Source organism: Corallococcus sp. RDP092CA (genome assembly GCF_041903675.1).
Classification (GTDB): Bacteria; Myxococcota; Myxococcia; order Myxococcales; family Myxococcaceae; genus Corallococcus.
This window is the reverse complement of record NZ_JAYESI010000009.1, coordinates 57,672-112,829: the sequence shown is the minus strand read 5'-3', so window position 1 is coordinate 112,829 and position 55,158 is coordinate 57,672. Positions and strand designations below refer to the sequence as shown.

The 55,158-nt window shown below is 72.5% G+C and carries 52 protein-coding genes and 1 pseudogene (2 of these 53 running past the window's edge); 24 read left to right on the top strand and 29 right to left on the bottom strand.

The annotated features are described in order from the left end of the window. The 10 genes from U8525_RS12690 to U8525_RS12645 all read left to right on the top strand — a co-directional run. Positions 1 to 794 carry the 3' portion of a hypothetical protein gene (locus tag U8525_RS12690; RefSeq protein ID WP_374265196.1) on the top strand. Its footprint begins 586 nt before the window's first position, so only the last 794 of its 1,380 coding nucleotides appear in the window; the start codon falls outside the window, past its left edge; the stop codon is at positions 792 to 794. A 126-nt stretch (positions 795 to 920) separates the two neighbouring features. Next, positions 921 to 1,292, top strand: coding sequence for a hypothetical protein (locus U8525_RS12685; RefSeq protein WP_374265194.1), 372 nt, complete (start codon positions 921 to 923; stop codon positions 1,290 to 1,292). Between the two features lie 31 nt (positions 1,293 to 1,323). Then, on the top strand, positions 1,324 to 2,313 hold the full coding sequence (locus U8525_RS12680) for a metallophosphoesterase (protein ID WP_374265192.1): 990 nt from the start codon (positions 1,324 to 1,326) through the stop codon (positions 2,311 to 2,313). A gap of 137 nt (positions 2,314 to 2,450) precedes the next feature. After that, entirely contained in the window at positions 2,451 to 2,597 is a 147-nt protein-coding gene (locus U8525_RS12675; RefSeq protein WP_374265190.1) for a hypothetical protein, read from the top strand. Positions 2,598 to 2,734: 137 nt separating this feature from the next. Continuing rightward, positions 2,735 to 4,720 carry a TonB-dependent receptor plug domain-containing protein gene (locus U8525_RS12670; RefSeq protein WP_374265188.1) on the top strand — a complete coding sequence of 662 codons (1,986 nt, stop codon included), beginning with the start codon at positions 2,735 to 2,737 and terminating at the stop codon, positions 4,718 to 4,720. Between the two features lie 35 nt (positions 4,721 to 4,755). Then, positions 4,756 to 5,415 carry an HmuY family protein gene (locus tag U8525_RS12665; protein ID WP_374265186.1) on the top strand — a complete coding sequence of 220 codons (660 nt, stop codon included), beginning with the start codon at positions 4,756 to 4,758 and terminating at the stop codon, positions 5,413 to 5,415. Next, complete coding sequence (locus U8525_RS12660; protein WP_374265420.1) at positions 5,415 to 6,497, top strand: hemin-degrading factor; 1,083 nt, start codon at positions 5,415 to 5,417, stop codon at positions 6,495 to 6,497. The genes U8525_RS12665 and U8525_RS12660 overlap by 1 nt, the downstream gene beginning before the upstream one ends. After that, positions 6,494 to 7,372, top strand: coding sequence for a hemin ABC transporter substrate-binding protein (locus U8525_RS12655; protein WP_374265184.1), 879 nt, complete (start codon positions 6,494 to 6,496; stop codon positions 7,370 to 7,372). Before U8525_RS12660 ends, U8525_RS12655 begins: the two co-directional genes overlap by 4 nt. Further along, complete coding sequence (locus tag U8525_RS12650; RefSeq protein ID WP_374265182.1) at positions 7,369 to 8,454, top strand: FecCD family ABC transporter permease; 1,086 nt, start codon at positions 7,369 to 7,371, stop codon at positions 8,452 to 8,454. The genes U8525_RS12655 and U8525_RS12650 overlap by 4 nt, the downstream gene beginning before the upstream one ends. Continuing rightward, positions 8,451 to 9,254 carry a heme ABC transporter ATP-binding protein gene (locus tag U8525_RS12645; RefSeq protein ID WP_374265180.1) on the top strand — a complete coding sequence of 268 codons (804 nt, stop codon included), beginning with the start codon at positions 8,451 to 8,453 and terminating at the stop codon, positions 9,252 to 9,254. Before U8525_RS12650 ends, U8525_RS12645 begins: the two co-directional genes overlap by 4 nt. A gap of 93 nt (positions 9,255 to 9,347) precedes the next feature. Here the strand turns inward: U8525_RS12645 and U8525_RS12640 are convergent, their stop codons facing one another. Beyond that, positions 9,348 to 10,019, bottom strand: coding sequence for a TetR family transcriptional regulator (locus tag U8525_RS12640; protein WP_374265179.1), 672 nt, complete (start codon positions 10,017 to 10,019; stop codon positions 9,348 to 9,350). A gap of 162 nt (positions 10,020 to 10,181) precedes the next feature. On the opposite strand from U8525_RS12640, the gene U8525_RS12635 reads away from it, so the two are divergent. Next, positions 10,182 to 10,973 carry an SDR family NAD(P)-dependent oxidoreductase gene (locus U8525_RS12635; RefSeq protein ID WP_374265177.1) on the top strand — a complete coding sequence of 264 codons (792 nt, stop codon included), beginning with the start codon at positions 10,182 to 10,184 and terminating at the stop codon, positions 10,971 to 10,973. 15 nt (positions 10,974 to 10,988) lie between these two features. On the opposite strand, the gene U8525_RS12630 is transcribed toward U8525_RS12635, so the two are convergent. After that, positions 10,989 to 11,693: a VOC family protein gene (locus tag U8525_RS12630; RefSeq protein WP_374265175.1), complete on the bottom strand. Its 705-nt coding sequence runs from the start codon at positions 11,691 to 11,693 to the stop codon at positions 10,989 to 10,991. A gap of 1,002 nt (positions 11,694 to 12,695) precedes the next feature. On the opposite strand from U8525_RS12630, the gene U8525_RS12625 reads away from it, so the two are divergent. Further along, positions 12,696 to 14,081 (top strand): FadR/GntR family transcriptional regulator, encoded by a 1,386-nt coding sequence (locus U8525_RS12625; protein ID WP_374265173.1) that lies wholly within the window; start codon positions 12,696 to 12,698, stop codon positions 14,079 to 14,081. On the opposite strand, the gene U8525_RS12620 is transcribed toward U8525_RS12625, so the two are convergent. Then, on the bottom strand, positions 14,078 to 14,905 hold the full coding sequence (locus U8525_RS12620) for an alpha/beta hydrolase (RefSeq protein ID WP_374265171.1): 828 nt from the start codon (positions 14,903 to 14,905) through the stop codon (positions 14,078 to 14,080). The genes U8525_RS12625 and U8525_RS12620 overlap by 4 nt on opposite strands. A gap of 37 nt (positions 14,906 to 14,942) precedes the next feature. Then, positions 14,943 to 15,656: a hypothetical protein gene (locus tag U8525_RS12615; RefSeq protein ID WP_374265170.1), complete on the bottom strand. Its 714-nt coding sequence runs from the start codon at positions 15,654 to 15,656 to the stop codon at positions 14,943 to 14,945. 95 nt (positions 15,657 to 15,751) lie between these two features. Here U8525_RS12615 and U8525_RS12610 point away from each other — a divergent pair, with 95 nt between their 5' ends. Next, positions 15,752 to 16,486, top strand: a complete 735-nt coding sequence (locus U8525_RS12610) for a tetratricopeptide repeat protein (protein WP_374265168.1) — start codon at positions 15,752 to 15,754, stop codon at positions 16,484 to 16,486. 528 nt (positions 16,487 to 17,014) lie between these two features. On the opposite strand, the gene U8525_RS12605 is transcribed toward U8525_RS12610, so the two are convergent. The 11 genes from U8525_RS12605 to U8525_RS12555 form a co-directional block, all read right to left on the bottom strand. Then, complete coding sequence (locus tag U8525_RS12605; protein ID WP_374265166.1) at positions 17,015 to 18,202, bottom strand: MFS transporter; 1,188 nt, start codon at positions 18,200 to 18,202, stop codon at positions 17,015 to 17,017. 43 nt (positions 18,203 to 18,245) lie between these two features. Beyond that, the gene (locus U8525_RS12600) at positions 18,246 to 18,707 is read right to left on the bottom strand and encodes a carbonic anhydrase (RefSeq protein WP_374265164.1); all 462 of its coding nucleotides are present in this window, start codon (positions 18,705 to 18,707) and stop codon (positions 18,246 to 18,248) included. A 10-nt stretch (positions 18,708 to 18,717) separates the two neighbouring features. Beyond that, the gene (locus U8525_RS12595; protein WP_374265162.1) at positions 18,718 to 19,317 is read right to left on the bottom strand and encodes an alpha/beta hydrolase; all 600 of its coding nucleotides are present in this window, start codon (positions 19,315 to 19,317) and stop codon (positions 18,718 to 18,720) included. 22 nt (positions 19,318 to 19,339) lie between these two features. After that, positions 19,340 to 20,164, bottom strand: coding sequence for an aminotransferase class IV (locus tag U8525_RS12590; RefSeq protein WP_374265160.1), 825 nt, complete (start codon positions 20,162 to 20,164; stop codon positions 19,340 to 19,342). 2 nt (positions 20,165 to 20,166) lie between these two features. Continuing rightward, on the bottom strand, positions 20,167 to 20,586 hold the full coding sequence (locus tag U8525_RS12585; RefSeq protein ID WP_374265158.1) for a hypothetical protein: 420 nt from the start codon (positions 20,584 to 20,586) through the stop codon (positions 20,167 to 20,169). A gap of 333 nt (positions 20,587 to 20,919) precedes the next feature. Next, complete coding sequence (locus tag U8525_RS12580; protein WP_374265156.1) at positions 20,920 to 24,156, bottom strand: TonB-dependent receptor; 3,237 nt, start codon at positions 24,154 to 24,156, stop codon at positions 20,920 to 20,922. Between the two features lie 26 nt (positions 24,157 to 24,182). Next, complete coding sequence (locus tag U8525_RS12575; RefSeq protein WP_374265155.1) at positions 24,183 to 25,205, bottom strand: hypothetical protein; 1,023 nt, start codon at positions 25,203 to 25,205, stop codon at positions 24,183 to 24,185. Next, positions 25,186 to 26,394, bottom strand: a complete 1,209-nt coding sequence (locus U8525_RS12570) for a DUF559 domain-containing protein (protein ID WP_374265153.1) — start codon at positions 26,392 to 26,394, stop codon at positions 25,186 to 25,188. Before U8525_RS12570 ends, U8525_RS12575 begins: the two co-directional genes overlap by 20 nt. Positions 26,395 to 26,538: 144 nt before the next feature. After that, positions 26,539 to 27,768, bottom strand: coding sequence for an MFS transporter (locus tag U8525_RS12565; protein WP_374265151.1), 1,230 nt, complete (start codon positions 27,766 to 27,768; stop codon positions 26,539 to 26,541). Further along, positions 27,758 to 28,699: an SDR family oxidoreductase gene (locus U8525_RS12560; RefSeq protein ID WP_374265149.1), complete on the bottom strand. Its 942-nt coding sequence runs from the start codon at positions 28,697 to 28,699 to the stop codon at positions 27,758 to 27,760. Before U8525_RS12560 ends, U8525_RS12565 begins: the two co-directional genes overlap by 11 nt. Beyond that, positions 28,696 to 29,514 (bottom strand): lysophospholipid acyltransferase family protein, encoded by an 819-nt coding sequence (locus U8525_RS12555; protein WP_374265147.1) that lies wholly within the window; start codon positions 29,512 to 29,514, stop codon positions 28,696 to 28,698. The genes U8525_RS12560 and U8525_RS12555 overlap by 4 nt, the downstream gene beginning before the upstream one ends. Before the next feature lie 114 nt (positions 29,515 to 29,628). Between U8525_RS12555 and U8525_RS12550 the strand changes: the two genes are divergently transcribed. Further along, on the top strand, positions 29,629 to 30,246 hold the full coding sequence (locus U8525_RS12550) for a hypothetical protein (RefSeq protein ID WP_374265145.1): 618 nt from the start codon (positions 29,629 to 29,631) through the stop codon (positions 30,244 to 30,246). Positions 30,247 to 30,256: 10 nt separating this feature from the next. Here U8525_RS12550 and U8525_RS12545 read toward each other — a convergent pair whose 3' ends face one another. The 4 genes from U8525_RS12545 to U8525_RS12530 form a co-directional block, all read right to left on the bottom strand. Further along, positions 30,257 to 30,646 carry a VOC family protein gene (locus U8525_RS12545; RefSeq protein ID WP_374265143.1) on the bottom strand — a complete coding sequence of 130 codons (390 nt, stop codon included), beginning with the start codon at positions 30,644 to 30,646 and terminating at the stop codon, positions 30,257 to 30,259. Positions 30,647 to 31,055: 409 nt separating this feature from the next. Continuing rightward, complete coding sequence (locus U8525_RS12540; RefSeq protein WP_374265141.1) at positions 31,056 to 31,922, bottom strand: 4-hydroxy-3-methylbut-2-enyl diphosphate reductase; 867 nt, start codon at positions 31,920 to 31,922, stop codon at positions 31,056 to 31,058. Between the two features lie 87 nt (positions 31,923 to 32,009). Then, positions 32,010 to 34,082 (bottom strand): M56 family metallopeptidase, encoded by a 2,073-nt coding sequence (locus U8525_RS12535; protein ID WP_374265139.1) that lies wholly within the window; start codon positions 34,080 to 34,082, stop codon positions 32,010 to 32,012. Beyond that, entirely contained in the window at positions 34,079 to 34,465 is a 387-nt protein-coding gene (locus U8525_RS12530; protein WP_374265137.1) for a BlaI/MecI/CopY family transcriptional regulator, read from the bottom strand. The genes U8525_RS12535 and U8525_RS12530 overlap by 4 nt, the downstream gene beginning before the upstream one ends. Before the next feature lie 159 nt (positions 34,466 to 34,624). Here U8525_RS12530 and U8525_RS12525 point away from each other — a divergent pair, with 159 nt between their 5' ends. The 6 genes and pseudogenes from U8525_RS12525 (at position 34,625) to U8525_RS12500 (ending at position 39,822) form a co-directional block, all read left to right on the top strand. After that, positions 34,625 to 34,864: a hypothetical protein gene (locus U8525_RS12525; RefSeq protein ID WP_374265135.1), complete on the top strand. Its 240-nt coding sequence runs from the start codon at positions 34,625 to 34,627 to the stop codon at positions 34,862 to 34,864. Positions 34,865 to 34,887: 23 nt separating this feature from the next. Continuing rightward, the gene (locus U8525_RS12520; protein ID WP_374265133.1) at positions 34,888 to 36,027 is read left to right on the top strand and encodes a glycosyltransferase; all 1,140 of its coding nucleotides are present in this window, start codon (positions 34,888 to 34,890) and stop codon (positions 36,025 to 36,027) included. Next, entirely contained in the window at positions 36,024 to 37,124 is a 1,101-nt protein-coding gene (locus U8525_RS12515) for a glycosyltransferase (RefSeq protein WP_374265131.1), read from the top strand. Before U8525_RS12520 ends, U8525_RS12515 begins: the two co-directional genes overlap by 4 nt. 14 nt (positions 37,125 to 37,138) lie before the next feature. Beyond that, positions 37,139 to 37,831 carry a glycosyltransferase gene (locus tag U8525_RS12510; RefSeq protein WP_374265129.1) on the top strand — a complete coding sequence of 231 codons (693 nt, stop codon included), beginning with the start codon at positions 37,139 to 37,141 and terminating at the stop codon, positions 37,829 to 37,831. A gap of 25 nt (positions 37,832 to 37,856) precedes the next feature. After that, a pseudogene (locus U8525_RS12505) lies at positions 37,857 to 38,474 on the top strand (nucleotide sugar dehydrogenase); the annotation flags it as partial. Positions 38,475 to 38,559: 85 nt separating this feature from the next. Beyond that, positions 38,560 to 39,822 (top strand): trans-acting enoyl reductase family protein, encoded by a 1,263-nt coding sequence (locus U8525_RS12500; protein ID WP_374265127.1) that lies wholly within the window; start codon positions 38,560 to 38,562, stop codon positions 39,820 to 39,822. 16 nt (positions 39,823 to 39,838) lie between these two features. Here U8525_RS12500 and U8525_RS12495 read toward each other — a convergent pair whose 3' ends face one another. After that, positions 39,839 to 41,020, bottom strand: a complete 1,182-nt coding sequence (locus U8525_RS12495) for a bifunctional methionine sulfoxide reductase B/A protein (protein WP_374265125.1) — start codon at positions 41,018 to 41,020, stop codon at positions 39,839 to 39,841. A gap of 224 nt (positions 41,021 to 41,244) precedes the next feature. Here U8525_RS12495 and U8525_RS12490 point away from each other — a divergent pair, with 224 nt between their 5' ends. Beyond that, complete coding sequence (locus U8525_RS12490; RefSeq protein ID WP_374265123.1) at positions 41,245 to 41,541, top strand: hypothetical protein; 297 nt, start codon at positions 41,245 to 41,247, stop codon at positions 41,539 to 41,541. A gap of 35 nt (positions 41,542 to 41,576) precedes the next feature. On the opposite strand, the gene U8525_RS12485 is transcribed toward U8525_RS12490, so the two are convergent. After that, positions 41,577 to 43,079: an FG-GAP-like repeat-containing protein gene (locus tag U8525_RS12485; protein WP_374265121.1), complete on the bottom strand. Its 1,503-nt coding sequence runs from the start codon at positions 43,077 to 43,079 to the stop codon at positions 41,577 to 41,579. A gap of 201 nt (positions 43,080 to 43,280) precedes the next feature. Here U8525_RS12485 and U8525_RS12480 point away from each other — a divergent pair, with 201 nt between their 5' ends. Together U8525_RS12480 and U8525_RS12475 are read left to right on the top strand one after the other, a co-directional pair. After that, positions 43,281 to 44,123 carry a class I SAM-dependent methyltransferase gene (locus tag U8525_RS12480; protein WP_374265119.1) on the top strand — a complete coding sequence of 281 codons (843 nt, stop codon included), beginning with the start codon at positions 43,281 to 43,283 and terminating at the stop codon, positions 44,121 to 44,123. A 41-nt stretch (positions 44,124 to 44,164) separates the two neighbouring features. Beyond that, entirely contained in the window at positions 44,165 to 44,449 is a 285-nt protein-coding gene (locus U8525_RS12475; RefSeq protein WP_374265118.1) for a hypothetical protein, read from the top strand. Positions 44,450 to 44,609: 160 nt separating this feature from the next. On the opposite strand, the gene U8525_RS12470 is transcribed toward U8525_RS12475, so the two are convergent. The 7 genes from U8525_RS12470 to U8525_RS12440 form a co-directional block, all read right to left on the bottom strand. Beyond that, positions 44,610 to 46,148, bottom strand: a complete 1,539-nt coding sequence (locus tag U8525_RS12470) for a hypothetical protein (RefSeq protein ID WP_374265116.1) — start codon at positions 46,146 to 46,148, stop codon at positions 44,610 to 44,612. Positions 46,149 to 46,160: 12 nt separating this feature from the next. Then, a complete protein-coding gene (locus tag U8525_RS12465) occupies positions 46,161 to 46,820 on the bottom strand; it encodes a hypothetical protein (RefSeq protein ID WP_374265114.1) in 660 nt (219 codons plus the stop codon). Then, positions 46,810 to 48,231, bottom strand: coding sequence for a hypothetical protein (locus tag U8525_RS12460; RefSeq protein ID WP_374265112.1), 1,422 nt, complete (start codon positions 48,229 to 48,231; stop codon positions 46,810 to 46,812). Before U8525_RS12460 ends, U8525_RS12465 begins: the two co-directional genes overlap by 11 nt. A gap of 81 nt (positions 48,232 to 48,312) precedes the next feature. Then, positions 48,313 to 49,446, bottom strand: coding sequence for an AAA family ATPase (locus tag U8525_RS12455; RefSeq protein ID WP_374265110.1), 1,134 nt, complete (start codon positions 49,444 to 49,446; stop codon positions 48,313 to 48,315). Positions 49,447 to 49,522: 76 nt separating this feature from the next. After that, positions 49,523 to 50,377 (bottom strand): family 16 glycosylhydrolase, encoded by an 855-nt coding sequence (locus U8525_RS12450; protein ID WP_374265108.1) that lies wholly within the window; start codon positions 50,375 to 50,377, stop codon positions 49,523 to 49,525. Positions 50,378 to 50,400: 23 nt separating this feature from the next. Further along, positions 50,401 to 51,147: a Type 1 glutamine amidotransferase-like domain-containing protein gene (locus U8525_RS12445; RefSeq protein WP_374265106.1), complete on the bottom strand. Its 747-nt coding sequence runs from the start codon at positions 51,145 to 51,147 to the stop codon at positions 50,401 to 50,403. A gap of 105 nt (positions 51,148 to 51,252) precedes the next feature. Further along, positions 51,253 to 52,554: an MgtC/SapB family protein gene (locus U8525_RS12440; RefSeq protein WP_374265104.1), complete on the bottom strand. Its 1,302-nt coding sequence runs from the start codon at positions 52,552 to 52,554 to the stop codon at positions 51,253 to 51,255. Positions 52,555 to 52,913: 359 nt separating this feature from the next. Here U8525_RS12440 and U8525_RS12435 point away from each other — a divergent pair, with 359 nt between their 5' ends. After that, the gene (locus U8525_RS12435) at positions 52,914 to 54,263 is read left to right on the top strand and encodes an MFS transporter (RefSeq protein WP_374265102.1); all 1,350 of its coding nucleotides are present in this window, start codon (positions 52,914 to 52,916) and stop codon (positions 54,261 to 54,263) included. 5 nt (positions 54,264 to 54,268) lie between these two features. Here U8525_RS12435 and U8525_RS12430 read toward each other — a convergent pair whose 3' ends face one another. Continuing rightward, on the bottom strand, positions 54,269 to 55,158 hold the 3' portion of the coding sequence (locus U8525_RS12430) for an FHA domain-containing protein (protein ID WP_374265100.1). It continues 631 nt past the right edge of the window; 890 of the gene's 1,521 nt are visible here — the last part of the coding sequence; its start codon lies off the right edge, out of view; the stop codon is at positions 54,269 to 54,271.

The following is a 55,158-nucleotide window of genomic DNA, read 5'->3' as shown; positions in this document are numbered from 1 at the left end:
GCCCCGGGCTGCTGGCCATCGCCTGCGGCGTGCTGCTGCTGGCGCGGCCCACGCAGACCGCGCGCACCGCGCTCCTCGCGGGGCTCACCGTCGCGCTCGCCTACGTGTGCCGGCCCACGCACTCCATCACCGTGGTCGTCTTCACCGCGTACTTCGCCCTGCGCTTCCGCCGGCTGCTCCCCGCGTACTTCGCGGGCGCGGCGCTCGTGGCGGCGCCGTTCTGCGGGTACAACCTCCACATCTACGGGTCGCTCCTGTCGCCGTACTTCCGGAACTCGCTGGACATCGCGGGGCCGCGCTTCCTCATGGCGCTGGCCGGGAACCTCGTGAGCCCGTCGCGGGGGCTGCTCATCTACTCGCCGTTCCTGGCGCTGGCTGGCGTGGGGTTCGTCCAGCGGTGGCGCCGCCGGGAGCTCGCGCCCTACGAGAAGGCCTTCGCCACCATCGTGCTCCTGCACTGGGTGGCCATCTCCGCGTTCCCCATCTGGTGGGCGGGGCACTCCGTGGGGCCGCGCTTCTTCACGGACGTGCTGCCCTACCTCGCGTTCTTCCTCGCGTTCCCCGTGCAGCTCGCGGTGGACGCGCCCCGCCGGCATCGCGCCCTGTCGGGAGTGCTCGCCGTGACGGCCGTGTTCAGCATCCTCTTCCACTGGCGCGCCTCCATCACCTACGACGTGCACCTGTGGAACTCCGTCCCGGTGAACGTGGACCGCGCGCCGGAGCGCGCCTGGGACTGGAGGGATCCGCAGCTCCTGCGCGCCCTCCCGGCCCGCTTCCGGGGCCATCCCCCGTAGGGCGGGGGCTCCGCCGCCTGCCTGCCTTCCAGCAAGCGCCCCTCTCCGGGCCGCCGAGGGTCTTGGCGCGCGCCTGGGACGCCTCCAGCTTTGCGCCGGACCTTTCCCTTCCAAGGAGGCGGTGTCATGGCGAAGGCGGTGCGCAGCAAGCTGCCGCGCGCGCTGGGCTGGTTCAGCGTGGGCCTGGGCGTCACGGAGTTGCTGGGGGCGTGGAGCCTGCTCCGGTTCTTCGGCATCTCGCGCGGGGACAGGTGGGTGCGGGCCTATGGCGCCCGGGAGCTCGCCGCGGGCGTGGCCCTGCTGGGCCCCGCGAAGAAGCGCCCGTGGCTGTGGGCGCGCGTGGCCGGTGACGCGCTGGACCTCGCGACGATGGGCAGGGGCCTGCGGGAGCCGGGCGCGCGCAGGGGCCGCCTGCTCGCCGCCACCGGCGCCGTCGCGGGCATCACGCTGCTGGACCTCTACGCCGCCGCGAGCGCGCAGGCCGGGGACGTGCGCTAGGCTTCCGCCCTCTTCCGAAGGGAGGAAGCCCATGCGTCCCGTTCTCCTGTCCCTGCTGCTCCTGCCCGCGCTCGCGGGCGCCGCCGCCCCGAAGTCGCAGGAGCCCTTCGTCTTCCAGGGCGTGGAGCGCGTCGTCGCCGTCGCGGACGTGCACGGGGACGTGGAGGCGCTGAAGGAGGTCCTCCGGCTGGCGGGCCTCATCGACGCGAAGGACCACTGGGTTGGCGGCAAGGCGCACCTGGTGCAGACCGGGGACATCCCCGACCGGGGCGACCACACCCGCGCCGCCTTCGAGCTGCTCATGCGCCTGGAGACCGAGGCGCGCAAGGCCGGCGGCCGCGTGCACCCGCTCCTGGGCAACCACGAGCTGATGAACATGCGCGGAGACCTGCGCTACGTCACGCCCGGCGAGCTCGCCTCCTTCACGGACCCAGCCTCCCCCCCCGATGCTCCCGGCGAGCCCCCGGGGCTCCACGGCCACGCCGCCGCCTACGCCGCGGACGGGCGCTACGGGAAGTGGCTGCGCTCGCATCCCGCCGTCATCCGCATCAACGACACGCTCTTCATGCACGGCGGCCTGTCGCCTGCCGTTCCGGGCACCACGCTGGAAGAGGTGAACCGCTGGGTGTGGCAGGACCTGACGCCGGGGCAGCCGCCGGGCGGCGGCGTGGACCCGCAGGGCCCGGTGTGGTTCCGGGGCTACGCCATCGACGACGAGGCGAGGTGGGACGCGGGCCTCACGCAGGTGCTGGCGCGCTTCGGCGCCCGCCGCATGGTGATGGGCCACACCCCGTCAAAGGACGGCCGGCTCTCCCTCCGCTTCGGCGGCCGCGTCATCGTCATCGACACGGGCCTCAGCACCCACTACGGCCGCCACCTGGCCGCGCTGGAGCTCCGCGGCGACCGCCTCACCGCGCTCTACCCGGAGGGGCGGGTGCCACTGCTCCCCACACCGAAGGCCGCCACGCCCACCCCGCGCCCCGAGGCGAAGGCGGGCGCGCAGGAGAGGGTCCTCCCCTGAACACCCGTCCGGGCTTGTTCACTGGAAGTCTTTTGACTTTGATAGTCAGTATCAATATCGTCCGGTCCCATCGAACGCAGGGAGCCGCGATGCACGAGGGATGCGGGCCACAGGGAAGTGCCGGGGAGCTGCGCTGCATGTGCGGCAGCCTGCTGGCGCGACTGGTGCCGGGCGGCGTGGAGCTGAAGTGCCGCCGGTGCCACCGGACGCAGGTGGTGCCGCTGGAGTCCGGCCCGTCGTCGGAGCCCCGGCGCGGAGGCGCTCCCCGGGGTGAGGGCGGCTGAAACACTTGGAAGGAACGGGCTTCCCGGCAGGGGGGCCCGCGGCAGTGTGTTTCCTGAGGCCCGAGGCCCTTGAGCCCAGCGCCCGACAGGCTTCCCGAGAACGGAAGCCCCCGGCTTTCGTGCCGGGAGGACGTGGGATGTCCGGGCGTTGGTGGCTGTGCGCGCTTCTATGGGGTGCCCTGTCCGGCGTGGCCCGGGCGGAGGACGTGCCGTCCGTGGACGGAGGCGTGGAAGAGGCCGCGCCCCCGACGCCGGAGCCGGTGGTGGAGTCCCGGCTCCCGGTGGACGAGCCGCCCGCGCTCCAGACGGTGGTGACGGGCTCGCGCACGCAGGAGCGGCTGCGCGAGACGCCGGTGGCCACGGAGGTCATCACCCGCTCGGAGATTGTCGCCAGCGGGGCGCGCGACGCCTCGGAGCTGCTGTCCACGCGCCCGGGCCTCGTCGTGCAGCAGGGCTTCGCGGGCGCGGGGCTGTCCGTCCAGGGCCTGGCGCCGGAGTACGTGCTGGTGCTGGTGGACGGCGAGCGCGTCACCGGCAAGGTGGACGGCAACATCGACCTGTCGCGCCTGTCGCTGGAGGACATCGAGCAGGTCGAGATCGTGAAGGGCCCCTCGTCCGTGCTCTACGGCAGCGACGCGGTGGCGGGCGTGGTGAACTTCATCACCCGCCGCGCGCAGCGCACCCTGGGCGCGGACCTGCGCGCCGCCTACGGGACGCTCCACCGCCTGGACCTGGACGCCACCGGCGAGACGCGCGGCGACGCGTGGGGCCTGCGCGTGAGCGCCGGGCTCCAGCGGCACTCGGCCTATGACCTGGACGTCTCGGACATCGGCACCACGGGCAGCAGCCTGAATGGCTATGACGTGTCCGCGCGCGGCGACTGGCGCGGACAGGGCGCCATGTCCCTGGAGGGCACCGCGTCCTTCTCCCACCGCATCCAGCGCGGCGTGGACCTGGGCGCTGCGGGCGCGGTGTTCGACCGCGCGAGCCGCGACAACAGCTTCGCCTCGCGCCTGTCTCCGTCCTGGCGCCTGGGCGACGCGGCGACGCTGCGCACGGACGTGTCCTACGGGCACTTCGAGCGGCGCTACCTGCGCGACCAGCGCAACGCCTCCGCGCTGGACACCGTGGAGGACACGCGCGACCAGCAGGCCCGCGTGGGCGCGCAGGTGGACGCGCGGCCCGGCGGCGGCCACGCGCTGGTGGCGGGCACCGAGTACCTGGGCGAGTGGCTGCGCTCGGACCGGCTGGAGGGCGGCAGCGGGCGGCGCGGGCGCGGCTCCGTGTACGCGCAGGACAGCTGGACGCTGGCGGAGAAGCCCGGGCTGGTGCTGGTGCCGGGCGGGCGGCTGGACGTGGACTCGCAGTTCGGGCTCGCGGCCACGCCGCGCGTGGCGCTGAAGGTGGATCCGCGCTCGTGGCTCACCGTGCGCGGCAGCTACGGCTGGGGCTACCGCGCGCCCAGCTTCCAGGACCTGCTCATCGACTTCGAGAACCCCTCCGTGGGCTACACCGTGCGCGGCAACCCGGACCTGAAGCCGGAGCGCTCGCGCAGCTTCAGCGTCAACGTGGAGGCGCGGGCCACCGGCGACACCACGGTGTGGGCGGGCGCGTTCCAGCACTCGCTGCGCGACATGATCGCCGCGTCGCTCCAGTCCGAGGGCGACTTCCTGCGCTACTCGTACATCAACATCGCCCGGGCGCGCGTGCGCGGCGGCGAGCTGGGCGTGCGCCAGTCGCTGCCCGGCCGCATCCAGGTGGAGCTGGGCTACACGCTCACCGACGGCACAGACCAGGAGCTGGACCGCGAGCTGGAAGGCCAGGCGCGGCACCGGCTCACCGCGCAGGCCACGTGGCGCCACCGCCAGTGGGGCCTGGAGGCCAACGTGCGCGGCGCGCTCACCGGCGAGCGCCCCTTCTATCCCGATACCAACGGAGACGGTGTGGCGGATTCCTACCGTGCCAGCCCCACCGTCTCCCTGGACGCCCGAGTCGCCTGGCTCATGCCAGCGGGCGGGCTCCAGCTTTTCGTTGTGGGCAGCAACCTCACCAACGCGGGCAATCCGACGGACCTGCCCATTCCGCCCCGCACCCTCCAGGCCGGCGTCTCCACCCGGTTCTGACTTCTCACCCTGCATCCGTATCCGAAGGAGTCCGCATGTCCTCCCATCCCTTCCGTCCCGGCTTCCTGGGCCGCGCCTGCGCGGCGCTGCTCCTCGCGGGCCTGGGCACCGCGTGCGGTGACGACCTCCAGCCCACGCCGGGGCCCGGCGAGGAAGAAGACCCCGCCATCACCCCGCAGGACGGCCAGCACCTGACCCACAAGGACAACGGCGACGGCTCGTTCACCTCCGTCGTCGACGCGACCGACGCGGCGGCCTGGGTGGGCGTGGACCTGGACACGGGCAAGGAGGCGAACGCGGCGGATGACGCGCTCTGGGACCTGGCCTTCCAGCGCTTCACGGTGAAGTCGCGCGGCGGCGTCAGCGGCACGGGCGGCGTGCAGGTGGCCATCGTGCCGGACACGGCGTTCACGGCGCTCACCCAGGCGCCCGCGTCCGGCTACCTGTCGGACGCGGAGGACGGCCCGGACACCGGCGACGCCGTGGACACCGTCTTCAACACGGGGGATGGCTGGTACGTCTACGACCTGCCGACCCACACGCTCACGCCGCGCCCGCAGCTCTACGTCGTGCGCTCGGACTCCGGGTCGTACTTCAAGGTGGAGATCCAGTCCTACTACGACGCCGCCGGCACGCCCGCGAAGCTGAAGCTGCTCTGGGCGAAGGTGGCCGCGCCGGCCGGGGGGCAGCCGTGATGGGCCGCGCGGAGGAGGTGGGCAGCCCGCTCACCGCGCTGCGGGAGCGCTGGCGGGCCCTGAAGGAGTCCGAGCCGCGCATGCGCATCCGCGACGCGGCGGACAAGCTGGGCGTGAGCGAGGCGGAGCTGCTCGCCACCGGGCTGAGCGGCGAGCTGGTGCGGCTGGAGCCGCGCTTCGACGTGCTGCTGCCCCGGCTGGAGTCGCTGGGCCGGGTGATGGCGCTCACGCGCAACGCGTCCGCTGTGCACGAGAAGAAGGGCGTGTACCACAAGGTGGAGCTGCACGGCTCCCGGGCGCTGGTGCTGGACGAGGACATCGACCTGCGGCTGTTCCTGTCGCGCTGGTGCTTCCTCTTCGCGCTGCGCGAGGACCTCTCCGGGCAGGTGCGCCGCAGCTTCCAGGTCTTCGACGCCGCCGGCACGGCGGTGCACAAGATCTACCTCCAGGACGACGCGAACGTCGCCGCCTTCGAGGGGCTGGTGCGCGAGCTCCAGCACGAGGACCAGCGCCACGTGCTGGACGTGGTGCCGGCGTCCCCTCCCGCCGGGCCCCGCCCGGACGCGGAGATTGACGCCCTGGGCCTCAAGGCCGGCTGGCGCGCGCTCCAGGACACGCATGAGTTCTTCGCGCTGCTCGGCAAGTTCAAGGTCGCGCGCACGCAGGCGCTGCGGCTCGCGGGGACGGAGTTCGCCAGGCCCGTGGCGCCGGACTCGCTGGGCTGGACGCTGGAGCGCGCCGCGGCCACGGAGCTGCCCATCATGGTGTTCGTGGGCAACCCCGGGGCCATCCAGATCCACACCGGCCCGGTGCGCACGGTGCGGCCCATGGGCCCGTGGATGAACGTGATGGACCCGGGCTTCAACCTGCACGTCCGCGCGGACCACGTCCACACGGCGTGGGTGGTGCGCAAGCCCACGCGCGACGGCGACGTCACCTCGCTGGAGCTGTTCGACCAGGCGGGGGAGAACATCGCGCTCCTGTTCGGCAAGCGGAAGCCGGGCGAGCTGGAGTCCCCCGCGTGGCGGGCGCTGATGGAGGAGCTGGTCCGCACGCTGCCCGCCGTGGAGGTGGCGTCATGAGGCGCGCGGCCTCGAAGTGGGGCCTCCTCGCGGCCCTGCTGGCGGTGGCGGCGCACGCGGCGCCTCCCACGCCGAAGCCCGCGCCCAGGCTCATCACCATCGGGCCGGCCATCACGCAGACGGTGTTCGCGCTGGGCGCGGGCGACCGGGTGGTGGGCGTGGATGACTCCAGCGCGGCGCTGCCGGAGGCGTCGAAGGTGCGCACGGTGGGCTACCAGCGCGCGCTGTCGGCCGAGGGCGTGCTGTCCCTGGGCGCGGGAGTGCTGCTGGGGTCGGCGGAGGCCGGGCCCCCGCCGGTGCTGGAGCAGCTCAAGCAGGCGGGCATGACGGTGGAGACGTACTCCAACGAGCCCACGGTGGAGGGCGCTCGCGCGCGCATCCAGGGCATCGCGGAGCGGCTGGGCACGCCGGAGCAGGGCAAGGCGCTGGTGGCGAAGCTGGACGCGGACCTGAAGAAGGCGGCGGACCGCGCGGCCCGGGTGAAGGGCTCGAAGCCGCCGCGCATCCTGGCCATCTACGCGCGCGGCGCGGGCACGCTGATGGTGGCGGGCTCGGGCACGGTGGCGGACACGCTCATCCGCCTGACGGGCGCGGTGAACGCGGCGGACGCGATGCCGGGCTACAAGCCGCTGGGCGCGGAGGCCGTGGTGGCGGCGGCGCCCGAGTACGTGCTGCTGCCCGCGAGCTCCGTGTCGGCGGTGGGCGGCGCGGAGGGCCTGGCGAAGCTGCCCGGCCTGTCGCAGGTGAAGGGCTGGAAGCTCGTCACGGTGGAGGACGTGGACTTCATGGGCCTGGGGCCCGGCCTGGGCAAGGCGGTGGCCCACGTGCAGGACGCGGTGGCCCCGGTGGCCGCGGAGAAGGGCGGCGTCAAATGAGCGCGTCGGAGGCCATGCCCGTGCCCGCCACGCGTCCGGTGCCCTCGCGGGTGCCGGGCGCGGGGCCCTGGGTGACGTTGGGGCTGCTGCTGGCGCTGATGGTCCTGGCGTCGCTGGCGGTGGGCTCGATGACGGTGCCCCCGTCCGCCATCCTCGGGAGTCTCTGGGAGGCGGCGGGGCTGGGCGAGGCCTCCCACCGGCTGGACGCCATGCAGCGCGCGGTGCTGCTCACCATCCGCCTGCCGCGCGTGCTGATGGCGGTGATGGTGGGCGGGGTGCTGGCCACCACGGGCGCCGCGCTCCAGGCCCTCTTCCGCAACCCGCTGGTGGAGCCCGGCCTCTTGGGCACGTCCAGCGGGGCGGCGCTGGGCGCGGTGCTGGCCATCGTGCTGGACGCGGCGCTGTCCGCGCACGCGGGCCCCCTGCGGATGCTGGTGGTGCCGGGCGCGGCCTTCCTGGGCGCGCTGGGGGCGACGCTGCTCGCGCTGCGGCTGGGCACGGGCGGCGGGCGCACGGACACGCCGCGCGTGCTGCTGGCGGGCGTGGCGGTGAGCGCGGGCGCGTTCGCGGGCATGGGCCTGCTCACGCACGCCGCCACGGACGCGCAGCTGCGCACCATCACCTTCTGGAGCCTGGGCAGCCTGGGCGGCGCGTCGTGGGAGGCGGTGGGCGCCGCGGCGCTGCCGCTGCTCGTGACGGTGGGGCTGCTGCTGAGCGAGGCGCGGGCGCTCAACCTGATGCTCCTGGGCGAGCGCGAGGCGTGGCACCTGGGCGTGGACGTGGAGCGGCTCAAGCGCAAGCTCATCCTCGCCGCCGCGCTGGGCGTGGGGGCGGCGGTGGCCTTCTGCGGGATGATTGGCTTCGTGGGCCTGCTGGTGCCGGCGCTGCTGCGCATCGCGCTCGGGCCGGACCACCGGAGGCTGCTGGTCGCGTCCGCGCTGTCGGGGGCCTCGCTGCTCCTCGCGTCGGACCTGCTCGCGCGCACGCTGGCCTCTCCCTCGGAGCTGCCGGTGGGCGCGCTCACGTCGGTGCTGGGCGTGCCCGCCTTCATCGCGCTGCTCTCGCGCAAGGGGGCGGCATGAGCCTGGAGGCGCGCGGCATCGAGGTCTGGCGCGGGCGTGGCCGCGTGGCCGGTCCGCTGTCGCTGGAGGTCCATCCCGGCGAGGTGCTCGCCGTGGTGGGGCCCAACGGCGCGGGCAAGTCGTCCCTGCTCGCGGCGCTGTCGGGCGAGCTGCGCTGCAAGACAGGGGACGTGTACCTGGAGGGCCGGGCGCTGCACCAGTGGCCCTACGTGGAGCGCGCGCAGCGGCTGGGCGTGCTGCCGCAGGAGTCCTCCCTGGGCTTCGGCTTCACCGCGCTGGAGGTGGCGCTCCTGGGCCGCAGCCCGCATGCGCGGCGAGGCGGCGACGCGTCCGACCTGGACATCGCCCGCGCGGCGCTGGACGCCACGGACACGCAGCACCTGGCCTCGCGCTCGTACACCACGCTCTCTGGAGGCGAGCGGCAACGCGTGCAGCTGGCCCGCGTGCTGGCCCAGCTGTGGACGCCGCCCGCGCACGGCCACCGCTACCTGCTCCTGGACGAGCCGACGGCGAGCCTGGACCTGTCCCACCAGCACCTGGTGCTGGAGCGCGCCCGCGCCTTCGCGCGGGACGGCGGCGCGGTGCTCGCGGTGTTGCACGACCTGAACCTGGCCGCGCGGTACGCGGACCGCGTCACGGTGCTGGACCGGGGCCTGTGCGTGGAGACGGGCACGCCGTCCGGGGTGCTGACGCCCGGCCTCATCGCGGACACCTTCGGGTTGCAGGTGGAGGTGGTGGCGCGGCCGGACCTGCCGGGGCCGCTGGTGATTCCCCTGGGCCGCGCACCCGCGCAGCCCTGACGCACGGTGTCTCCTCCCGCGAGGAGGGTGTCCACGCGCGAGAATGCCCCTCCAAGGCCACGCGTCGGACCCTCCTCGCGGGCGCTGTACTCCTCACCCGCGGAGCGCCCGCTCGCGCGGTGCGCGCCGGGGACGGGCCAGGGCCGGCTCCGGACGCAGGTAGCCGAGCGCCAGCGCCGCGAGCTCATCCACGAACGCATCGTCCTCCACGTAGTCAGGCCGGTCCGTCAGCGCCGTGTGGCACAGCGCCTCCACCGCGTTCACGAGGATGAAGACCGCCATGTCCAGGTTCCGGGGGCGCAGGTCCTCGAAGCGGGGCGCGAGGAACGCCCGCACCAGGCGGTGCAGCCGCTGCGAGTACGCATCCGACAGCCCCCACTGCCGCATCCGCGGCATCAGCTCGTGCAGCAGCTGGTGCAGGCGCGGGTTCTCCCGCTTCACGGCCAGCACCTGCCGGATGAGCGCGCGCAGGGCCACCGGAAGCGGCTGCCCGGCGAGCGGCACCAGCCCCGCCTCGAAGTCCGCCAGCCCCCGCGCGCGGTGCTGCTCCATCAGCGCCGTCACCAGCCCCTCCTTGCCGGGGAAGTATTGGTAGAGCGAGCCCACGCTCACCCCCGCCTCCTGGGCGATGCGGTTGGTGCTCGCGGCCTCGTAGCCGTCCCTGAGCAGAACGCGAGCCGTCGCGGTGAGGAGGGCGTCGACCGTGGCCTGCGCGCGCTCCTGGCGGGGCGTCCTGCGACGGGAAGGTGGGGGACGGCGGGGCATGAGGCCTCCACGGGGAATGTGAGCACCACGCGAGTTGAGAACGTGAGCGGTCGCTCACATTCTAGCCGCATGCAAACGACCTCGTCTTCCTCTCTTGTTCGTTCCCCTGGGACCCCCGCTCTCAGGGGCAGGGCCTTCCCCTACGCGGGGCACCGGGCGCTCGTGACGGGCGCCTCCTCGGGCCTGGGGGCGGTGTTCGCCCGCGAGCTGGCGGCGCGTGGCATGGACCTCATCCTGGTGGCCCGCTCCGAGGGCCGGATGCGCGAGCTGGCGGCGGAGCTGACGAAGGCGCACAGCGTCCAGGTGGACGTCATCGCGCTGGACCTGGGCCGCGAGGGCGCGGGCCGCGAGCTGCACGCGCGCTGCCAGGAGCAGGGGCTGCGGGTGGACCTGCTCATCAACAACGCGGGCTTCGGCACGCACGGTGCCTTCGATACGGCGCCGTTCGCGCGGCAGCACGAGCAGGTGATGCTCAACGTCACGTCGTTGGTGGACACCCGCCACCTGTTCCTGCCGGACATGCTCGCGCGGGGCGTGGGCGGCATCCTCAACGTGGCCTCCATCGCGGGCTTCCAGCCGGTGCCGTACATGGCCATCTACGCGGCCAGCAAGGCGTTCGTGCTGTCCTTCACGGAGGCGCTGTCTGAGGAGACGCGCGAGCGCGGCGTCAGGGTGCTGGCGCTGTGCCCGGGCCCCGTGCGGACGGCGTTCTTCGACGTGGTGGGGACCCGGCAGGCCGCCGTCGGCCCCATGGCGACGGCGGAGGAGGTGGTGCTTCGCGGCCTCAAGGCCCTGGACCAGGGCCGGTCATCGGTGGTGCCGGGGTGGCGCAACTGGATGCAGGCCAACCTGACGCGCTTCACGCCGCGCTGGCTGGGCCTGCGAGTGGCGGCCGGCATGATGCGGCCTCCCGAGGCGAAGGGCGGCACGGGCGCGGCGTCGCTCGCGCCGTAGCGATGGGGCGCTGACTCAGGACGCGGGGCGCGGCTTGGGCACCGGCGGCGTGGGCGAGTCCAGCGCGGCGGCGATCTGCGCGTCGGTGAGCTGGAAGAAGGCCTCGCCGCGAGGGGCCCACTCGCCGGTGAAGACGAAGTTGGGGCGCGTGTTCGGCGGCGGCTGGGGCACCTTGCCGCCCTGGGACTGGAAGGGCGGCGGCCGCATGAAGCCCTCCAGCTCCGAAGGGCTGATGCCACAGAAGGCCACCACGGCTGGATCGATCCACTGCCCCGTGTCGATGGCGCCCTCCGCCGTCGCGAACTCCAGCACGAGCCCCTCCGGCGCCTGGACGTACATCGACTTGCACAGGTTGTGGTTCACGGGCCCCGCCACCCAATAGCCATGCGAGCGCAGCCGGTCGCGCAGGGCGAGCAGCTCCGTTTCGGACGGGACGCTCAGCGCCAGGTGCTGCATCGCGCCCGGCGCCACGGAGCCCGCGCTGAAGCCCGGATGCGAGACGCCCATCACCGGTTCGATGTTCGCCATGTCCGGCGCCTGCACGAAGCTCAGCGAGCAGGTGTCTCCCAGCCGCAGGAAGGCGTGCACGGTGTTCTCCACGCCGTGCATCCAGTACAGCGCCTCCAACTCCATGCCGACGACCTGGGTGAAGAACGTGAGCTGCGCCTTCATGTCGCGCGTCGCGATCGCCAGGTGATGAACGCCATTGGGAAGACCCATTGAACACCTCTAGGGAAAGGATGGAATCAGGCTTTCTAGCGGGTTTCCGGGTGACGAAACCATCCGGCCCGCAGGTCCCCCGCAGTCCGATAGCGGATCCCGCGACCTGGAAGGTCAGCGCGAGGACGCACGCCGCGCGCGGAGCACCGCGGTGAACCGCGATGGGGCACGCAAGCGGACGCGAAGCAGGAGTCACGGCCAGCGGCGCCCGCCGGGCGCGCTGTCCGAAAACCTGTCCGACTGTCGGACAGGTTCGTGCCACACGAAGCCGATGCGAGTCCACGCATTGGGAAAACAGTGGGTCGCGATGTCGGTCGACGCGGACAAGAGATGGAGCCAGGCTGAAGCATCCCCTCATTCTCATTTCTCCCTCTGAACTCGTCTGCTCGACCTCTCACGGGTTCTCCGAGGGGAAACTTCCAATGAGTGGATTGCCCAGGGAGCCAAGGGCAGAAGCTGCCCCTGGGCGCGCTTTCCAAAAACCTGTCCGACTGTCGGACAGGTTTCCGCAACATGATGCCCCGTCCGCGAACGTGTCCGACAGTCGGACGGGTTCTCTCTGCACGAGAGACCCGAGCCCGTGAACGTGTCCGACAATCGGGCGGGTTCTCTCTGCGCGACCCCCGGCCCACGAACGTGTCCGACAATCGGACGGGTTCTCTCTGCACGAGACCCGAGCCCGTGAACGTGTCCGACAATCCGATGGGTTCGCTCTGCACGACCCCTGGCCCACGAACGTGTTGGACAGCAGGACAGGTTCTTTCTGCGCGAGGCCCGAGCCCGCGAACGTGTCGGACAGGTTTTCTCTGCACGACGTCCGAGCCTGTGCACGTGTCCGACAGTCGGACAGGTTTTCGCAGGCCGAGGGCCGAGGCCGGGCCGTCACATGGGCGACGCGGACGGTGGGCCTGAGCATCCATCCATGTCAGACCCCTATGGTTGGATGACGATGCTGGGACGCGAGAGGGGATGGGGATGGGACGGGGCGGACTCGTGGCGTATGTGGAAGCAGAGCTCGAGCGCAAAATCGCGCTGGGGCAGCTTCACCCGTCCGGGCAGTTCGCCTCGGAAGTGGAGCTGGCGCGCCGCATGAACGTGTGCAGGGGCACCATGCGCGAGGCACTGCGGCGGCTGGCGGCGCGGGGCCTGGTGGTGCAGCGCCCCGGGTGTAAGACGCGAGCGGTGGCGCTGGATGAGTCGCTGACGCTGGAGAACCTGGGGCTGGCGCTGCATGACGCGCGCTCGCCAAATGCCCGGTGGCTCTTGGAGGGTTACTTCAGCCTCCGGCGGCAGGTGCTGGTGGAGCTCCTGGTCGACTGCTGTGCGAAGGCCTCCGAGCGGGACATGGACCAACTGGGGAGCCTCTGCTTCCGGCTTTGGGACGCGGCGAAGTGGGAATCGGGAGAACGGTGCGCCCAGGTGGAATTCGAGCTGCTGCGACTGGCGGCCCGGGTGGCGGAGCGGCCCGGGCATGTGCTCCTGGTGCAATCCCTGCAACGGGCCTTCCTGGGAGGCGCGTCCCGATTGCTGCCCTTCATGGATGGGGAAGCGCTGCGACAATGGGTCATTTGCGCGCAGGAGGCGCTGAGGGAGCGTGACACGGGGAGGCTCCTGCACGAGCTGCCAACGCTGATGAAGGCGTGCGATGAACAAGTGCTTGAACAGTTCGCGCCCGCCCCGCAGGAGCCTGATTCTCGCGAACCCTACCGTGATGACGGAGGCCTTCCTGGTGACCGTGCGTCAGCCACCGCGCAGGTTGATGCAGTGGAGGCACGCCCCTGCGTAGAGGCGTGTGGCCCTGACCGGCTCACGCCGACTTCCAAGCATGACGGTGTACTGAAGGAACTCTCCGGTCGGGAGGCGCATGGCCTTGATGGGCTCAGGCTGGACACTGAGCAGCACGGTGCGCTGGCGGCAGGTCGCGATCTGGAGATGCAGGGGCTTGAGGGGCTTGCGCTGATCATCGAGCAGGGCAGCGCGCTGGAGGAGCACTGCCTTGGCGGTTCCGCTGTAGCCGTCGCGGAGAGCGAGGGGCTCGAGGCTGCCGGGGGCCTCCATGGGCAGGATCTCCTCGGGGAGCAACACAGTGGGGGACTGCTGTCTCCGCCCTCCATTGGGCTCGTTCCCTGTGAGGCCGGTGGGGTGTGCTCAGGGGAATCGAGGGAGGTGGCATTGGGAGATCTGTCCGACGGTCGGACAGGTCTTGGCGCCTCGTGTCCGGCGGAGCGCCTCCAGTCCGAGGCTCCAGCCGGAGGGGCCTGCGGGTTTCCTCGCGCGGCGGTACCCAAGGCGGGTGGACCGCTTCATGTCATCCAGGGTCTTCGGCGTGGTGGGTGGGCCTCCCGCCTCTGGCCCTTCATGGCCCGTTTCGTGGGATGGCTTGTCTAGGGGGCGGCCTTCGTGGTGGCGGGCGCGAATGCTTCCCTCAACACCTTCGCCTCCAGGGACCGGTAGATGTTGGCGTGACGCAGGTCGGGCCGGGGCTCGTACTTCCACTTCAGCCCCTTGGGCGCGTGCTCGCGGAACACGCCGGACAGGCGCTCGGCCTGGGACGCGACGTCGTCACCGGCCGAGGCCAGGTAGAGCGTGGCCTTCAGGTCTGGCGTCGCCTGGAGCCGCTCGGCGGCCCTGTGGACCCATTCGTCGTCGTTCCACCAGAGGCTGGGGCTCAGCGCGATGGAGGTGCCGAACATCCCGGGCTGGAGGAAGAACGTCTCCAGGATGAACAGCCCCGCGAGCGACTCGCCGATGATGGCCGTCTCTTCGGTGACCCGGTATTTGCGGCGCACGTGGGGCAGCAACTCGTCGCGCAGGAAGGCCCGGAACGCCGCGGAGCCGCCGACGCGCGGGGCGATCTCCTTGTCGGACTCGACCTGCGTGGGCCCGGTCATGTCGCGGCGCCGTTCGGTGTTCTCGATGCCGACCAGGATGACGGGCCGCATCTCTCCGGCGCGGATGGCGGCGTCCACGGTGGTGGCCACGTGCGGGAAGTCCTCCTGTTCGCCGCCGTCGGGCATGTAGAGGACCGGGTAGCGCACGCCCTTCGCCGCGCCGTAGCCGGGCGGCGTGTAGACGTTGATGCGCCGTGTCTCCTTCAGCGCCTTCGACGGGAGCGTGAACGTCGCGTGCGGAGGCATCGGCTCCGCTTCCGTGGCGCGGCCCACGCCGCTGACGAGGACGACGGTGAGCAGGAACAGACGGACACACACCATCGGCTGCTACCTCCTGGAGGAAGAATGTTCGCGGGCTTCAGCGCCGGGACGGCCGGCGGGACGACGCCGGTGACTTCGCCTTGGGCACGCGCCGGGCGACGAAGAGGGTGTGCCGCGTTCCCTTGGAGCCGTGCGCCGCGGGGTGGAGCAACTGGACGGTGAAGCCCACCTCCTCCAGGCGGTTCGTGAACGCGGGCGAGGGCCCGGCGCTCCACACCACCAACGTCCCGTTGGAGCGCAGGGCGTTGAAGGCGTGCGACACGCCGGTGAGGTCGTAGAGGCTGTCATTGTCGGGGTGGGTGAGGGCGGTGGGGCCGTTGTCCACGTCGAGCAGGATGACGTCGAAGCCGCCCTGCTGCTTGCGCATCAGCCTGCCCACGTCACCCTCCACCACGGTGACGCGCGGGTCCTCCAGCGGCGCCTTCGCCAGCGGCGCGAGCACCCCGCGGTTCCACTCCACCACCGGGGGCATCAGCTCCGCGACCACGACGCGGGCGCCCGGACCCAGGCGATCGAGCACCGCGCGGACCGTGAAGCCGAACCCCAGCCCGCCCACGAGCACCCGGGCGGGCGCTTCCGCCGCGAGGTTCGCGCAGCCGGCCTCGGCCATGGCCATCTCCGAGCCATGCTGGCGGCTGGACATCAACGTCTGCCCCCGCACGCGCAGCACGTACTCTTCGTCTCGCCGGGCGAGCATGACCTCGCCCACGTCCGGCACCTGCGCTCGCTCCACTGTCTCCCAGGGCTTCATGCCAGCGCTCTTCGCGCGACCGGGCCTCCGGGTCAAGTCGTCGCCTTGACACTCCGGAACGTGCCTGCGAAATGCCGGACGCCCCCCACCACCGCATGGAACGCAACGGACGACAGGCATGGCCCCCGGAGCTGTCCGAACCCTTGCGCGAGGTGGATCGCCTGCGCCGGGGAGGCCGCTATACGTCGGCGCTCGCGCTGGCGCGGACGCTGGCGGAGGCACATCCGACGCAGGTGCGGGTGCTGGTGGAGGTGGGGCTGACGCTGGGCGTGTGGGGTGGCCAGCCGGCGGAGGCGCTGCCCTGGTTCGACCGCGTGCTGGAGCTGGCGCCAGGCCACGTGGCCACGCGTTACCACCGGGCGCTCGCGCTCGCCCGGCTGGGACGGCATGGGGAGGCGGTGGAGGAGTTCGCGCGGGTGGAGGCCGCGGGTTTCCGCAAGGCGCTGGTGCTGCACATGAAGCGTGCTGAGTCGCTCGAAGCGCTGGGGCGGCTGACAGATGCGGAGGCGGACTGGACGGCGGCGCTGGCCGAGGACCGGGGCAACCCGTGGCTGCTCCAGCAGCGGGCCCGGAGCCGCGTCCGCTCGGGGAGGACGGACGCCGCGGAGGCGGACCTGACCGCCGCGCTCGCGGCCCAGGAGGGCGAAGCCGTGGACCCCGAACTGCTGTACGAGCGAGGTGTGCTCAGGCTCCAGCGTGGGGAGGTCGCGGGTGCTCGCGAGGACTTCGAGGCAGGGCTCCAGGCCTTCCGCGTGGGCGACCCTCCGGCGTTGCTGGATGCGCTCCGGCGCGGACTCCAGGATGCACGCGATGAAGACGGGGCGCGCTGAGCTCTGCCCCGTGGCTGCGCCTGTTCACCCGCTCCACTCGCAGGACCCGTTTCTGAAGCAGACGCGCTGAGGGCCGCCTCGTGGCTGTGCTTCCCGCCCCACTCGCTGGTCCCGTATCTGAAGTGTGCGCGCTGAGCGTTGCCTCGTGGCTGCGCGTGCTCACCCGCCCCACTCGCGGGACCCATATCTGAAGCGGACGTGCTGAGAGCTGCCTTGTGGCTACGCTTGCTCGGCATGTGGCAGGACAGGGGGCACCTCGGTCCGAGACTGCGAAGAGGGTGGCTCCAACGCGGTCTTCAGGACGAGGCGGCTCGTGTAGGCGAAGCCCGCTGCGCATGTCCTTCGCCGCGAAGTCGGCGCCGCCTCTTGTGGCTACGCGTGCTTGGTGCTCGCGGTGGGGAGGGACGGCCGTCGCGGTTCGAGACCGCGAAGAGGCGGCTTCAACGCGGACCTCAGAGCGTGGCGGTTCGCATGGGCGAAGCCCGCTGCGCATGTCCTTCACCGCGAAGCCGGCGCCGCTTTTCGTGGCTACGCGTGCTCGGCGCTCGCCGCAGGAGCGGGGCGGCCGCCGCGGTTCGAGACCGCGAAGAGGGTGGCTCCGACGAGGGTGAGCGCGACGGCGGCCCACGCCGGCGCGAGGTAGCCCCAGCCGGCCGCGATGACCAGGCCTCCCAGCCACGCTCCCGCGGCATTGGCGATGTTCAGGGCGGAGTGGGACATCGACGCGGCCAGCGACGGCGCTCCCGGAGAGGCCTCCATGAGCCGCACCTGCACCGCGGGCGCGAGGAACTGCGCCGCGACTCCAATGAGGAACACCAGCGGGACCGCCGCCCAGGGCGACCGCGCCGTGAGCGCGAACAGGCCCATCACCACCGTCGTCGCGCCAAACCCCACCCACATCGCGAGCGTCACCGAGTGGTCCGTGAGCCGGCCCCCCAGCATCGCCCCCACCGTCATGCCCACGCCGAAGAGCGCGAGCACCCACGGCAGCCCCGACTCCGGCAGCCCCGACACGAGCGTCAGCGTCGGCGCGATGTAGCTGTAGACCGCGAACAGCCCTCCGAAGCCCACCGCGCCCACCAGCGACGTCCACCACACCTGCGGCTGCCGCAGCGCGGACAGCTCCTGGCGGATGCTGCTGCCTCCCAGCGAGGCCACGTGCGGCACCCACCGCCACAACGCCGCGAGCGTCACCACCCCGATGGTGCCCACCACCAGGAACGTGCTCCGCCACCCCCACTGCTGCCCCAGGTACGTCGCCGCCGGGACTCCGACGATGTTGGCCACGGTGAGCCCCGCCATCAGCAGCGCCACCGCGCGGCCCTTGCGCCCGGGCCCCAACAGCTCGGCGCCCACGACGGACCCCACGCCGAAGTAGGCCCCGTGCGGCAGGCCCGCGATGAACCGCGCCACGACGAGCGTGTCGAGGGTGGGCGCCAGCGCCGAGGCCGTGTTGCCCACGGTGAACGCCCCCATCAACAAGAGCAGCAGCGCCCGGCGCGACATCCGCGCGGTCACGATGGCGACCAGCGGCGCTCCCACCACGACGCCCATCGCATAGGCGGCGATGACGTGGCCACTCCGGGGGATCGTCGCCCCGAGCCCGCTCGCGATCTGCGGGAGGATGCCCATGGTGGCGAACTCGGTGGTCCCGATGCCGAAGCCCCCCATGGACAGCGCCAGGAGCGCACGGCCTGCGTCTTGCGTCTTCTTCACGGCGTCCCCGTATCAGGTCGGCGGACGCGTGTCGCTCGACGCCTCAACCCTCGCGGGGGATGGGCTCGAACTCGAGCGTCTTCCCGTGGGGGCGCACGTAGTAGAGGTGGATGCGCAGGTGGGGGTACGCCGTCTGGAGCTCCTTCGCGCCGAAGTGCAGGTCCTTCAGCTGCTGCTCCACGGCGATGTCCGGGCCGAGCGCGCCATGCTTCGCGTGGTAGTAGCCGCACCCCGCGTGCGCCAGCAGCAGCACGTCCTCGATGTGGTGGCCCTCGATGAGGAAGCGAGCGGCCTTCGTGAAGCCCTCGCTCTCCAGGTAGTCCGACGCCCAGCGGTTGAGGAGCGCGGGGCCGCCGGGGATCGTGAGCGTGTCGATGCGCGAGTGGCCCAGGTGGTGGGCCAGGTCCTCCACGGCCTCGGTGAAGCGCCCGTCCGAGCAGTACACGGCCAGGGTCTTCGGGTGGGCGGCCTCGAAGGGGACGCGGGAGACGAAGGGAGCGGACATGCCCCCCAGGTTAACGGCTCCCCGCCTCCACGAAAGCGCCTTGTGGGCCGAAGCGCTCCTGGAGCGCGGCCAGCACCGCGGGCTCCCGGGGGTTGTTGAAGTGGCGCCCGCCGGGGACGAGGCGCACCTCCGCGCCCAGCCGCTCCTCGAAGAGGCGCGTGTTGCGGCGGTGGTCGGACGTGAAGGGGTCGGCGTCCGACAGCACCACCACGCAGCGGCGGAGCGCGGCGCGGATGCGCTCGAAGTCCATGGGCGTGTCGAGCCACGGCCGCAGCGTGTCCCAGGGCTTGTCGACCTCGAACCAGCCCGCGACGAACACGGCGCCTTCCACGACGTGGCCCGGTGGCAGCGCGGACAGGTAGCGCATCACGGCCTGACAGCCGACGCTGTGGCCCAGGAACACCGTGGAGGGCGCGGGCACCGCCCCCACCGCGGCGGCGAGCGTGGACACCCAGCCGTCGATGGTGGGCGCGCCCGGCGTGGGCATGGCCAGCGCGCGGACGTCGTCGAAGAGGGGCGGCGGCGCGCGCACCTTCGCGGCGAGCCACGGCTGGAAGTCCGTGTCCGGGCTTCCAGCCCAGCGGGGGACCATGACGAGGGAGCGGGTCATGGCCGCGAGTGTGTCACGCGCTTCAGCCCTCGCGAACGGCCCGGGCCTCGAGCGCGGCGCGGGCCCGCGCCGCGAGCCTCAGGCTGTCGGGCAGCGCCCGGCCCAGCAGCGTCGGGACGCCCACGGCCAGCGCCACCGCGTTGCTGTAGAAGCAGGCCTGCGCGCGGGACAGGTCCGCGAGCGGCAGCACGCGCTCCACCACCGGGAGCCCGTCCACGGAGGCCATGGCCAGCAGCACCGCTCGCGCGATGCCCGGCAGGCACGGCGCGGACAGCGGCGGGGTGACGAGCGCGCCGTCGAGCTGCACGAAGAGGTTGGCGGTGGGCAGCTCGCAGACCTCCGCCGCCTCGTTGGTGAGCACGGGCAGGCGCGGCAGGAGCGCGTGCTGGCGGAAGTACGCCAGGCCCTTGTGGTTCACCGTGCGCTCCGCGCGCCGGTAGGCCCCGGCCTCCACGCCGTCCAACTCGCGGCCCTCCCGGTGCAGGGCTTCGAGCTCGGCGGGGAGCGGACGGAAGGTGCACAGCACGTGGCCGTCGCTGACCGCGAGCTTGCCCACGCCGGTGAAGCGGGCGCCCAGCGCCGCGTCCGCCGCGAGGCAGCGGCGCACGGCGTCCCGCACGGCGTCCTCGCGGAGGAGCGCGGGGGGCGGGGGGCGCACGGCGGTGGGGAACGCGTCCAGGCTTCCTCGCAGGCGGGTCAGGTGCCGCGCGAGGAGCCGGGGCTGCCCGGCGTCGATGCGGAAGGTGGAGAAGAAGCCCGCGCCGAAGAAGAAGCCCTGGGCGAAGTCCTGGAGGCGCAGATCCTCCCAGCGCTGGACGACGCCATCGACGGAGACGGTCGAGAACATGATCAGGCCTGGGGGACGGGCGGCAGGGCGCCGTCGAGCCGCGTCAGGGCGTTGCTCCGGAGCCGCGGCTTCACGCCGTCGGGGCCCACCTTGAAGGTGTCCCATGGGAGGAAGAAGCGCCGCTCGCGGACGCGGTCGTGGACGTCCGACCAGGGGATGCACCGCGGCGGGTGGCCCAGGCGGAAGGGGAGGAGCACCGCGAGGCAGCGCCCCCGCGGGCAAGCGCGGTGCTCCACCGCGCCGACCGCGCCCGTGATGAAGGCGCTGCGAGGAAGGCCTCCACCCCCGCGCGGGCGGTAGTCCCTTGCGAGCCGCGCCCAGCCCCCGAGCCTGGAGAGGGTGAACGAGACGAACGTCCACACCCCCAGGAGCAGGGCCGGAGGGAGCCACGGCAGGAGGGAGACGGCGGGCTGCGGAGACATGGCGCCAGTGTAGAGCCTGCGGCCCTGCCTCGTCTGTCATGGGCTGCCCGCCTCGCCACCCTTCTGGAACCTCACGGCGGTCTCCGCGAGCCCCACTCCCGCGCGCGGGGCCGAACACCTGGGGCAGAGACCGCGCGCCTGTGCCCGGCCCCGGGTCCTCCACGCGGGAGCACCCCCGAGCCCCCGGCGCCCGGCCCTCAGGCGGATGCGGCCTCCGGGTGGTGGGACCTGGATGGCATGGCCCTCCGGTCTTGAAGGAGCGCCCCTCCGCCCGCGAGCCGCGGGGGAGGGGACGCCTGGGATGCGGACCTCAGGAGCCCTGCGAGGCCGCGCTCAGCCCGCGTTGCGGATGCCCTGCCCGCCGGAGTGGTGGGCCAGCTGGAGGATCTCCTCCTCCGACAGCTGCTCCGTCTTGATGATGTTCCGGTCCGCCTTGAGCTGCTCCACCTGTCCTTCCCGCAGCACGTGGAACTGGCCCGTCTTCTGCGGGGGCAGCCGCACCGCGGGATCCACGCGGGCCTCCGCGAACATCGGCTTGAGCTTCTTGAGCGCCACCTCTTCCTTCACGCGGCCCGCGAACCACGCGCGCACGTTGTCGCGGCACTTGTAGTCCAGGTCGCCCGGGCTCTGCGTCGCGAGCATCACGCCGACGCCGGCCGAGCGCGCGCGCCGGAGCAGGTTCTCCATGGGCTGCTTCGTGGCGGGGATGCCCACCGCGGGCAGGTAGATGTCCGCCTCGTCGAAGAGCAGCACGGCCTGGAGCTTCGGGGACGGGTTCTGGCTGGCCCAGCGGTTGGCCTCCACCAGGAGCTGCGACACCCAGAACAGCGAGCTGTGCAGGCCGCCCAGGAACTTGGTGCTGATGATGGTGAGCCGCGTCTTGCCCGGCACCTTCGCGGCGCCCAGCCCCAGCAGCTCGTTCATGTCGAGCTTCTCCCCGCTGGAGGAGAGCAGCGTCTGCGCGTTGAGCCGCAGCGTCGCGAGGTCCTGGGCCAGCTTGGCGAAGACCTTCTCATCCAGCCCGTGCGCCTCCTGGACGAGCGCCATGTCCTGGGCGGCGACGAAGCGCTGGATGAGGTCCAGGGTGATCTCCTTGCCGGACGGGCGCCGCACCAGCAGCCGCAGCGCCAGGGCCAGCAGGGCCTTCGCGGCCTTGTCCTTCTGGCCGCTCCTGTACTCCAGCATGGTGGAGAGGGCGTCCGCCGCCTGCTGGAGGATCTGGTCGCGCTCCTCGGGCGGGAGCTTGTCGAGGCCGCGAGGCACCACCGGAATCGACAGCGGGCGGCCGTCCGAGCGGCCCGGCGAGTAGAGCGCGACGTCCACGCGCTCGCGCAGCAGCCTGCGGCGCTCCGCCAGCATCGGGTCGTCCAGCGCCTCCTCCCACGACGCCTCGCGCGCATACGCGGCGAGGTCCCCCTTGCGGTCCACGAGGATGGCGGGGATGCCCTGGATGAGCAGCTGCTCGACCAGGTTCAGGGCGAGCGTCGTCTTGCCGCTGCCGGGACCTCCGAGGAAGGCGCTGTGCTGCTTCAGCTCGTCCGCCTGGATGTGGACGGTGTTGGCGAAGACGCCTTCGGAGACGCCCACGCGCATCTGGCCCTTGGGGCCATCGTCCTTCGTCGGCTTGCTGGCCGCGGCGGCGGCACCCTCCCGCTTGACCGGGAGGATCGGCCCTGCCGGAGTCACCTCCCACTCGGTCTCGCCATCGGACACGATGGACTCCTTGCCGGCGCCGGGCTTGACCTTCACGGGGGAGGGCGGCGTGACCGTGGCGGGGGCATGCTTCTCCAGGGCCAGCAGGTCCTGGATGCCCTGGAGCCGCGTCACCGGCCGGGCCACGCGGCTCCAGCCGAGGAACGCGGACTCCGCCTGCTGCTTGCGGAACGCCTGCAACGCGAGCAGCTCGCGCAGGTCGCTGGGGCTGACCACCGCCCGCCGTCCGCCCCTGCGCTGGAGCACGGCGGTCTGCTCCGCCACCAGCGTGCCGAGGGTGCCGGGGAACTCCGTGGTGCGCACCAGCACGGGCAGGCTCCGGGCCGCGGTCCTGAGCGCGGTCGCCATCTGCCGGCCCAGGTGCCCCCCTCCCGGGCTCTTGTTGCAGATCACGACGCGGAGCTTCGCGTCGCCCGGCTGGGCCGTGACGTCGACGGTGTCATCGTCACAGTGCTTCGCCTTGAACCGGCTGGCGTCGCCCAGCTCCTCCCCGCTCACCTGGATGCTCCAGGCCAGCAGCGCGGCGAGCTCCGCGTTGCCCTCCGGCACCCGCGCCTTGAAGTTGGCCTTGAAGTCCGTCCAGGCCTGATCCAGGTCCGGCGCGGCGGGCTGGGCGACGGGCGCCGCCGTGACGGGCCTGCTCCTCTCCGGCAGCGGGAACTCCGCCGGCAGCTTGCCGTCCTGGATGCCGCGCTCCCGGTAGCGGTGGCAGGCATTGAGCACGTCGCGCGTGCGCTGGCCGCTCAGCAGCTCGAAGCCCTGGGCGGGGATGGGGTAGGTGGGCTGGGCCGGGTTGAACGGGACGCCCTGCTGTTCATACAGCGCCTTCAGCCGGCGGGTCGCGATGTCCCGCGCGGTCTGCGCGGTGGCGTTGAGCTCCAGGTCCACCGGCTCGGGGTTCTGCTCGATGCGGTCGATCATCGCGCGGTTGAGCTGCCCGCGCATCGAGATCCAGAAGTCCGTCAGGCAGCAGACCACCACGATGGCTGACGGCACCTGGCCCGCCAGCGCCACCAGGCTGTGCATCGCGCGGCGGAGCGAGGGCTCCATCTGCGGCCGCTCGCTGAAGTCCTTCATGTCCTCCACCTGGTCCACGCAGAGGACCATCGCCTGCCCGAAGATGCCCATGAGCTGGCCCAGCTGGATGAGCATCCGGCTGGGGGACTCCTCGGAGGTGCGCGGCACCAGGTTGCCGATGATGGCCCGGTCCTCGGCCGACATCTCCTCGCAGCGCAGCCACTGCACGATGCGGTGGTGGAAGCGGGCCTCGCGGCGCTGGAGGCAGAGCAGCGCGCGCAGCAGGTTGACGTCGATCTGCCGGAAGTCCGGATCCGCGTGCAGATCATCCGCGACCGCCCGGATGTTGCCGTGGAGGTCCTCGTCGCTCAGCAGGTCCTCGTCCGGGATGTTGGCCGCGAAGATGTTCGTGCAGCGGTCCAGCACGGCCTTCGACAGCAGCATCAGCCCGGTCTCCTCGACCCGGCCCTGGTCATACGGCTTCTCCAGCGAGTCGATGAACTCCGACAGGATGTAGCGGTCGTAGTGCGTCACATCCACGGTCATGGGCATGTAGCCGACGTAGCCCTGGTCCTTCTCGTGGACGCGGTTGCGGAAGGCCCGGACCAGGTGCGTCTTGCCGCTGCCCGAGTCTCCCTTCAGCAGGAGGATCTTCCCGGAGTCCGGAGGCGGCTGCGCGATGGCGCGCTTCAGCAGCCGCTCGAACGCCATGCGCGCCGGCGCATTGATGGAGGGCACGTCGAACGGATCCCGCTTCCACAGCGTCTGGCCCTGCTGGACGCTGTTGAAGATCTCGGGGCCATCGGACAGGAACGCTTGCAGACGGGCGTCTTGGGGCATGGAGAGGCTCCTGAGAGGGGTTCCGGCTAGAGGACGACGAAGTGGAAGGTGGCGCCGTACGAGCTCACTTCGGACTCGGTGATGTCCCGGGGGTTCATCACCGCCAGCAGGTCCGCCCGGCCCAGGGACAGCTGATGCGCGCGGTTGGCCGCGAGCAGCGCCTCGTTGAACGCGGGGCGGTCCGCCCACTCCGGCCGCAACGCATTCCACACGTGCGAGATGAAGACCTTGTTGCCGCCGAAGCGGCCCGCGGGCGGGACGCTCCTCGCCGCGTCCAGCACCTGCTTGGCGAAGGCCTCCGTGTCCGCGTGCGGCGCCCGGGGCCCTGGCTCCACGGGAACCTCCGCGGGCGCTTGCCGGGGCGGGGGCGCCGGCTCCTCCCCGGCCAGCACCCACTCCCGGAGCGCCGCCATCCGCACCACCTCCGCGTCCACCCGCGACGCGCCCACCGCGCGAGCCGCCAACTGCTCCAGGCCGCGCTTCGGGTCGCGGACCTCCTGGCCCAGCAGCTTGCCCAGCAGGTGCGCCTGCACGGCGCGCAGCGAGAACCGCTCATCCGTCTCCACGCCCAGCTGCCGCCACAACAGCCGGTCGCGCACCTGCGCCAGCGTGGGCGTCTCCGGCCCGTCCACGGCGTGCGCGCGCTTGAGCACCCGCGCCCGCACGCCGTCCGCGTCCGAGAGCCGGCCCAGCGAGGCCCGGGTGCTCGGGAGGTCCAGGCCCTTCGCGAGCAGGTGCTGCTGCTTCACGCGCTTCCACGTGAGCCCCTTGGGCGAGTCCACCCGCAGGAACCGCAGGGCCGCTTGACGCCCCGGCCCCGTCAGCGCGAGCCCCGCGCGGCCCCGGGCCTCCACGAGCCCGCCGTCCAGCAGCTTCGCCAGCAGCGCGTCGAACCGGGCGGTCCACTCGCCCCGGCTCCAGCGGTGCTCCACGAAGCCCTGCAGCGTCTTCGCCAGCTCGGTGCGCGTGCCGGCCTTCTTCTCCGAGCGCGTCGCCAGCCAGGCCAGGGCCAGGCCCTGGAGTCGGGTGTCAGGGGTGTCGGTGTCCATGTCGTGGCTCCTGCCCGCCGGGGTCGCGCCCGCGGGCCGCAATCAACGTGTCGAGGGTGTGGAGGATGTGCTCCAGCCGGGACAGCACATCGGTCGCGAGCAGCCGGTACACCCAGTAGCCCTCGCGCTGCAGGTCCAGGTCCTTGCGCCGGTCGCGGCGGAACCGCTCCGGATCCTGGAAGTGGTGGTAGCCGTCGATCTCCACCGCGATGCGGAAGCGCCGGCACAGCAGGTCCACCTCCCAGGAGCGCTTGTCCTCGGGGTGCAGCCGGACGTTGAGCTCGAAGAGCCCCGCGGTGGCCGGGTGCTCCTCCAACCGGTCGCGCAGGTAGGCCTCCGCCTTGCTCCGGGCGCGGTCCGCGCCCGGCTCGCCCGCGCCCGTCAGCACCGCCAGCGCCACCTCGGCGGCGCTCACCCGCTGCGCCTCGGCGGCGCCCTTGCGCTCCAGCCTCCGGAGCGTCGCCACCGCGCTCGCGGACTCGGAGGGCTCCGCCGGCACCTCCAGGATGCCCTCGCGCACCAGCGCCTTCAGCCGCGTCTCCCCGCCCGCCAGGAACGCCCCCAGCGCCTCGCTGGACACCACGCACGCCACCGCGAGCGCCGGCACGGCGCTGCTCAGCGCCCCCGCCACCTGGAGCCCCCGGAGCGACGGCGCCGCCCCCGCGCGCACCCGCGCCACCGGCGCCTGCCCGGGCGGCACCAGCGCATGCAGCGCGCGCAGCCCCGCGCCCGGGTCCCGCTGGAGCGCGGTGCTCACCGCGTCCGGCAGGGCCCCGGGCGCCACCGCCTCCCGCCCGATGACCAGCTCCCGGCACAGCGCCCAGGTGGCCTCCGGCAGCGCGGGCGGCGGCAGCGCCTCCAGCAACACCCGCCGCTCATGGGCGGTCTTCCCCTGAAAGACAGGCGTGTGTCTGGGATTCGCCGCCGTCAGGCTGAACGTCGCCAGCGCCTCCGCGTCCGCCCCCAGGTCCCGCGCCGTCGCGAGCGCCTGGGCCCACTCCAGCGCCGCCGCTCGCGGGTCCTCCCCGGACACCTCCACCACCGTCAGGCCCTGGCGCGCCGCCCACCGGTTCCAGAGGGTCCCCCCCAGGGCCTCGGGTCCCTCCAACACGCTCAGCGTCGCGATGCCCTCCGCCCGGCGCCGGGCCTGGCGGTCCAACGCATCCAGCAGCGCGACTTCCCCCGCCAATGGCAAGCGCTACCCCCCGGGAGTGATGGCTTCACCGCCCCCTCGTGAGCAAAAGCCTGCTCCCACGGGTCGGGTGAAGACAAGCCCCCCAAAGGAGGTAGGGGGTTGCCGGGGAGGAAGGGACCCGGGTGGGTCTGAAAGGCTTTACCGCCCCGCGCCGTCCCCGGCTTCCCGACGGAGAAGGACCCCCAGGCCCGCCGCCGCGAGCGCCGAGACCATGCCCGTCAGGAAGGGGGCCTGGGTGCTCCACGACGCATACATCCAGCCTGTCGCCACCGGACCCACCGTGCGGGCGAGCCCCCCGCAGGACTGCGCCAGCCCCAGCACCGCGCCCTGCTGCCCCGGCGGGGCGACCTGGGAGGCCTGGCTCGAAATCAAGGGCTGGAGGAAGCCCATCCCCACGCCCACCAGCGCCACGGCGGCCATCATCGGGAGCGCCTGGTGGGACGCCGCGACCCCCGCCATGCCGCACGCGAGGAGGAGCCCCCCGGCGATGAGCAGCCGGAGCTCGCCCACCGCGCGCGCCAGGGGGCCAATCAGCCCGCCCTGGATGACCAGGCCCAGCCCGCCCACCACCGCGAAGGTGTAGCCCACCTCCTTGGAGCCCCAGCCCAGCCGCGCCTGCACCAGCAGCGCGAACGCCACCTGGAGCGTGGTCATGGACAGGAACACGGCGAAGAACAACCCCAGCACCATCCCCAATGCCTTGCGCCGGGGCGTGTCCTTCAGCGCGGCCCAGCGCGTCTGGGATTGCGTCGCCACGCGCTGCTCCACCGGGTGCGTCTCTGGCATCGCCAGGAGCGCGCCCAGGAAGCCCACCAGCGCCAGGCCGCCGGCGAGCAGCGGCGGCACCCACGGGCCCAGCCCGGAGAACAGGCCGCCCAGCGTGGGCCCCAGCACCATGCCCAGGCCGATGCCCGCGCCGATGCGGCCCATGGCCCGGGCGCGTGTCTCCTTCGTCGTCACGTCCGCGAGCGCCGCCTGGCACGCGGCGATGTTGCCGGACGTCGCGCCCGCCAGGATGCGCGACGCGAACAGCAGCGGCAGCAGCCGGTGGTGGCTGGCCAGCGCGAACAGCCCCATCGCCACCGCGTTCGCCAGGAGGCTCAGGAGGATGACCGCCCGCCGCCCGTGCCCGTCCGAGTACCGCCCGAGCAGCGGCGTGGCGAGCAGCTGCGTGAGGCTGAAGCAGCCCAGCAGGACGCCCACCGTGCGCGCCGAGCCCCCCATGGACTGCACGTAGAAGGGCAGCATCGGGATGACGATGCCGAAGCCCACCAGGTCCAGGAACACGGTGAGGAACACCACCGCCTCCACCCGGCGCAGCAGGCCCGGCGAGGCGGCGGGCGCCGCGCCCAGGGTCTCAGCCACCATGGCCCGCCCGGTCCACCGGCAGCGCGTCCGCGTAGGCGCGCAGGATGCGGCCCTCGTCGTAGGCGGCATGGAAGCCCGTGGCCTCCAGGAAGCGCTTGTTGTCCACGACGATGGGGTAGCGCAGGTGGTCCGTGGCCCCCACGGACAGGCGGGGGAAGCCCGCGCGCCCCATCAGCACCGACAGCAGCGGGGACGGCAGCGGCACCGGCGTGCGGCCCGTGCCCTTGATGATGACCGACAGCGGGATGGGCGCGGGCCCCGCGACGTTGAAGATGCCGCGCACCTTCTTGTCCAGCGCCAGCTCGAGCGCCGTCACCACGTCCTCCTCCTGGAGCACGTGGAAGAGCGGGTCATAGCCCAGCACCATGGGCACGCGCCTGCCGCGCAGCAGGTTCGCGAGCGTGCCCGTGCCCGGCGTGCCCAGCGTGTAGACGAGCCGCAGCACCGCGGTGGTGACGTCCGGCAGGCGCCAGAGCGCCGTCGCCGCGTACAGGTCCGCGGCCACCAGGTCCGCCAGCTCGGGGATGGCCTCCAGCGCGCGCGGGGGCTCGTCCTCGGAGTGGTACAGCGGCGAGTCCGGCGCCGCGCCGTAGAACGTGTGCCTTCCCACGAAGAGCACCTGCTTCACGCCGTGCGCCGCGCAGTGGTCGAACAGCGCCTTGGTGCCGTCCAGGTTGATGCGGCCCCGCTCGCGGCCCTGCACGGTGAACGCCGTCACCGTGGCCATGTGGATCACCGCCTCCGGCCTCCAGCGGCGGAAGACGTCCTCGGCGGCGCGCTTGCGGAGGTCCACCGGGTGGACCTCGATGCCCCTGGGCGCGTCCCGCCACGGCCGGATGTCGATGCCGGCCACTTCATGGCCGCTGTCGCGAAGCCTGAGCGCCAGCCTGCGCGCGATGCCGCCGGAGATGCCCGCGATCAACACCTTCATGGCAACAGCCTCCGGGCCCGGCGCAGGTTGCGCTCGGCGCGGTTGTCTTCGATGAGCTGCTGGATGCGGGCCTTCACCTGGTCCACGTAGCCCTGGATGACGTGGTCCTCCTCGTCGCCCGTGCCCTCGAAGAGGAGCGGCTCGCCGTAGTGGATCTCCAGCCCCACCGGCAGGGGCAGGGGCAGCAGGTACGGCGTCAGGGGGACGTACGGCACGCCCAGGAGCCTGCCCAGCGCGTACGCGTTGATGACGGTGGGGATGGCCGCGCCGCCGCCCAGGAAGGCGAAGGGGATGATGGGCGAGCGCGTCTGGAGCGCCAGCCGGATGAACCCGGTGCCGAAGTCCACCAGGGAGTAGCGGTCCGGGTAGAGCTTCGCGGTGCCGCGCGCGCCCTCCGGGAAGATCATCAGGAGCCGGTCGTCCTCCAGGAGGCGCACGGCGTGCTCGGGCAGGCCGGTGAACTGGCCGGTGCGGCTGGCCCACAGCGAGGCCACGGGGAACTTGTGGATGAAGCGCTCCACCATGCCCTGCGCGAGCCGGGGCGGGTCCATCTCCAGCAGGGTGGAGGTGAGCACCATCATCCCATCCACCGCGACGCCGCCGGAGTGGTTGCCCACCAACATGCCCCGGCCCTTCCGGGGGATGTGCTGCACGCCGGTGCAGCGCACCCGGAAGTAGTTCCGGTAGAGGAAGGCGAAGAACTCCAGGGCCAGCTTCAGGTGCTTCTTGGAGATGCCGTACGGGTCGACACCGTACTCGTTGAAGGGCAGCTCCAACCGCTCCACCCGCTCCGACAGGGATTCGCTCTGGGACACGGGCGCACCGTAGCACCGCGCGTGTGCTTTGCACCGGGGGCCCGCGTCCCGCATTGTGCGCCGCCGGGCGCCCACGCCGGGAGGCGGGTGGGGCCCCAGAGGGAGTGACGCGCGATGGCGGGGCAGCCGTGGACGGGAATGCTGGAGGGGGTGCTCGCGTGGGCCCGGGCCCTGCCGGAGGGGCTGTCCAACCAGGTGGCGGTGGACGTGGCGGGCCGGCGGGTGCGCCTGTCGCACGCGCGGGTGGAGGCGCTGTCGCGCGGCGTGCTGGGCCGCGTGAAGGGGCTCACCCTGCGCTCCTGGGACAGCACCGCCACCGTGTACGACCTGCGGCTGGACGTGCGCGGCTGGAAGCTGCGCGTGGAGACGACCCCCCAGCGCGTGGAGCTGGCCCGGGGCCGCTACACGCTGTGGCTGGCCACGCCGGGCCGGGTGGAGCTGGAGGGCTCCCCCGGCGCGTCGTCGCTGCTCATGGGCGCGCTGCGCTCGGGGGCGGGGAAGAGCGCGCTCCAGGCCCTGGCGCGCCGGCTGCTGCCGCCGGAGCTGGCCTGGGACGGACAGGTGCTCCGGCTGGAGGGGCGGCTGCCCCAGGAGGGCGCGCTGGCGGCCCGCCTCTTCGAGTCCTCCTCCCTGCGGATGACCGCGGCGCACGCGCCGGAGGGGCTGTGGCTGTCCGCGGAGGAGTGGCCGGGGCTGCTGGACCTGCTCCAGGCCGCGCTGGGGACGGGGTAGGGCGCCTCCTTCAGCGGCCCTCGCCGTCCCACACGTTGGCGCGTCCCTCCAGGGGGCCGCGCTGCGGGCGGACGATGCAGAAGCGCTGTCCGGTGGGAGACTCCATCACCCACCAGCGCTTCACGTAGGCGATGCGCTTCGCGCCCAGCGACTCCAGCCGCTCCAGCTCCGCGTCCAGGTCGTCCGACTCGATGTCCAGGTGGATGCGGCTCTCGTGCTCCACCTGCTGGATGAGGATCATCGGCTCCTCGGGCTTCGCCACCAGCTCGCGGTAGGTGGGGGAGTCCGGGTCCGCCGGGGCCAGCGCCCGTCCCAGCGCCGCGCTCCAGAAGCGGGCGGCGGCGTCAATGTCCTCGACCTTGCAGTCGATGACGAACGTGCTGAGTCGGCTGTGGTGCATGGCTGCGCTCCTGGGGGGCGGGCAGGGGGGAAGCCCGTGGGGGAGCCAGGGATACACCGAAAGGCAGGATGGGGGTATGACGGAATGCGGCTCCGTGCCGCCCGGCCACGCCGCCGGACGACGCGGGACTTCGCGCCGGACACCGGCAGGTGTTCAACACCTCCGGCCTGAGGTCGCTCCTCGCGTGGAGTGCTCCCGTGGAGCGCCTCGCGCCCCGGACGCTGCGGGTCGTGTCACCTCGCGGTGGCGGCCCTCGAAGCCGTGCGTGCTGCCGTTGGGGGCGTGCCCGACGAAGCGCCAGTGGCCGCCGCGCTGGAGGTCCATGCGCTCGACGACCCCCTTGTTGCCCCGGCCCCACCACTGGGCGGGGCGGTCTGGCGCGCGTGAGGGAAACCCACGACAGCGCGGGCTACTTGCGTGGCTTCGACATCGAGCGGACGAAGATGGAGTCGATGCCGTGGATGCGCATGGAGACGAAGTCATCCACGGTGGCGTTCGTGTAGCCCATGCCGCGCATCTCTTTCACGAAGGCGGCCGTGACGCCGTGGATGCGCATGGAGACGAGGTCGTCCGCGCTCAGGTCCGGGAAGCCCAGGCCGCGCATCTCGCGGATGAAGTCCGGTGTCACGCCATGGAGGGTCATGGCCATGAGCGAATCCAGGGGCATTTCCTTGAAGCCCAGCGCGGCGAGGCCCTGGATGCGCTCCGGTGTGATGCCGTGGATGCGGCAGTCCACCAGCTGCTGGAGGGTCAGCTTCGGGTAGCCCTCGGCGGCCATGGCCCGGACGTATTCCGGGGTGACCTGGAAGAGGCCCACCTGGACCAGCTCATCCACGGTGGTCACCCTCTGGCCCACGGCCGCGAGCGCCTGGACGCGCTGGGGGCCGACGTTCACGTTGGCCATGAGGAATTGTTCGTCCGAGGTGGGTTGGGGAATGCCCAGCTCCGCCAGCTTCTTCGTGAAGCGGGCGTCCGGGCTGAAGCGCCAGGTGCCCGCGCCCTGCCCGTCGTTGAAGCGGCCCTCGAAGTCGAACGTGCCCGCTTCTCGCACCAGCTTGAAGGGGGCGCTGCTCCCGTCCGCCGTGGACAGCCCCTGGAAGTCGGACAGCGGGGCGGAGAAGCCGTGGTGCGAATCGGGGTGGTCCTTCGGGTGCAACGACAGTTGCAGTTGCTGCTCCTTCACGTACGCGCCCCACATGCCGGCGCGCTGCGCTTCGGCGGGGAGGGCGAGGAACATCACGGCCAGGGTGAGCCACGGAGACAGGCGCGACGTCATGACGGCGACTCCTTCTTCGACAAGGCGCGGCCCTCCCGCGTGCTCGGGATGGAGCGCGCGGTGGGACCGCTTGGGAGGTGGAGGGGGTTACTTCCGGGGCTTCTGCATGCGGCGGATGTAGTCCGCGTCCACGCCGCCGACGCGCAGGCGCACCAGCTCATCCACGGTGGCGGGCTTGACGCCCGCGGCGTCCAGCTCGCGCAGGAAGCTGGCGTCGACGGACATCGCGCGCAGTTGTACGGCTTCATCCAGCGTCAGGTTCCCGAAGCCGGCGGCCTTCAGCTCGTTGAGCCAGGTGGCGTTGATGTTCATCGCCTTGGCGGCGAGCAGGTCGTCGGGGTTCTCCTTGCCGAAGCCCAGGGCCGCCATCTGCCCCAGCCACTCGGGGGTGACGCCCAGGTGCTTCATGGCCACCAGCTGCTCGGCGGGGATGGCGCGGCCGAAGCGGTCCGTCATGGCCTTCACGTACTCTGGCGTGATGCCGGCGTGCTGGATGCTCACCAGCGTGTCCACGGTGGGGGCGTAGCCCATGGCGGAGATGCGTTCGACGGCCTCCGGGGTGACCCCCGCGACCTTCAGCGCGACGAGCTGGTCCACGCTCAGTGGATCCACGCCCACGCGGGTCTTCTCGTCGGCGTCATCCGACTCCTTCCGCGCGGCGCGGGTCTTCTCCTTGTCGGAGGGCGCGGCGACCGGCGCGGGAGTCGCAGCCGCGGTCGGAGCCGCCGAGATGGTCGGAGCGGGAACCGGCTGCGGAGCGGGCGCGGCGGCGATGTCCGGCGCGGGAGTTGACCTCGGGGGAGGGGTCGCCGCAGCGACGGCGAGCAATTCTCCCTGGGAGGCCTCAAACGGTGACAGCGCCGATGCGGAGATCCGCGCGGGCTGAGGACCGACAAGCGGCGCCGACACCGATGAAGCGACCGGCGCGGCCAGGGAGCCGGCGTGCGTCACGAAGGGCGCAATCGACGTGGACGCAGAGCCGGCGGGCGCGGGCATCGAAGCGGCTCGCGTGGAGTCCACGGAGGCGGCGACCCCCGGATGAGCCAGGGTCGTGGGCGTGCCGCTCAGAGTGGGCTTCGTATCGGTCACCTTCGCGGGCTGCACGGCGAGCGCCGTCAGCGGCGCCGCCAGGGCCAGGCTGCTGGCCAGCGTGACGATGGAGACCCCCGCCGCCCAGCGCGACGAGCACCGCGACGGGGGCGCCACCACCAGCCTCCGCACGCGGTCCTTCAACGAGCCTCCCAGCGCGGACATCGCGGGGCCGCTGGCGTCCATGCCCTGCAGCCGCAGGGCTTCCAGTGAGGTGAGTGCTCGGGCATAGGGGAGGGCGCCGGGACCCTGTCGCACGGCGAGGTCGTCACAGCAGTTCTCCCGCTCCACGCGGATGACCTGGGACATCCACCACACGGCCGGATGGTAGAAGAGGAGCGTCTCCACCAGCGTCTGCACCACGTTCACCGCGAAGTCGTGACGGCGGATGTGGGCCAGCTCATGGGCCAGCACCAGCTCCAGCTCCCGCACGGTCAGCCCGGTGAGCGTGGCGGTGGGGACCAGGACCACCGGCCGCAGCCAGCCCAGCGTGGACGGCACGTCCAGCTTCGACGACACCAGCAGGCGCACTGGACGCGTGAGGTTCAGCCGCCGCGCCAGCACCGCCACTCGCTGCTGCCATTCCCACGATGCGTGCACCGCCTCGTGCACCTGGCGCCGCAGGCCCACCCAGCCCTTGAGCAGGCGCACTGACGACGCCGCCACGCCCAGGCCCCATGCCAGCACCAGCCAGGGCAGGCGCTCGCCCACCTGCTGGAACAGTTCGTCCAGCCGGGGCAGCGCCGCTGGCTCTTTCACGGATACAGGGAGTGTGGTGGGCAGCGTCACGAGGGGAACGGACGCCGGTCGCTGCGCGGACGCCGGTGCCCGCGCGAGGGCCGTCGAGCGCACCGGGCGGGGCTCCACCGCGCGCGAGGCATGCCGCCACGCGGTGGCCACTGGTAGCACCAGCATGATGCCCAGCGCGCCGCACGCCAGCGCGTAGCGCAGGTTCGCCGAGCGCCGGCCTACCCATCGGAGCGCCAGCGCCAGCGCCGCCGCCACGAGCGCGCCCTGCCACACCAGGTGCACGAGCGCCCAACCCACCGCTTCCAGGATGAGACCGTTCATGGCTCCGGCTCCTTCTCGAGCGAATCCAGCAACTGGCGCAGCTCCGCCAGCTCCTCGGGGGACGTCTTCTTCGTGGACAGGGCCTGCAGGGCGAGCCGCGCAGGGGAGCCGCCGAACACGCGGTCCATCAGGTCGGTGACCAGCTGCTGCTGGGTGCTCTCCCGAGGGAGCCGGGCGCTGTAGACGTGCGCGCGCTGGGACTCGTCGCGCGTCACCAGCCCCTTCTCCGTCATGATCTGCATCGTCTTCAGGACGGTGGTGTAACCACTCCCGTCCTGGAGCGTCTCGTGGACCTCGCGCACGGTGCGTGCCCCCTGGTCCCACAGCACCCGCAGGATGGCCAGCTCGGCATCCGTGGGTCGCGGCGGCTTTCCTCGGCTCATGGCTCCCTCTCTCCTCACGGCTCTCTACGCAGAGATATACGAACGATTTCGTAGGTGTCAACGAAGCCTTTCGTACTTCGTGGCAAGGGGCCCGGTGGGGAGGGGTGGCCATGGGGCGCGGGGATGCCCCTGGGGGGTGGTTGCCTTGAAAGGCCACGGGTGCTGCACACCCTGGATGACAGGGGGCGCGCGATGATTGAAGCGGTGAAGCTCTGGAATGAGCCGAACAACAAGTCCCACTGGGACTTCGAGCTCGATAAGGACTGGCGCATCTATTCGCGGCTGGTGCGGCTGGCGGGCGAGGCGGCGCGCGCGCTCACCTTCACGCCCCGCCGGATGGCGGAGGCCTACCTGGAGCTCTACGCGGGCCTCGTCCAGCCCGGGCGCCGCGTGTCCTGACGAACCGAGGAGCCTGTCCACCCATGCGCGTCATCCTCTTCTGCCACTCCCTGCTGTCGGACTGGAACCACGGCAACGCTCACTTCCTGCGCGGAGTGGTGACGGAGCTGGCCGTGCGCGGTCACGCCGTGCGCGTGCTCGAGCCTTCGGACGCGTGGAGCCTCCAGAACCTCCTGGAGGAGCCCCTCGGCCTGGCCGCGCTCGGCGAGCTGCGCGCCATGTACCCGCACGTGCGTCCAGAGCGGTACGCACCCGACGCGCTGGACCTGGAGGCCGTGCTCGACGGCGCGGACCTGGTCCTGGTCCACGAGTGGACGCCGCCGGACCTGGTGCGCCGCATCGGAAGGCACCGCCGCGACGGCGGCCGCTTCCGCCTCCTCTTCCACGACACGCACCACCGGCGCATGAGCTCGCCCGAGGCGATGGCCGCCTCTGACCTGTCCCGGTACGACGGCGTGCTCGCCTTCGGAGACGTGCTCCGGGACCTCTACCTGGAGCGGGGCCAGGCGCAGCGGGCCTGGACCTGGCACGAGGCCGCCGACGTGCGCGTGTTCCATCCGCACCCGCGCAACCGCGAGGTGCGCGACCTGGTGTGGATCGGCAACTGGGGGGACGACGAGCGCACGAAGGAGCTGGAGGCGTTCCTCCTGGAGCCGGTCCACGCGCTGGGGCTGACCGCGCGCGTGCACGGCGTGCGCTACCCGGCCCCCGCCCTGCGCGCCCTCTTCGATGCCGGCATCGAATACGCCGGCTGGCTCCCCAACCACCGCGTGCCCATGGCCTTCTCCCAGGCGCGCGTCACCGTGCACATCCCCCGGCGGCCCTACGCCACCCTGCTGCCTGGCATCCCCACCATCCGCCCCTTCGAGGCGCTGGCGTGCGGCATCCCCCTGGTGTCCGCCCCCTGGGAGGACGCGGAGGGGCTCTTCACCGCGGGCCAGGACTACCTCGTCGCCCGCGACGGAGCCCAGATGCGGCGCCACCTGTCCGCGCTCGTCGCGGACGCGGAGATGCGGCACGCGTTCGCGATGGCCGGCCTGCGCACGGTCCTGTCGCGGCACACGTGCGCCCACCGCGTGGAGGAGCTCCTGGGCATCTGTCAGTCGCTGGGCATGTCCGGCGACGTCCTCCGTCCGCAGTCCTCCGAAAGGGTCTTCGTATGAGCCACGGCCTCCGCATCGCCTTCTTCGGTTCCAGCCTGGTGTCCGCCTACTGGAACGGCGCGGCCACCTACTACCGGGGCCTCATCCGCGCCCTGCACGCGCGCGGCCACCAGGTCACCTTCTACGAACCGGACGCCTACGGCCGGCAGGAGCACCGCGACATCCAGGACCCGGACTGGGCCCGCGTCGTCGTCTACGCCAACAACATGGGCTCGCTGGATGAGTGCCTGGACGACGCCTTCGGCGCGGACGTGGTGGTGAAGGCCAGCGGCGTGGGCGTCTTCGACGCGTACCTGGAGTCGCGCGTGCCGGAGCTGCGCCGCACCGGCACGCAGGTGGTGTTCTGGGACGTGGACGCGCCCGCCACGCTGGAGGTCGTGGCGAAGGACGCCCACCACCGCTTCCGCGCGCTCATCCCGCGCTATGACCACATCCTCACCTACGGCGGCGGCGCGCCGGTGGTGAGCGCGTACCGCGAGCTGGGCGCGAGGCACTGCGTGCCCATCTACAACGCGCTGGATCCGGACACGCACCACCCCGTGCCCCCCGACTGGCGCTTCGCCTGCGACCTGTCCTTCCTGGGCAACCGGCTGCCGGACCGCGAGGCGCGCGTGGAGGCGTTCTTCTTCAAGGCCGCGGAGGCGCTGCCCCGCTCGCGCATGCTCCTGGGGGGCAGCGGCTGGGAGAGCCGCGTCCTGCCCGCCAACATCGTGCGCCTGGGCCACGTCTACACGCAGGACCACAACGCGGTGAACTGCTCGGCGCGCGCGGTGCTCAACATCCACCGCGACAGCATGGCCCGCTTCGGCTTCTCCCCGGCCACGCGCGTGTTCGAGGCCGCGGGCGCCGGCGCCTGCCTCATCACCGACGCCTTCGAGGGCGTCGCGCGGTTCCTGGAGCCCGGCCGCGAGGTGCTGGTGGCCCGCTCCGGCGAAGAGGTCGCCGAGCACCTGCGACGCCTCACCCTGGAGGACGCGAGGCGCATCGGGCAGGCCGCGCTCCGGCGCGTGCTGGCCGAGCACACGTACGCGCACCGCGCGGTGGAGGTGGAGGCGGCGCTGGGGTACCGCGCCCCGTCACGCGGAGGGCCGGCGTGATGGAGCCCCAGCACATGCACATCGTCATCCTGGGGCTGTCCATCACCTCCAGCTGGGGCAACGGCCACGCCACCACCTACCGGGCGCTGGTGCGGGAGCTGGGCTCGCCCGCGGCCCGGCCGCTCTACTGCGGCTGCGACCCGGAGCTGTATGGCCCGCGCGCGGGGACGGCCCGCTGGGACCTGGGCTACCTGGGCACGTACAGCCACGACCGGCAGCCGGTGCTGGAGCGGCTGATGCTGGACGCGGCCCGGCGCTGGCCCGAGGGTCGCTTCGTGGTGGCCGGGCCCCAGTACCCCGGGGACCTCGCCTGGCCGCGCAACGTGGAGCGCGTGCAGCACCTGGCGCCGCCGGAGCACGCGGCCTTCTACACCGCCCAGCGCTTCACGCTGAACGTCACCCGCGCGGACATGGTGCGCGCCGGGCACTCGCCGAGCGTGCGGCTGTTCGAGGCGGCCGCGTGCGGCGTGCCCGTCATCAGCGACGCGTGGGAGGGGCTGGACACCTTCTTCACGCCGGGCGTCGAGCTGCTGGTGTCGCACGACGCGGCGGAGACGCTGCGCTACCTGCGCGAGCTGCCGGAGGCGGAGCGCGAGGCGGTGGGACAGCGGGCCCGGGCGCGGGTGCTCGCCGAGCACACGGCGGCGCACCGCGCGCGGACCCTGGAGCACTACGCGCGCGAGGCCGCGTCCGGCCGGGCGCCCTGAGCGCGGACGAGGAGGAGCGGGAGCCATGAGAAGCGCCGTCATCGGGACGGGCTACGTGGGGCTGGTCGCGGGCACGTGCTTCTCCGAGGCCGGTCACGACGTCACCTGCGTGGACGTGGAGCAGGCGAAGGTGGCGGCGCTGCGCCGCGGGCGGCTGCCCATCTACGAGCCGGGCCTGGAGGAGCTGGTGCGCCGCAACCGCGAGGCCGGCCGGCTGCGCTTCACCACGGACCTGCCGGCGGCGGTGGGGGCCGCGGCGGTGGTGTTCATCGCGGTGGGCACGCCCATGGGCGAGTCCGGGAGCGCCGACCTCCAGCACGTGCTCGTGGCGGCGGAGGCGGTGGGCCGGGCGCTGCGGCACTACACGGTGGTGGCGGACAAGAGCACCGTGCCGGTGGGGACGGCGGACCAGGTCCGGGCGGTCCTCGCGCGGAACACCGCGCACGCCTTCGACGTCGTCTCCAACCCGGAGTTCCTCAAGGAGGGCGCCGCGCTGGAGGACTTCCTCAAGCCGGACCGCGTCGTCATCGGCGTGGACTCCGCGCGGGCCCGCCGCATCATGGGCGAGCTCTACGCGCCCTTCGTGCGCACGGAGAGCCCCCTCCTGTTCATGGACACGCGCGGCGCGGGCTTCACCTACTTCGGCGTCGGCCGGGGCTGAACACCGCGTCCACGGCGGGTGGAATCCCGCTTGCGCGCACATGGAGGCTCCGGCTACGCGCCGCCCCATGGCACATGACAAGAAGGCCGAGTTCGACATCCTCCTGTGGGGCGCCACGGGCTTCACCGGCCGCCTGGTGGCGGAGTACCTCGCGCGCACGCAGGACACCCACCGCGCCAGGTGGGCCCTCGCCGGGCGCGACAAGGCGAAGCTCGACCAGGTCCGCTCGGAGCTGGTGAAGGCGCGGCCGGACCTGGCGGCCCTGCCGGTGGTGCTCGCGGACGCGAAGGACCCGGCCTCGCTGGACGCGATGGTCGCGCGCACGCGCGTCATCATCTCCACCGTGGGCCCCTACGCCCGCTACGGCCACGAGCTGGTCGCCGCGTGCGTCCGCGCCGGCACGGACTACTGCGACCTGACAGGCGAGGTGCAGTTCATGCGCCGGACCATCGACGCCCACGACGCGCGGGCGCGCGAGACGGGCGCCCGCATCGTGCACACCTGCGGCTTCGACTCCATCCCCTCGGACCTGGGCACGCTGATGGTCCAGGACTACATGCGCGAGAAGCACGGCGGCCACTGCGACCAGGTGCGCTTCCACCTGCTGCGCATGCGCGGAGGCTTCAGCGGCGGCACCATCGCCAGCATGATGGACACCCTGGCGGCGGTGAAGGCGGAGCCGTCCCTCAAGAAGGTGCTCACCAGCGCCCACGCGCTGGACCCCGAGCCCTCCCAAGGCACCCAGGAGGAGCGCGACCTGTCCACGGTGAGGAGGAGCCGGGACACGGGCACGTGGACCGGGCCCTTCGTGATGGCGTCCGTCAACACGCGCGTGGTGCGGCGCTCCAACGCGCTCCTGGGCTTCCCGTGGGGCCGCGACTTCTTCTACTCGGAGGTCTCCGACTTCGGCCCCGGGCCCAGGGGCCTGGCGCTCGCCGTGGCCACCACCGCGGGGCTGGGCGGCTTCATGGCCCTGTCCAACGTGGACGTCGCGCGCGAGCTCCTGGAGAAGCACGTGCTGCCCGCGCCGGGCCAGGGCCCGTCCGCCACCGTGCGCGAGCGCGGCCTCTTCGAGGTGCGGCTGCTCGGCGAGGGCCACTCGCCCAAGAGCGGCCAGCGCGTGAAGGTGGAGGGCAAGGTCGCGGCGAAGGGAGACCCGGGCTACGCGGCGACGGCGCGCATGCTGGCGGAGTCCGCGCTGTGCCTCGCCTTCGACCCCCTGCCCAAGCGGGGCGGCGTCCTCACCCCCGCGTCCGCCATGGGCATGGTGCTGGTGGAGCGCCTGCGCCGGGCGGGCATGACCTTCGAGGTCCACGACCGCGCCGCGTGACGGCGCGGCGGGCTCCTCAGTCGCGCAGGTAGTGGCAGGTGTAGCCGCCGGGGTTCTTCACCAGGTAGTCCTGGTGGTAGCCCTCGGCGGGCACCCACGGGCCGGCGGGGACCACCTGCGTGACGACGGGCCGGGGCCACTTGCCGGACCGGTCCACGCGGGCCTTCACCGCCTCCGCCGTCTGTCGCTGGGCTTCCGACAGGTAGAAGATGGCGGAGCGGTACTGCGTGCCCACGTCGTTGCCCTGGCGGTTGAGCGTCGTCGGGTCGTGCATGCGGAAGAACCACTTCTCCAGCAGCGCCTCGTACGTCAGCAGCTTCGGGTTGAAGACGACGCGCACGGCCTCCGCGTGCCCCGTCTCCCCGGTGTGCACGTCCTCGTAGGTGGCGTCCCGCTTCGCGCCGCCCGTGTAGCCGACCTCCGTGTCGATGACGCCCGGGATCTTCCGGAGGATGTCCTCCATGCCCCAGAAGCACCCGCCCGCCAGGTACGCCGTCTCGCGCGGGGCCTCCGTGGGGCCCGGCGCCTTCGCCAGCACGACGGCGCCCGCGGCGGGGGCGAGCGCGCCCGGGGGCTCGCTGGGGGCCGCGCGGCCGAACGTCGGCAGCCACGCGCCGTAGCCCTTCGCGGCCAGCTCGCCCACGGGGATGAAGCGCAGCGACGCGGAGTTGATGCAGTAGCGCAGGCCCGTGGGCTGGGGCCCGTCCTCGAAGACGTGGCCCAGGTGCGAGTCGCCGTCCTTCGAGCGCACCTCCACGCGCTCCATCCCCAGGGTGCTGTCGCGCTTCTCCACCACGTGGGCCTTGTCCAGGGGCCGGGTGAAGCTGGGCCAGCCGGTGCCGGAGTCGAACTTGTCGCGCGAGGAGAACAGCGGCTCGCCGCTGACCACGTCCACGTAGAGCCCCTCCTCGTGGTGGTTCCAGTAGGCGTTGCGGAAGGGCGGCTCGGTGGCCTCGTGCTGCGTCACCTGGTAGGCCAGCGGGGACAGGGTGCGCTTCAGCTCCGCGTCGGACGGCTTCGCGTACGCGCGGCCGCCCCGCGCCGGGGCGGGCGCGGCGGCCTCGGGCTTCGCGCCGGGCGGAGCGCCACGGGCCTCGGTGCACGCGCTCAGCGCGGCGGCCAGCACCAGCACGGCGGGCCACAGCCGGCGGGCCACCGGGCGCCGGGTGGGAGAGGACACGGTTCGGGCGGACGACATGGGTCGCGAAGCCTCCGGGCGCCTTCCAGAAAAAGGGCGCTGTCCCTGGTACGCGGGACCCCCTCGGGCGGTTTCAGCGGGCGTCGCGGAGGCCGGCCGGACGGGCGGGCCTCCCCGGGGACCGGGCAGTGGCCGGCGGAGGCCCGGAGGCGCTACGGTTCCCTCCGAGCACCGGGAGGGAGCCGATGAGCCGGGCACGCGGGCCGCGAGGTCCAATCGGGCGGGTGACGGGCATTTCGCGCGCGGAAGGCGCGAACGTCATCCTTCGCATCCGGGCCCTCCAGAGCGTGGAGGGCGCCGCGCCAGTGGCGGCGCGCGCCGCGCCCCAGCGCTCCTTCGCGGAGGTGATGGAGCGCCACGCGCGGGGGCTGCACAGCTCGGAGCCCCTGCCGTTCCCCGTGGAGCCCAAGCCCCTGCCGCCCCCGGCGCGAGGCCGCGAGGACGAGGAGCTGATGACCGCCGAGCCCGCCCCCGACACCTTCGTCGGGCTCATGTGGTCCAAGCTGAAGCGCTCGCGCTGAGGCGGGCCCGCGCCGCGCTCGGGGCGGGACGGCCCTCACCACGTCGCCGCGAGTCCACCCAGGGACGCGTAGTCCTGGCTGGCGACGTCGTTGGCGGACTGGAGGTCCACCGGGGTGCTGAACGTGCGCCTGGCGGTGATGCGGTAGGACAGGCCCAGGCTGGAGCGCGGCAGCGGCGCGCTGAAGCGCAGGAGGGCGCGGTCGCCCACGGCCAGCGGGCCCACCTCGCACTGGAGCGCGCCGGCGGACACGTGGCAGTCCTGGGTGCTGGCCTGGAGGCCCGGAGGCAGCGCCACGGTGATGACGGCCCGGCTCAGCGGATCCGGCCCGTGCTGGGTGACGGTGAGCGTGTACTCGATGCGCGGCGTGGACGCGCCCTGCCTGGGGACGGCGGTGAGCGTCACCCCCACGTCCGAGGAGGCGGCGGCCCGCAGCACGGACACGTCATTCCCCCGGGTGTTGGCGGTGATGACGTCCGGCTTCAGGTCGCCGTCGAGGATGCCCACCGCCACCGCCGTGGGGCCGTCGCCGGTGGGCAGGCGCGTGGGCGCGCCGAAGGCGCCGTGGCCCCGGCCGGGCAGGAGGGACACGGTGTTGTCGCTGGAGTTCGCGGTGATGAGGTCCAGCGTCCCATCGCCGTTGAAGTCGCCGGGCGCGACGAAGGACGGCGCGTCCCGCACGGGGAAGTCCGCGCGCGCCGGGAACGCGCCGGTGCCGTCGCCGTGCAGCACGGACACGCTCCGGTCCCGGAAGTTCGCGGTGACCAGGTCCAGCGCCCCGTCGCCGTCCACGTCCACCGCCGCGACCGAGTAGGGGGAGTTGCCCGTGGCGAAGTCCCTGCGCGGCTGGAATGTCCCGTCCCCGTTCCCGAGCAGCACCGACACCGTGTCCACGTAGTTCGCGGTGATGAGGTCCGCCTTCCCGTCGTGGTTGACGTCGCCCACCGCCACCGCGAACGGGTTGGTGCCCACGGCCGCGTCCGCCTGGGCGGCGAAGCGGCCCTCGCCCCGGTTGAGCAGCACCGACACGGAGTCCTCGAGCGCGTTGGCCGTCACCACGTCCAGGCGGCCGTCGCCGTCGAAGTCGCCCACGTCCAGCGCGGACGGCTCCGCGCCCACGGAGTGCTCGGTCCGCGCCCCGAACGTCCCGTCGCCGCGCCCCAGGAGCACGGACACCGTGCCCCCGAAGTGGCTGGTGACCGCGTCCAGGTGGCCGTCCCCGTCGAAGTCGCCCACCGCGACGGCGCCGGGCAGGGCGCCGGTGGGCTGCTCCAGGCCGGGCGCGAACGTGCCGTCCCCCCGGTTCCGCAGCACGGAGACGGTGCCCGCCGAGTGGTTGGCCGTGATGACATCCAGGTGCCCGTCCTCGTCGAAGTCCCCCAGGGCCACGGCGCGCGGTCCCTTGCCCGTGGGCGTGGCGCTGGGGGTGTCCAGCAGCGGCCGTGCCGGGGGGGCCACCATGCGCGGCAGGGCCAGGGTCATCAGGCCCGCCACGCTGAACAGCACAACGCTCGCATGGGCCATTCGTGGGTGTCGCATGTCTTCCCCCTCTTCGTCTCCGACCCTGAACCGGCAAGGCCGTATGAACGCGGTTTCCATGACATCCCCGCGCAATGGCGAAGAGGTAAGGAGGGCCGCCGGCTGGGGCCATGCGTCCCCGGGAGCGGGTGGGTGAGGGGCGGTGAACAGGGGGAGTGTCCCGGAGGGGCGGCTTGCGCGCGGGGTAGGCTGCACCGGTCCATGTCCCTTCCTTCCGGAACCCAGGCTTCCTCACGCCAGCCGCTGGTGGTCACCACGTCGGACCGGGTGGACGCGCCGCTCGCACAGCGTGCGCGGAGTGCGGCGGAGGCGGTGGGCGTGCCGTATGTGGAGCGTCACCACAAGCTGCCCCTGAAGAAGCTGCTCACCGACACGGCGGATGCGCTCATCGTCTTCGAGTCCGCGGCGGTGTCGCTGGTGGACGCGGAAGGGACGTTGCGCTTCTCCCCGGGGCTGGCGCACCTGCGGGTGAGGCAGTTGGACGCGGGCGTGACGGAGGATCAGCTCCTGCGCGTCGCGGGTCTGCGCGAAGGGGAGCGCGTGCTGGACTGCACGCTGGGCCTGGGCGCGGACGCGCAGGTGGCGGCGAGGTTGGTGGGGCCGGGAGGGAGTGTCACCGCGCTGGAGAAGAGTCCGGCGCTCTACCTGCTGGTGAGGCACGGGCTTCAGGGGCTCGAGCGTCACCCGGCTGCCTGCGCGGTGGACGTGGTGCACGCGGACGCGGCGGCGTATCTGCGCGCGCTGCCGGATGGCGCGTTCGACGTGGTGCTCTTCGATCCGATGTTCGAGCGCGAGCGCAAGTCCTCCGCCGCGTTCGAAGCGCTGCGCCGCCACGCGGACTACTCGCCGCTGACGCGCGAGACGGTGGACGAGGCCCGGCGCGTGGCCCGCCGCGCGGTGGTGCTGAAGGGGTCGCGCTACTCGAAGGACTTCAAGAAGCTGGGCATCACCCCGGAGCCCGCGAGGCCCAACGCCACGGTGTTGTGGGCCCGACTCCCGGGTTCGGGCAACCCTGGAAATCCTGGTGGCTCCGGGAACGCTTGATAGCGTCCCGGATGGCTGTGACTCACCACCGGGAGCGACACATGAAGACGCTGAAGCGGGGACTGTTGGTGGCGGCCTGTCTGCTGGGGGCCGTGGGCTGCGGTGTGGAGGCGCCCGAGGAGGGCGCTCCGGTGCAGGAGGACACGCAGGAGGTGTCCGCGCAGGCCAGCTGCATCCCCGGCCAGACGCGCACCATCAAGGTGGGCTGCTGCACGCCTACGTTGGAGCGCCGGCAGAATCAGATCTGCACCAACTCGGCGGGCTCCTGGAGCAACTCCGGGTCCAGCTACTGCGGTGGTTCGACCCTGAGCTGCTACGGGAGCTGAGACGACGTCCGGAGTGGGAGGGCACGGCCCTCCAGCGTCGTCAGCCAACCACACGGGACTGACATGGGCGCGCCCGGGTCGACCGTCCGCGTCGCTGACCAGGTAGGTGGCGCCCCCGGGCCCCGGGCTGTGAAAACCAGTCCGGCAGGAGTGGGGCAGCTCAGGCCCGCTTGAAGGCGCTGGCGTCCGGGAGGCCGCTGCCGCTCAGGTCCGCGCCCATGGCGGTGAGGACGCCGGAGAAGATGTCCGGCTCGTTGGACGTCAGCTTGCCCGGCTGGCGCTCGCCAGTGCGCGCGTCGAAGCCGTAGGTGAGGGTGGTGTCCGGGTCCACGCCGCCCAGGACGGTGTTGCCCTTCACCATGGGAGACAGCAGCAGGAAGCCGTTGTTGAGGTCGTGCCCCGAGCCGAACTCCGTGGCGCCGGAGGGCCGCGGGCGCGTGCGGCCGAACTCCGTGGCTACGTAGATGAGCGTGCGGTCCCACATCGACTCGCCGGAGGTCGCGTCGAACGGCTCCGCCTTGAGCAGCGTGATCAGCGAGTCCACCGTGGACAGGATGCGCGCCCACATGAAGGCCTGACCTCCCCGGTGGTCGTTGTGGCTGATGTCGAACGCGAGCGGCGGATTGGCGATGCCATTGGGCCCGCCCACCGCGACGTTGAAGTCCGGCCCCAGCGTCACCGACACGGACACCCGGTACTTGAGCAACAGGAACGCGAGCGCCGCCTGCCCCTGCACCGGGTCGGTGAAGAAGCCGGGGAACACCTCGCGCAGCCGCGCTCCGTCCGGTGAGCTCTCCAGCCCGTACTTCGACAGGGGAATGGAGGGCAGGTCCGGGAGGATGTTGAGCTTCGTGATGAGGTCCATCGCCTCCAGCTTCGGCTGCTGCACGCCGCGCTGCTCGCTCCAGCGCTTCAGCGCGGCGCTGTCCTGGAACGTGCGTCCGAAGATGGACTTCGAATCCAGGGCGTCGCGCGTGCTCCGCGCCAGCGCGATGACGTCCTTCGAGGGCGCCCCGGCGATGCCTCGCGCGCCGTCCAGGCCCAGGGGCCACAGGGACGGGTTGACCACGGGCTCGCCGAAGCAGGACAGGGGCAGGCTGTCGTCGGTGCCGCGCTCGGCGTAGCCGCCGGTGCCCATGTTGACGTTGGGCAGGGGCATGCCGCTCCCCCACTGGAGCGCGACGGCCTCCTGGAGCGTGCGCCCCCGCCACGCGCCGTTGCCCGTGAGCGAGCGCTTCTGCGCGATGCCGTGGTTCACGGACGTGCCCACGGAGGTGGCCACCAGCATCTCGCTGGCGTGCTTCTTCACGAACGCCAGTTGGTCGGTGTTGACCGGGATGTTGATGCTGCCCAGGCGCGTGTTGCTGTACTTCACCGCGCGGAAGGGGCTGTCCGCCACGGACTGCACCTGCGCGTCCGGGAAGGTGTTGAGCGCGGCGGCGTTGGCGGACTCGGACTGGCGCACCGCGAGGAAGCTGTCCACGATGGACGCGCCCCCCGCCGCGCCAATGACGATGAGGAACTTCGGCTTGCCGTCGAGCGGGTCGCGCTCCTGGCCCAGCTTCTCCCGGGACGCGGGCGTCTGGAGGGAGTCGCGGCAGCCGGAGAGGAGGGGGGCCAGCGTGGTGCCCGCGGCGCAGAGCGACAGCGCCCGCAGCAGCTCCCGGCGCGACAGCCGGCCCGTGGTCTTGAGGGTCATGGGTGGGGTTCCTCAGTAGAAGACGGCTTCGGCGGAAGAGAAGACGGCGAGACACGCGGCCTGCATCCAGGCGACGCCCGGCGTGGTGGCGCCCGTGGCCTGCACTTCGGCGGCGAGGCGCACCAGCGTGTCGCGCTCGTCCACGGTCGGGTCGCGCAGCCACGCGCGGCGCACCAGGGAGGTCACCGCCGCGGCGACGGCGGGGCTCGCGGCGTCCACCAGCCTGCCGTCCGAGCTGAGGGCCACGTCCTTGAACACCACTGCGGTGGCGGGCGCGTTCACGTCCAGCGCGATGCGCGCGTTGCAGGCGGAGAGCACGGTGCGCTCGACGGCGATGGGGGTGGTGGCGCCCGTCGTGGAGGCGGTCTCGTAGACGCTGTGCTGGTAGGGGTCCACGCCGCCCAGCGCCACGCCGTGCACGCTCTGGCAGGGGTACTGGCCCAGCTCGTTGCACACGGAGGCCGCGGGCAACTCCAGCGCCTGGGCCAGGTCGAGCGACAGGCGCTCGGGGCCCTTGAAGCGCAGGTTGCCCTTCTGGGACTTCGCGACGCCGCCGTCCCACGCGGGCGTCACGCCGGCGTCCGCGCCCGGTCCCAGGTCGACGGCGACGGGGAGCTTCTCGGAGCAGCCCGTGAGCAGCAGACAGGTCAGCAGCAGGCGTTCAGGGCGCACCGTAGGCCTCCGTGCGGATGAGGTCGTGAAGCATCTTCTGCACGCGGTACGCGTGCGTCGTGCGGAAGGCCTGCCAGGTGCGGATGAACTCCGCGTTCTCCTCCGGCAGCGGCGCGTGGCCGACGAGCAGCTTCCAGTAGTCCGTGACGGTGGAGATGGCGAAGGCGTCGCTGTTGGCGGCGACCTGCGCCCACTCCATGAGGGTGTTCACCGGCTGGCCCAGGATGACGCCCTGCTCGGGCGTGTCCTTCAGCGTGGCCACTTCGTTGGGGAACAGCAGCTCCAGCCGGTTGGGGATGTAGCGGTTGGGCAGTCCGCCCAGGCCGTTGTAGTTGCGGTACGGGTACGACAGCGGATCCAACGTCGCGTGGCACGCGGCGCACTGGGCCGCCTGGACGCCCTTGGCGTCGTAGTCACGCGGCTCGCTGGGGACGCTGTGCAGGCCCTCCTGCTTCGCGATGTCCAGGCCCAGGTACGCACGGTACATCTGCGACGCGGCGTTGCGCGGCAGCGCGGTGAACATGACGAACGAGGTCAGCGTCCACGCGCTCGTCATGTTGCCGGCGCGGCGCGAGGCCTCCACGAACTGCGAGGACAGGCTGCTGGTGGCGGTGTACGTCGTGGGGCCCGTGCCCGAGCGCTTCACGTAGAAGCTGGCGGTGAGGACGTCGCGGGCGTCGTGGTCATCCGTCTGGGACCAGGCGAAGAGGGCGTAGTCGTCGTAGTAGTCCGCCAGCGGGATGATGCCCGCGTCCTCGCCGGACTTGATGGAGCCGACGGGGCGGATCTTCGGGTGCGCGACCTTCCAGAGCTGCCCGTGCTTCCCGCGCCAGAAGTCGGACTGGAGGCAGCGGTCCAGCTCCTGGTCGATGAAGGGGCGCTGCTGCTCGCTGCTCAGCGCGACGAAGCTGGCCAGCTGGGCGTAGGTGGGGGACGTGCCGCAGAAGTCGCTGAGCATGCGGCGGTACGCGAAGCGCGGGTCGTACTGGCAGACCCTGAACTGGGGGTTCTCTCCGCCGCCGCAGACGCCGCTGGGCGGGACGCTGGTGGCGTCGCCGGGGAGCGAGCCCTGCTCGATCTCGAACTGGTTGGGGGCGCCGTCGCCGTCGGCGTCCTCGCTGGCGGTGGCGCGCAGCGCGGCGGAGAGGGCCGCGGCGAAGTCCGCCTCGGACAGGGGGCGCGGCTTGCCGGGGGCGAGGTGCGGCTCCAGCGCGGCGCCGTAGCCGTTCCGCTGGGGCGGGGCCACGTGGCAGTAGGTGCACGCGGGCTGGGTGCCCTGGCACGCGGGCGCGGTGGGATATTCCGCGCAGAAGGCGCCGGGGCCGGTGGGCATGGCCACGGCGGGGAGCGCGAATCCCAGCAGCAGCCCGAGCAGCGGCCATCGGCTCGGAGAGGGAGGGAGAGGGGGCACACGGGCTCCGGGAACGGGTGCTGTACGGACACACCAACCCGGAGAAACAGAAAGGGTTTCAGGAATTCGTGGGCACCCGGCTCACCACGGCCGCCGCTCCATGAAGTGGCGGGCCTGGGAGGTGGGGGCGAGGAAGGACACGGGCGCACCCGCGACGCGCTCCAGCTCCTCCAGGTGGTGGCGGGCCGCGTCGGTGAGCTGGTCGAAGCGCCGTGCGTTCCAGTTGCTCCGGGTCAGGTCCCCCGCGAGCACCACGGCCAGGTCCGTGGGGGCGTTGAGGGTGGCCGCGTCACGCAGCCGCACCCAGTCGAGCGCGGGGCCCTCCGTGCGGCACACCATGACGGTCCGCCGCACCCGGCCCGGGGCGATGCCCGCCGCCACGAGGCAGCCGCCCGCCGTCGTCCCGGCGCCCTCGACGAGCACGCGATGGCCCCGGGCGAAGGCGTCCTCCAGCTCCGCGCGTGAGGGCTTCGGGGCTGGCTCCCGAAGCAGCACGTCGTAGTGGGGCGCGAGCTGTGCCGTGAGGGGCCGCACGTGCTCATCACCGTGCGGCCCCGGGATGACGAGGTCCACCTGTCGTTCGTCAGGTCGGCCATACAGCCCGAGCCGACTGGCCACCCGCACGAGCACCGCCTCGGGCGGAGTCCCCACCGTGTCCACCACGAGGTCCGCCAGCGCGGCCAGCTCATGAACCGCGCGCTCCGCGGGATGCGCCCAGGACTCCTCGAACGTGCCTTGCCTCGCGTCCACTGCGCGCGGAGGCGGCTCCGTGGGAGGGAGCCCGACCTCCGTGAAGGTGCCCGGCTCCGCGTCCTCGTACCGCGAGCGCCGCTCCGCGTCGCGGAGGGCCTGCGCTGGCTCGGTTGCCTCCAGATGGAGGTGAACGACGCGAAGCCCCGGGCTTGAGCGCAGTCCATGCAGCTGCACCCCGCTGCTCGCGGCATCCACGACGATGCGGGGCTGCTGGCCCAGGGCGATCGAGCCGGAGGCCTGAAGCGCTGCGAGCACTCCGTCCGCCAGCCAGCGCCCGCCCGTCTCGCGGTCCAGCGTGAGGCTCCGGTCCTGGCGCGACCTTCGTGAGCCTTCACCGCCCTGCCTCCGCAGCAGGTCCCGCGAGCGGAGATGCAGCGCGCCGAACCGCCGCGCGAGCCCCTGCGCGAGGGTCGTCTTCCCCGCGCCGATGGGCCCCGACACCACCACCACCGTGACCGCCATGGCTCGTTCCTCCCGGAGGAGGAGCACCCTAGGAACCCAGGCACGGCGCGGACCATCCCCCGTAAGAGGGATGGCGTCAGCGCTTCTCGGAGACGCGCACCCAGTCCACCTCCATGGTCTGCGGCGCGTCGCGCACCAGGTCCACCGTGGCCTGCGGCACGCCGAAGTACGGCTCCTGCGTCCGGTTGACGCCCTCCGGGTAGCCGCCGCCCACCGCGAAGTTGAAGATGATGAAGAGCGGCTTGTTGTAGGCCCACGCGCCGTGACGCTCCACCTCCTCGCGCGTCGCCGTCTTCACGCGCTCCCCGTCGATGTACCAGTGGATGGCCTCCGGGGACGTCTCCACCCGGTACTCGTGCCAGTCGCTCACCGGCGTGCGCGGATGGAAGCGGCCGTTGATGGGCGTGTCGCCGCTGTAGCCCGGTCCATGCAACGCGACGGACACCCAGTCGCCGTAGCCGACGTTCTCCATGATGTCGAGCTCCCCACACGCCGGCCACCCCGCCGTGTGGAGGTCGCCGCCCAGCATCCAGAACGCCGGCCAGAGCCCCACGCCCACGGGCAGCTTGATGCGCGCCTCGACGCGGGCGTGGGTGAACTCCCGCTTGCCCGCGCTCTCCACCCGGCCCGACGTGAACGGATACCCGTTGGCCGTCCGCAGCCGCGCCGTGAGCTTCAACGTGCCGCCGCTCACCGACACGTTGTCCGGCGACGCCGTGTACTGCTGCTGCTCGTTGTTCACGTGCACGTCGGTCTGGATGCGCCAGTTGCTCGCGTCCACCTCCGTGCCGTTGAACTCGTCGCTCCACACCTGGACCCAGCCGCCGTCCCCGCTGGCCCCCGGCTCCGCGCGCTTCGGCGCCCCCGCGCACGCCGTCAGCCCCACGGCCAGCGCCCACACCGCCACCGTCCTGCCCGCTGTCGTCGCCATCGTCGTTCCTCGCCAAGGCGGCGCTACTGGAGCGTCCGCCGGTCCACCCGCGCTTCGGGGGCCTCACCCCGGTACGGCGTGGGCGGAGGCAGCAGCAGCGATTCGTGCAGCCGCCCTTCCACGTCCACGGTCACGTCCACCACGGGCTGCCGCACGGGCTCCACGCTGCCGTCCTCGTGCAGCAGCACGCCGCCCCCCTGCGGGATGCCCAGCCCCCGCGTGGGCAGGCCCATGTTCCGGAGGGCGAGCTTGAGGCCGGGCCACTCGGGCGGCTCGTGCACGCCGATGAGGTAGGGCGCGAGCCCCAGCACGGGGAAGGGCTCGTCCTCGCCGGGCAGGTCGTCGCGCCACGCGCCCAGGCCCAGGTGCATGGCCCCCGCGGACACGCCCATCAGCACGGAACCGGCCTGATGCCGCTCGCGCAGGAGCGCGTCCACGCCGTGCGCCTGGAACGCGTCCCAGCCCACGCGTGGGTCGCCGCCCGCGAGGAGGATGACGTCGGCGTCCTTCAGCCACGCGAGGTCCTCGCGGGACGGAGCGGCCGGGATGCTCCGGCAGCGCGTGAGCCCGATGCCCTCCATGGCCGCGACGAAGATGTCGTAGAACTCTGGCACGTCGCCGTTGGACGCGCCCAGGTACGCGGCCCGCACCGGCGGCACGCGCAGCTCCGCGCCGGTGAGCACGCGCACGTAGTCCAGGAAGGGGCGCCCCTCCATGCGCCAGAACAGCGGAGCGCTGTCAGCCAGCAGGAGGAGGGGCGGGAGCGGCATGCCCGGCAGCCTACCGCCACTGGCAGGCGCGCACCCAGCCCCCGCCGCCGCGGGCGCCCGCGCGGCCCCGGGAAGGGGCGGCGGTGCCCGCCGCGACGCCCGGGTTCAGGCGGAGTGGAGGAGGGTCTCGAAGACCATCAGGTTGAGCCCCACGCCCACCAGCCCCACCACCGCCACGGCCAGCAGCGCGGTGGACACGCGGCGCCGGAAGGACGCCTCCTGCGCCATGCTCCGGATGAGCGGGATGTTCACCACGATGCTGGTGAGGCTGGAGAGGATGACGCCGTTGACGCCCGTGACCGCGGAGATCTCGTGGTGGCTGATGAGCGTGGCGGCGGAGGCGATGGAGGACGCGCTCGACAGGAGGCCCCCCAGGATGCTGACGAAGTAGAAGCTCGCGGACCCGAAGTTGCGCTGCGCCAGCGCGCCCGCGACGTTGAGCGCCAGGAACACGCCGCCGAACTTGAGGGCCGCCATCAGGCGGAAGGGCGACTCCAGTGCCAGCTGGGGGGTGCCCTCCGTGGGCGCGTGCGCGGGGGAGCGGCGCCACAGCACCGCGCTCACCAGCAGCATCAGGGTGAACGGGATGGCGCAGTGCACGGCGGCCTGCGAGGCGAAGATGAGGACGATGAGGCCGTTTCGCAGCAGCATCGCGCCGGTGGCCAGGAGGATGCCCCGGTAGGCCGAGGGCAGGAGCGGCGCGCCCACCTCCTTCAGGCGCGTGGCCAGCTCCACGATGACCTTGCGGCTGTTCACCAGCCCGCCGAAGAACGCGGTGACCTCCATGCCCTTGGGCCCCAGCGTCTTCAGGAGCATGTAGTTCACGAAGCCCACCGCCGCGATGATGATGACGCTGGCCCAGTTGGACTGGGGCTCGATGAGGCCCCACGGGTCCACCGGTTGCGCGGGCAGGATGGGGAAGACGACGAACGTCAGCACCGCGAGCAGGATGGCGGAGCGCAGCTCCTTGTCGGACAGGCCGCCCACGAAGCCCGCGATGGACTGCTTCCAGGCGAGCAGCGCCGCCGTCAGCACGCCCACGACGATGGGCGTGAACGTGTGGCCCATGCCGCACAGGATGCCGCAGAAGGCCACCACCATCAGCGCGGTGGAGGTGGTGAGCGCCAGGCGCCGGTGGAGCAGGAGCTCCCGGCCGTTCATCAGCAGCACCAGCAGCGTGACGAAGCCCGCCGCCACCAGCGCGAAGGCCTGGCCGGTGAGCCCGCCCAGGCAGCCCATCAGCGCCGTGAGCGCGAAGGTGCGCACGCCCGTCTTGCGGCTGTGCTCGCGCTCCAGGCCGATGAAGAGGCCAATGGCGATGGCCAGCCCCACCCGGGTCAGCACGGGCACCACGGGCCAGTGCGACGCCTGGGCGATGAGGGAGGGCAGCTCGGCGGGTGAATCCATGGGGCGCTCCAGTCTGGCTTCACGGCCAGCGAAGACGTCTGGCCGCGCGCCCCGGTGCTTGCTGGAGCGACCTTTCCTCATGTCGGAGACGGTGGCTCCTGTCAACGCGTCCACCCAGGGGAGGCCCGCGAGGTGTTCGCGGGCTTTGGGCGCTCGTCGGCGTCCGCGTGGATTTCCAGGAAGCGCGCCGGGCGTGGGACGTGGATGCCGCCGTGGCGCTCGATTGCGCTCGTCGGTGTCCAACTGGACGCGGTGGACGCGCCGGTGGGGCGCCTCGTCCCCGGTGCCGTCCGCTGCCTGACGTCCCGTGGGGCCCGCCGGGTGCGCGGCGCGAGGGCCTCCGGGAAAGTCGCGGCATCGTGACTCCTCCACAGCGGCTGGTCCTGGGAATCGCCGTGCTCGCCTCGCTCGTCACGTTCCTCGACGGGGCGATCATCAACGTCGCGTTGCCGGCGATGGTGCGGGACCTGGGCGGAGGGCTCGCGCTCCAGCAGTGGGTGGTGGACGCCTACCTCATCACGCTGGGCTCGCTGATGCTGGCCGCGGGCTCGCTGTCGGATGCGTTCGGGCGCAAGCGCATCCTGCGGCTGGGCCTGCTGGGCTTCGGGGCCACGTCGCTCCTGTGCGCGGTGGCGCCGACGGGCGCGGTGCTCATCCTCGCCCGCGCGCTGCAAGGGGCGACGGGCGCGCTCCTGGTGCCGGGCTCGCTGGCGCTCATCCTGTCCTTCTTCTCCGGCCCCGAGCAGGCGAAGGCCATTGGCGCCTGGACCGGCTGGACGGGCGGCGCGTTCATCGCGGGGCCGCTGGTCGGTGGCCTGCTGGTGGACACGGTGGGGTGGCGCTGGATCTTCGCCATCAACGTGCTGCCCATCGCGTTGACGCTGACGCTGCTCGCGCGCATGGAGGAGCCCGCCCGTCCGGAGGGGGGGCGCATCGACATCCCAGGCGCCGCGCTGGCGTGCCTGGGATTGGGCGGGACGGTCTACGCGCTGATTGAGCAGGGGAGCGTGGGCTGGACGCATCCCTCGGTGCTGGCGTCGCTGGGCGTGGGCGTGCCGGCGTTCCTCGCGTTCCTCTGGCAGGAGCGGCGCTCGTCGCACCCGATGATGCCCCTGGGGCTCTTCCGGGCGCGGAACTTCTGGGTGGGCAACCTGGCCACGGCGTTCATCTATGGGGCGCTGGCGCTGAGCGAGTTCGTCATCACGCTGTTCCTCCAGCAGGTGGGAGGCTTTCGCGCGACGACGGCGGGGCTGTCGCTGATGCCGACGACGATCCTCATGTTGCTGCTGTCGTCGGTGTTCGGCGGGCTCGCGGGCCGGCTCGGTCCGCGCCTGTTCATGACGGTGGGGCCGTGTGTCGCGGGCGCCGGGTTCCTGCTCATGCTGCGCGCGCGGACGCCGGTGGACTTCTGGACGCAGATGCTGCCGGGCGTGCTGGTGTTCGGGCTGGGGCTGACGACGACGGTGGCGCCGTTGACGGCGGCGGTGCTCGGCTCCGTCCACAAGGAGCAGGCGGGCATCGGCTCGGCCATCAACAACGCCATCGCCCGGGTCGCGGGGCTCGTCGCCATCGCGTTCACCGGGCTCATCGTGGGGCCGCGACTGGACGTCGCGGGCTTCCACCGGGTGATGGTCGTCACCGCCGCGCTGCTGGTGCTGGGCGGAGTCATCTCCGCCCTGGGCATCCTCAATCCGCCGCGGGAGCCCTGAGCGCCTCAGTCTTCCGAGGGCTGGAGGGAGAAGTACACGGCCTCGGTCCCCAGGTTGAAGGTGTCCCCGTCCGCGATCCGCTGACGCTTGATGCGCTTGTGGTTGATCCAGGTCCCGTTGGACGAGTTCAGGTCCTCGATGAAGTAGTCGTTGCCCTCGCGCACGACGATGGCGTGCTCGCGGGAGACCCTGCCGGACTTCACGACGAGGCTGCACTGCGGGCCGCGCCCCAGGGTGAAGCGCTCCACGTCCACCCGCGTGGAGGGGCCGTCCGGGCTCAGGCGCACGAAGAGGTCCATGCGCGCGGGGGGCTTGGGGGCGGGCGCGGCCTTGCGGCCCTTGTTGGACTCCGCGGGCGTGTCCTCGGGAGCGGTGGACCGGAGCACTCGGCCCCGCCTGCGGACGGCGGAGGCCTTCGAGGCCGGAGGCGCCACGAAGGGCAGGTCCTGCTCCTCGGCTGCGTCGTCGGAGCGCGACTCCTGCTCCTCGGAGCCCGCGTCCTGCGCCTCGTCGCTGGCGGACGCGGCGGCCTTCTCGTCGCCCGCTTCGGACGCCGCGGCGCGCGCAGCGTCTTCGCCGGCGCCCGCCGCCTCCTCACCCGTCTTGGGCTCTTCGGGCTCCGAGTCGTCGTCTTCTTCGGAGCCGGGGAGCTCCTCGGAGCCGATCGCCGCCGCGATGTCGGCAGCGTCCGCGTCGTCCACGTCCTCCGAACCCGGATCCGCGGAGGCGGCCGCTTCTTCGCGGTTCGAGCCCTCACCCGACGCTTCGTCCTCACCCGTCCCGACGTCGGCGGATGCGTCGTCCGCCGCGCTGGAGGCACCTTCGTCCGCCTCTTCTTCGTCGGAGTCGCCGTCAGCCGCCTCGTCGTCCGAAGACGCGTCAGCCGCCTCGTCGT

What these genes read in the sequence shown, in the direction of transcription:
- U8525_RS12685 (WP_374265194.1), top strand. Translation starts at nt 921, where the DNA reads ATGGCGAAGGCGGTGCGCAGCAAGCTGCCGCGCGCGCTGGGCTGGTTC.
- U8525_RS12680 (WP_374265192.1), top strand. Translation starts at nt 1,324, where the DNA reads ATGCGTCCCGTTCTCCTGTCCCTGCTGCTCCTGCCCGCGCTCGCGGGC.
- U8525_RS12675 (WP_374265190.1), top strand. Translation starts at nt 2,451, where the DNA reads ATGTGCGGCAGCCTGCTGGCGCGACTGGTGCCGGGCGGCGTGGAGCTG.
- U8525_RS12670 (WP_374265188.1), top strand. Translation starts at nt 2,735, where the DNA reads ATGTCCGGGCGTTGGTGGCTGTGCGCGCTTCTATGGGGTGCCCTGTCC.
- U8525_RS12665 (WP_374265186.1), top strand. Translation starts at nt 4,756, where the DNA reads ATGTCCTCCCATCCCTTCCGTCCCGGCTTCCTGGGCCGCGCCTGCGCG.
- U8525_RS12660 (WP_374265420.1), top strand. Translation starts at nt 5,415, where the DNA reads ATGGGCCGCGCGGAGGAGGTGGGCAGCCCGCTCACCGCGCTGCGGGAG.
- U8525_RS12655 (WP_374265184.1), top strand. Translation starts at nt 6,494, where the DNA reads ATGAGGCGCGCGGCCTCGAAGTGGGGCCTCCTCGCGGCCCTGCTGGCG.
- U8525_RS12650 (WP_374265182.1), top strand. Translation starts at nt 7,369, where the DNA reads ATGAGCGCGTCGGAGGCCATGCCCGTGCCCGCCACGCGTCCGGTGCCC.
- U8525_RS12645 (WP_374265180.1), top strand. Translation starts at nt 8,451, where the DNA reads ATGAGCCTGGAGGCGCGCGGCATCGAGGTCTGGCGCGGGCGTGGCCGC.
- U8525_RS12640 (WP_374265179.1), bottom strand. Translation starts at nt 10,019, where the DNA reads ATGCCCCGCCGTCCCCCACCTTCCCGTCGCAGGACGCCCCGCCAGGAG.
- U8525_RS12630 (WP_374265175.1), bottom strand. Translation starts at nt 11,693, where the DNA reads ATGGGTCTTCCCAATGGCGTTCATCACCTGGCGATCGCGACGCGCGAC.
- U8525_RS12620 (WP_374265171.1), bottom strand. Translation starts at nt 14,905, where the DNA reads ATGGTGTGTGTCCGTCTGTTCCTGCTCACCGTCGTCCTCGTCAGCGGC.
- U8525_RS12615 (WP_374265170.1), bottom strand. Translation starts at nt 15,656, where the DNA reads ATGAAGCCCTGGGAGACAGTGGAGCGAGCGCAGGTGCCGGACGTGGGC.
- U8525_RS12610 (WP_374265168.1), top strand. Translation starts at nt 15,752, where the DNA reads ATGGAACGCAACGGACGACAGGCATGGCCCCCGGAGCTGTCCGAACCC.
- U8525_RS12600 (WP_374265164.1), bottom strand. Translation starts at nt 18,707, where the DNA reads ATGTCCGCTCCCTTCGTCTCCCGCGTCCCCTTCGAGGCCGCCCACCCG.
- U8525_RS12595 (WP_374265162.1), bottom strand. Translation starts at nt 19,317, where the DNA reads ATGACCCGCTCCCTCGTCATGGTCCCCCGCTGGGCTGGAAGCCCGGAC.
- U8525_RS12590 (WP_374265160.1), bottom strand. Translation starts at nt 20,164, where the DNA reads ATGTTCTCGACCGTCTCCGTCGATGGCGTCGTCCAGCGCTGGGAGGAT.
- U8525_RS12585 (WP_374265158.1), bottom strand. Translation starts at nt 20,586, where the DNA reads ATGTCTCCGCAGCCCGCCGTCTCCCTCCTGCCGTGGCTCCCTCCGGCC.
- U8525_RS12580 (WP_374265156.1), bottom strand. Translation starts at nt 24,156, where the DNA reads ATGCCCCAAGACGCCCGTCTGCAAGCGTTCCTGTCCGATGGCCCCGAG.
- U8525_RS12575 (WP_374265155.1), bottom strand. Translation starts at nt 25,205, where the DNA reads ATGGACACCGACACCCCTGACACCCGACTCCAGGGCCTGGCCCTGGCC.
- U8525_RS12565 (WP_374265151.1), bottom strand. Translation starts at nt 27,768, where the DNA reads ATGGTGGCTGAGACCCTGGGCGCGGCGCCCGCCGCCTCGCCGGGCCTG.
- U8525_RS12560 (WP_374265149.1), bottom strand. Translation starts at nt 28,699, where the DNA reads ATGAAGGTGTTGATCGCGGGCATCTCCGGCGGCATCGCGCGCAGGCTG.
- U8525_RS12550 (WP_374265145.1), top strand. Translation starts at nt 29,629, where the DNA reads ATGGCGGGGCAGCCGTGGACGGGAATGCTGGAGGGGGTGCTCGCGTGG.
- U8525_RS12545 (WP_374265143.1), bottom strand. Translation starts at nt 30,646, where the DNA reads ATGCACCACAGCCGACTCAGCACGTTCGTCATCGACTGCAAGGTCGAG.
- U8525_RS12540 (WP_374265141.1), bottom strand. Translation starts at nt 31,922, where the DNA reads ATGACGTCGCGCCTGTCTCCGTGGCTCACCCTGGCCGTGATGTTCCTC.
- U8525_RS12535 (WP_374265139.1), bottom strand. Translation starts at nt 34,082, where the DNA reads ATGAACGGTCTCATCCTGGAAGCGGTGGGTTGGGCGCTCGTGCACCTG.
- U8525_RS12530 (WP_374265137.1), bottom strand. Translation starts at nt 34,465, where the DNA reads ATGAGCCGAGGAAAGCCGCCGCGACCCACGGATGCCGAGCTGGCCATC.
- U8525_RS12520 (WP_374265133.1), top strand. Translation starts at nt 34,888, where the DNA reads ATGCGCGTCATCCTCTTCTGCCACTCCCTGCTGTCGGACTGGAACCAC.
- U8525_RS12515 (WP_374265131.1), top strand. Translation starts at nt 36,024, where the DNA reads ATGAGCCACGGCCTCCGCATCGCCTTCTTCGGTTCCAGCCTGGTGTCC.
- U8525_RS12510 (WP_374265129.1), top strand. Translation starts at nt 37,139, where the DNA reads ATGCACATCGTCATCCTGGGGCTGTCCATCACCTCCAGCTGGGGCAAC.
- U8525_RS12500 (WP_374265127.1), top strand. Translation starts at nt 38,560, where the DNA reads ATGGCACATGACAAGAAGGCCGAGTTCGACATCCTCCTGTGGGGCGCC.
- U8525_RS12495 (WP_374265125.1), bottom strand. Translation starts at nt 41,020, where the DNA reads ATGTCGTCCGCCCGAACCGTGTCCTCTCCCACCCGGCGCCCGGTGGCC.
- U8525_RS12485 (WP_374265121.1), bottom strand. Translation starts at nt 43,079, where the DNA reads ATGCGACACCCACGAATGGCCCATGCGAGCGTTGTGCTGTTCAGCGTG.
- U8525_RS12480 (WP_374265119.1), top strand. Translation starts at nt 43,281, where the DNA reads ATGTCCCTTCCTTCCGGAACCCAGGCTTCCTCACGCCAGCCGCTGGTG.
- U8525_RS12475 (WP_374265118.1), top strand. Translation starts at nt 44,165, where the DNA reads ATGAAGACGCTGAAGCGGGGACTGTTGGTGGCGGCCTGTCTGCTGGGG.
- U8525_RS12470 (WP_374265116.1), bottom strand. Translation starts at nt 46,148, where the DNA reads ATGACCCTCAAGACCACGGGCCGGCTGTCGCGCCGGGAGCTGCTGCGG.
- U8525_RS12455 (WP_374265110.1), bottom strand. Translation starts at nt 49,446, where the DNA reads ATGGCGGTCACGGTGGTGGTGGTGTCGGGGCCCATCGGCGCGGGGAAG.
- U8525_RS12450 (WP_374265108.1), bottom strand. Translation starts at nt 50,377, where the DNA reads ATGGCGACGACAGCGGGCAGGACGGTGGCGGTGTGGGCGCTGGCCGTG.
- U8525_RS12445 (WP_374265106.1), bottom strand. Translation starts at nt 51,147, where the DNA reads ATGCCGCTCCCGCCCCTCCTCCTGCTGGCTGACAGCGCTCCGCTGTTC.
- U8525_RS12440 (WP_374265104.1), bottom strand. Translation starts at nt 52,554, where the DNA reads ATGGATTCACCCGCCGAGCTGCCCTCCCTCATCGCCCAGGCGTCGCAC.